Raw genomic sequence first — 57,671 nt, 5'->3', positions numbered from 1 at the left:
CGATTTGCTGGAGTACTGGCGGCAAAAAATTAGGGTTATGGGAACATATCTTGATCGATGAAAGAAGGGAAAAGTTGTATGTATCTCGCTACCGTTGAAGAATTAAATGCCAAAACGCGAGAAATGAAACTAGCTACTTTGAAAATGTGCGAGAAAACCGGAATTGGTTATCCTTCGTCTTCATTTTCCTGTGCAGAAATTTTGATTGCGCTTTACTATCACGTTATGGAGCTTCATCCAGAAGATCCAAACTGGAGAGAGCGAGATCGCTTTGTATTCAGTAAGGGCCATGCCAGTAGCATTCTTTATCCTATTCTAAAAGACATTGGTTTTTTTGGCCAAGAAGTACTAGATGGATATATGCAGCTAGGCGGTCAAATAGGGCTGATGCTAAAACCAACGATTCCCGGTGTCGAGTGTGTCGGCGGCACCTTGGGTATTGGTTTTGGTGTAGCATGTGGAATGGCCTTAGGCCTGAAAATGGATCGGATTGATCGATATGTTTTTACAATTATTGGTGACGGAGAGAGTTCAGAAGGTTCCATATGGGAAGCAGCGATGTTTGCAGGAAAAAACCGACTTAATAATTTGATTGCTTTTACGGATCGAAATTACTTGTGTAAGACAGATTTTACCGAAAACTTGATTCAGCTGGAACCTTTAGAAGATAAATGGGCTGCGTTTGGATGGGATGTCAAAAGAATTGACGGACATAACATGGCGAGTATTCTTTCTGTGCTAAAAGATATTCGTTCCTTCCGTCGTGATAAGCCACTTATGATTATTGCAGAGACGGTGAAGGGCAATGGCATTGACTATATGTGCAACGACCCCCTTTGGCATGGCACTATGCCAAAAGAGGGGCTTTTGCAAAAAGCATATGAGGAATTAAATCAATAGGGGGTGACATTATGGCGAGAAATACACGCGATGTTTTTTTTGAAAAGATATACCAAAAAGTGAAAAGTGGAGAGGATATTGTCATTGTCTCCTCCGATTTGGCAGGTCAGACTCTTGATCAGTTTCGGATTGAGTTTCCCCATCGATATGTCAGCGTTGGGATTGCGGAGCAGAATATGATAGCTGTAGCAGCTGGGCTGGCACAGTGCGGCAAGAAAGTGTTTGCCTATGGCAGCAGCCCGTTTGTATGGTCAAGGACCTATGATCAGCTCAGAAACCTCATGGGTTGCATGGACGTTCCAATTACCTTAATTTCTATTGGTGTAGGAATCAACTTCAGCTCCTTTGGCCCGACCCACTTTAACGTGGAGGATTTGGCTGTTCTGCGGGGAATTGCAAATCTAAAAATTAATGCGGTAAATAATGCGACGATGACACAAGCGGCATTGGACTACTCCTTGGCCCTTTCTCACCCTAATTTTTTAAGGATGGAACATTCTTTGAGCGATCCATTTTATGAAGATGTGATTCTGGATTATGAAAAAGGGTTGATTTCCCGACGGGAGGGACACGATTTACTAATTGTCAGCACTGCATCGCCTGTCATTACTTGTGCAGAGGTCGTAAATCGACTCCGCAATAAAAAGATAGATGCTGGATTGATGGAAATTATTTCTCTTCCAATGGATGAGATTGGGCTTTGTGCCGCCTTGCGTAAGGCAACACAAATTGTCACAGTGGAGGAACATAATATTTCCGGTGGCCTGGGTGCCGCCATTTCTGAGTGCATGGCCAAAAACGATATTGTCAAACCCATAAAACATATTGGTCTTGATTTTACCAATGGATATTATTATAGCTTTGGAACCACTGCAGAGGTTCGTTCTTATTTGGGACTGGATTCTGACAGTATTGAACAAACAATATGTAACTGGTTAAAGTAAAAGATTGAGGGGAATTATTGTGTCAAATATCTATGAAGGAAAAAATGTATTTATTGCTGGCGGCAGCGGTATGATTGGTCGAGAATTGACCGCTTTACTGCGAAAAGCTGGAGCCACCGTGCGCGTGGCATCTCTGGACGATCCCTCCCGTGCTCCAGAAGGCTCTGAATTTATCAAAGCGGATTTGACCGATTTTCAGCAGTGCCGAAATGCTTGCAAGGGCATGGATTACGTTTTTAACCTGACTGGCGTGAAAGGTTCTGTTAAGACTTCTTTAGAGCGTCCCTTTACCTATTTTGAGCGCAGCGTGGAGTTGGCATCCAACATCCTGAAAGCCGCCCGTGCCGAGAAAGTCAAGCGCTATCTCTTTACCAGCTCTTACAGTGTCTATGCACCCGCTGAGGTCCTCAACGAGGACGATGTAGCCACCACGTTCCCCTCTGATATTGATGTGGGCAACGGCTGGGGTAAGCGATTCGGAGAAATGCAGATTAACTTGTATAAGCGAGAATTGGCGTATAACCGCTCTGAGGATGACATTCAATTGTGTATCGTTCGTCCTTCCAGCGTTTTTGGTCCCTACGATGCATTTGCGGCTGACGGCATGGTGGTTCCCGGCTTGATCTACCGCGCGGTAGGGGGCGAATCCCCTCTGACAGTCTGGGGAGACGGCTCTCAGGTTCGCGACTTCGTGTTTTCCCGTGATGTCGCCCGGGGCATGATGCTAATGCTGGAGAAAATGCCGGAAAAACCCGTGAATTTGGGCACCGGAACGGGTCACACCGTCAAGGAACTGGCAGAGACAATCATCAAATACGTGGATCCGGGCCGGGAGATTGTCTTCGACACCACCAAGCCTTTGGGTGATCCTAAGCGTGTCATGAATATGGACCGGGCCAAGAGCTATGATTTTGAAGCAAGCACGCCTTTTGATGACGCCATTCGCGAGACGGTCCAGTGGTATCTGAACAATCTGGAAAAGGCAAAGAAGCGATATAACGTCTTTGACGAAAAGCTGGAGAATTTATAAGGAGAAGCCCTATGTCGGAAGCTATCTCAAAAGAAAGTAAAATATATGTTGCTGGGCATCGAGGATTGATCGGAACCGCGCTTCTTGAGCGGTTAAACGCACGGGACTATTGCAATGTGGTCTTTCGTTCTCATGACGAGTTGGATTTGACAAATCAGAGTCATGTGATGGCCTTTTTTCAGCAGGAACAGCCTGAATTCGTTATTTTCAATGCCGCAATTCCCGCAAATAGCGTAAATGTCCGGACGCGTCCCGTTCAACTGATGCTTGATAACACCTTGATGATTGCCAATGTGATTGATGCCTCCTTGCGTTTTGGCGCAAAGAAGCTGATCTATGTGTGCAGCCATGCAGCCTATCCTTCTGATGCACAGCGCACTGTTGACGGTCTGCTCCCCGAGGAGTCCATGCAGCCGGGTGCAATTCAGATTGAGCGCGAACGGTACTATGCCATGCCAAAGCTGCTGGGCAAAGAACTCTGCCGCACAATTGACGATGCAGGCCAGATGCGGTGTGTCACCGCTGTTTTGGCAAATGTTTATGGAAATTGCTATCACTATGAGACGCCTGACAATTTGCCGGTCTTTCCCGCCCTTTTGAAACGCTTTTGTGATGCAGTAAAAACCGATGCACCAGAGGTCGTGATTTGGGGAAGTGGAAATCTTCGACGGGATCTGCTGACAGCTGATGATGTTGCAGAAGCGTATCTCACGCTTTTGGAAGCCAAGGAAGCTCAAGGCGTATACAACATCAGCTCCGGAACATACATCACCATCCGTGAGATGGCGGAAACTGTCCGCAGGGTCACCGGATACTCTGGGAATCTGGTTTTTGATACAACGAAACCGGAAGGCGTTGAATTCCCCCTGCTTCAACTGGATCGGATAAAAGCCCTCGGCTGGAAGCCAGAAATTCCCTTTGAAGATGGAGTCAGACAGGCCTATGCGTACTATCAAAAAAACTTTGGATAAGGAACGGCCTTACGAGGTCGCTCAAAGCAAAACCCACGAAATCGGTAGATTCAAAATTGTGCAGGACACCCTTTCTATTGGCGGGCAGGAATATCCCTATTCATATATCTGGGAACGGGACTGCGCCTGCGTTTTGCCGATCTATCAGGGAAAGATCGTTTTGATCCGCCAATACCGGCACTCTGTCAACGAATGGCTGTTGGAGCTTCCTTGCGGGCAAATTGAAGAGGGAGAAGCTCCGGCGGTAGCGGCAGTCCGGGAGTTGGGAGAAGAGACCGGGCTATCGGTGGAAAAGCTCACCCCGCTTGGCTCGTCTTATATGCGGGCAGGCGTATCCACGGGAAGAGCTTATCTGTATCTTGCGGAATGCGGCGAACTGCTGACACCCCATTTGGACGGTGCGGAACTGATTGAAGTTCAATTCCATACACCCGCCGAACTCGACGCATTGGAGGCCCGCGGTGATTTCTCTCAGCTTCTGGGACTCGTCTGCTGGCACTGGGCAAAGAAACAGATTGGAGGAAAAAATGCTGATTGAATTCATTCAGCCGAATTTTACCTTTCAGGACGAGCGTGGAAAGCTGACACAGCTGATCAGAGCGGGTTTCAAGCAGGTCAATGTAATTGAATCCAAAGCTGGCGCTTTGCGGGGAGGACATTACCATAAGGTAAATCGCGAGGCGTTCTATATCATTTATGGAACAGTCGTGTTTACCGCAAGTCAGAATGGGCAGGAGGAAACGCACACCTTCTCAGACGGAGATATGTTTCTTGTTCCCGCTGAAGTAAGCCATTCTTTTGACTTTCAAACAGACACCTTGCTGGTAAGTCTGTATGACCAAGGTGTAGAGCTAGAGGACGGCAGCAAGGACATCCACGTAACTCCTAAAGTATAGAAATATCCCGGCGTGGACAGGACCGTTTGATTATCTCCACACCTCACGATTTTCCTGATTTCCCGAGTCTTCTGGAAGGTGGAAATTGGGCGTCTACCTCAGTTAGAAGTAGCAACCCCTGCCGGACGGCTTGGCGCCAGGTCTTTCTTCTGGACGAGGAGTTTGTTGGAAACTCTGGAGGGCATCCTGTTGTATTTTATCTACATTCGAATTAGCCACGTTTAAAGATGAGTAAGCGGGATGCGTTGATTTATTACTATGGAATTAGCCATGTTAGAGCGAAAATGGAACACTTATCAAATTCACTTTCCTTGTGAATCAATAGTTGATACTCTGGAGAGTGAAGCTTTATGCCAATGATAGATTCATTGAGTGTTTTTTAGGAATAACCTTCGGGAAATTAATGGTAACCTTTTTATTTCCATGGCCCCAATTATTGTACTACGGGTCGGGTTGCCCTACGGGATTGCGCAGGGGCTGAATTATCCGTTGGTACTGATGGCAGCCATCCTCGGAAATATGGTACCCGTTCCATTCATTATCGTGTATATTCGCTACATTTTTGCATGGCTTCGCAAACGCAGCAGATGGTGGGACGAAAGAATTACTAGGTTGGAGAAGAAAGCACATTTAAAGGGGCGTATTGTACATAAGTACAGCACAATTGGCCTTTGCATTTTAGTGGCGATTTCGTTGCCGGGAACAGGTGCATGGATGGGAGCACTGGTAGCAGCACTCTTGGATATGCGGCTAAAAAAAGCCATTCCGATTATTTTTTAGGCGTTTGTATTGCAGCGGGAATTATGACGGCTGTGTCAACTGGTATTATTCGGATTTTGTAATTTTGAGTCACTTGGCGTTGGGAAGCGTTAGGTGGTGTTCCAATGATCTCAAGCCTGTTCCCCCCTCAGCACACTGCTTCTCTGCAACCTCTACATCCTATTTTCGTGCTGTATTTGACGAGTCCATTGAGGTTTATGTGACCGGCGAGTTCCTGCTGATCAACGGTGGGCACTTTATGGAATGAGTCTGTTTTTGCGCGGCGGCACGCTAGCGGCATTGCCTTGGGAATGACGCTCTGCATACCCCGAGCGAAAATCCGGCACAAATTGCCATCATGATTCGCTTGAGGGTGTGTAGCCATTTGTCCCCATTTTGTTTACCGCCGCAGAGAAATCATAGAAATCTCCTGAAACGGTTGAAATTATTTGCATGAAATTTATGCGGCAATAGTCTAGAAACAAGGAAAATAAGCAACATTTAGAACCCATGAAAGCAATAAAAGTGTTGGCCGGGCATGGGCAACAACCCCATGGTGGGCGTGTCTTTGGCGGTCGCCGTGGCCGTTTCGGAGAGTAAAGAGCAAGGAAACCAGCGGACTTTCAAAACATTTTAACCAAAATAAACCACCCGATTCCGCATGGAATCGGGTGGTTTTTGCGTTTTGTTTACGATAAGACTAACTATTAAAAGTCAAGCCCCAAAGCCAGGAGAAACGGTGAATTGGCAAGACGGCAAGAGAAGCGTAACTACAAGGGCGTCCGTAAAGGCGCCCTAATCAAGCGAGAATGGAAAGAATTAAGTTACCTGATAAACCTGCCCGGATTTCTCCATGGCAAAGATCAAACGCACGAGTTTTTTTGCCGCATGAGAGATGGCAACATTATAGTGTTTTCCTTCGGCACGTTTCTTAGCAAGATAGGCAGCAAAAGTAGGATCCCAAAGGCAAGCGTATCTCGCTGCGGTATAAATTGCGAACCGAAGATAGCGCGAACCACGCTTTTCCATGTGAGCATGGCCGCTTATGTACTGGCCAGATTGGTAAATAGACGGTGAAAGGCCAGCATAAGCAAGAATCTTATCTGGAGAATCAAATTGGGAGAAATCGCCAATCTCGGCTAAAATCATGGCTCCCATGCGTGTGCCAATACCAGGGATGGTGATAATGGGAGAATGGATTTCAACCATCATAGCTTCAATCTGCACTTCAATCTCGCCGATCTCCATATCCATCTCTTGAATGAGGCGAATGGTATGTTGCAGTTCCAAGGACTTTGCAGGCATTCTGGAACCAACAGATTGTCTGGCAGCATCACGAATCTCAATGGACTTATCTCTGCCGTAGCGGCCTTTGGAGGCGTCCGCAAGGATGGTTTTTAAGTGCGTCAGGTTGCAGGCGGCAATCTGGTAAGCACCGGGCAGTTCGCTGAGAAGCGCATAAACAGCCGCCCCGTGAAGTGAAGGAACCAATTTTTCGAGTTCTGGGAAGAGAATATTGACCAGCCTGGCGACAGACTGTTTGAGCTTAGCGCGTGCCCGGACTTTGTCAAAACGGTATCGCGTGAGCGATTTTAGCTCTTCGTTGTGGTAAGCTGTGTCCGTGTAGGACTTGAGGTTCACATCAGACATGAGCATAGCTGCAATTGTTCGTGCATCCACACGGTCTGTCTTGGTCTTTCTAAGGCTTAGGCTTTTCCGGTAAAGATTGGTGTGCAAGGGGTTAATGACAACGCTGTCCAGGCCATTGTCCAGAAGGAATCCAAGAATGTTGTAGCTGTAGTGTCCGGTAGCCTCAAGCCCTACCTTTATTTTCTGGGATTTCCCGGCACAGGAACGGATCTTCTGCAGTAAGCATTTAAAGCCGGCTTTGTTGTTGGTAATGGTAAACACCTCGGCAAGGACTTCGCCTTCTGAGCTGATGATAAAGCAATCATGCTTGTCCTTTGCAACATCGATTCCAACGAAAACCATTACAATACCTCCGGAGTGAACTATTTGATGCTGAGTCCACAGGACACTTTGCTCTTGTAACCTCGTTCTAAATAAACCGTCTGGCGGTATCTAACTAATTAACAATACTGCAAAGGGCTGTGGTTGGAGCCTTATCGAAACCGTCTACGCGGTAGTAGAATAATACCAATCCACAGCATCCCTTACAGTGTAGCACAAGACCCTGGAGATCGTCTCTAATCACTACTACTCTATAATACGAGGTAGAATAAGTTGCGCAAATTAAAAAAACATGAAAAGAGACAAGGTTTGCAGTCTCTGTTAGAATGAAGTCACGACACACCATTCTGAAAGTAGAGAGCAAACCATATCCGAGAAAATTGTACAGTTAAATGAAAAAGCACTCAAGGGACAAATCTAGGAGTTAGTCCGAGGCGGCCGTGTCAAGAGAAGTTCGCAATTTAGGGACTCCGGGCGGTGAATCAAGCAGCGTTTCGCAGCAGTGTCTGAATGGATTTTGGGTTCAAATATGCCCTGGAAACAGACCAGTCCTCGGCATATTCCATCAGGTAAGTGGTCACCAGCCGAAGGTAGGAATCCGGATTGGGAAAGATTCCAACGACGTTCGTCCTGCGTCGAATTTCCTTGTTGAGCCGCTCGAGCATGTTGGTGGAAGAGATTTTGCGGGCGTCGAGTTCCGCAAACGCATAGAACGCCAGCGAATCTTCCAGCCCCTCCTCCAAAATCTCAATCGCCTTTGGAAACCGCTTTTCATACCGTTCCGAGAGCAACCTTGCCCGCTGGCGGGCAAGGTCTTCATTGGGCGCCAGCCAGATTTCCTTCAGCTGTGCCGCGAAAGCGTCCTTCTCTTTCTGCGGCACATGCGCCAGAATGTTGCGCATAAAATGCACCTTGCATCGCTGCCAGGAAGCGCCGGGGAAACTTTTCCGGATGGCGGCAACCAGCCCCTTATTAGCATCGGAAACCACCAGGGAAGGCGTTGTCAGCCCCCGTTCCTGTAAACTTTGAAATAGCTGAGAGTAGTTTTCTTCGGATTCTGTCAGCATCGGCTCCACAGCCAGCACTTCTCGCTGCCCCTGCTCATTGACGCCGCAGGCAACCAGCACCGCCATGTTGACAACATGACCGTCCATGCGGACTTTTTCGTAGAGGGCATCCGTCCAAATGACCGGATAGCGCCCGGTCAAAGGCCGGCTGCGGAAGTCCTGCACCTGTTCGTTCAGGCCTTTTGTCATCTCACTGACCTGACTCCGGGAGAGGTTTTCGATTCCCAGACTGCGGGCCAGCTTCTCCATCTTCCGGGTGGACACGCCCTGCACAAACGCCTCCTGAATGACCTGGATCAGCGCTGCCTCGCTGCGTTTGCGCTCTGTGACAAAAAACGGGATGTATCCACGGCTGCGCAGCTTCGGCACCATGAGATACATCGTTCCCATGCGGGTATCCAGCCGCCGGGGGCGGTAACCGCAGCGATAATCGTTGCGGGACGGGCTGTGTACGTTCTTTTCCGCCCCCACAATGCCGGAAACCTCCGCCTCCATGAGCTGTGCACACAGCCACTCCAACATGCTGAGCATCGGGTCCGGCTCCGCCATACATTTCAGTAGCAAATCCGTGAGACCTGTGGTATTCTTTCCTTGAGCCATTGGGTTTCATCTCCTTCTTTGAATGTCTCGACACCATTCATTGTACCGGAGTCCCAATGGCTTTTCTATGCCTTCTTCAAATTGCGAACTCTATTGTACTCCATCGTCCGAGGCAGCGTGGAGGAAACGCTTTACGGCCTGCTGGAAGTCGTGGGAGAAGTGTTCCCAAAGGCGAAGTACCAGCGCTGCGTGGCCCACTTTTACCGCAATATTTTTTTAGTTGTTCCCAGATCCAAAGTCAAGCTGCGACTAAGAGGCTCAAGGCAATCCGCGTCCTGCCGCCAGTGAAGCGGAAACGGATTCGCTGGGGACAAAGGCCGCTTTTCGGCGTGAGCAGACCGATTCCGGGGGAAGAAGGGCCAGACACAACGGCACAGAAGCGGCGCTTGACAAAGGTTGCTCCCGAGAGCGGATGAAACTCGCGCGAAACCCTGCTCAGTGTTTTCCGGCGTGGCCATCAGAACGGTAAAATCCGGGTCGGCGTACTCACATTCCACCTTGCCCTGCCGCAGCAATGCTGCCGCCTCTTTCCTGTTCCAAGCACCTTCTGCGGCGGAGAGCGTGAGCTTTATAGGGTGACTTTTGGTAAAAATCCGGCCGTTGTCCCGAAAAGAGGCTCGAAGGTCCTCCAGCCGTGCCGCACAGGTGGTCAGCCGGTTGGAGTAGTCTTCCGCCAGATGACGGTTTGCAAGATCCAGCGATTGCAGAATGAGGTAAGAAGGGCTGGTCGAATCGAACAGCGCCAAGGCGCGCCTTCCGTTTTCCATAAAATCTGCCGGAGCCTGCCGGCTCACATGAAGATACGCTCCGCCGGTCAACACCGGTAAAGTTTTATGGGCGGAGTCGCAGCACAGATCGGCGCCCAGATCAATGAGATGGGCGCTGCGTGGTAGAAATTTGAGGTAAGCGCCGTGCGCGCCGTCTACCAAAAGAGGGACGCGGAACCGGTGGGCGGTTATTGCCAGTACCGCAATGTTCGGCGTGCTGCCCAAATAGTCCGGCGCGGTGAGATAGACTGCGGCGTGAGGACGAGACAGACGCTTGAGCACCCCCCTCCAGTTGCTGGGTGGATACACTGCATCGGCACGGAGAGAAAGAAGGCTCCTCCGGCCGGAACCAGACGATTTTGCGTGGGTGAAGGTGCCACGCATAAAGTAGTTTTTGTTTCCTCTGGATTGGACCAGGTTTTGAAACTTGTGGACAATGCGCTCCTATCTGCCGTTGCCGGCATAATCCACCCGGCAGCGGTCGTGAATGACGGGCCTTGCGCCACTCATAAAACTGAGAGAAAAAATTTCATTCTCAAATCTATTGACAAATTGCCGAAAACATGTCATATTTATGCCCATCTTATAAAAATGAGGAGTAAAGAGTTCATTTAGCGAATACTAGGACCACTCCCTCGGGAGTTGAGGCCATACGGACAGCCGGGTCCACTGCCGATTGGTGGTTTTCCGCCTCTTATTGATTGAGTTAAAATCTCAAATTTTATAAGTTGGTTACTTCATAACCAAAATGCGTGATTGCGCAGACTTGTGAAACGGTCAATAAAGAGTAGTAAAAGTATAATTGCTATATAGACTCTAAAGTACCCTCTGAATATCCGCTCTGTTTTTTCGGATCTTGATTTTATGGCCTTGCGGGAGATTGTCCCTGAGATGCCGCGGGATTTTTTCGAAAAATACGATGGAGTTGCGAGAACAGGTTTCAACCACAAGCTGTGTAATAACAGCTTGTGGTTTTTTGTTTTTACGAGGTGTGATATGAAGAAAGAGACAATACTAAATCAAGGTCGTTCGCCTATTTACGAGGCGTTGCAGAAATTTCGCCAGATGCGGGTGATGCCGTTCGACGTTCCGGGACACAAGCGGGGCAGAGGCAACCCGGAGCTGACGGAATTTCTGGGAGAGCGATGCATCAGCGTTGACGTCAACAGCATGAAACCGCTGGATAACCTCTGCCACCCGGTTTCTGTGATCCGGGAAGCGGAAGAGCTGGCGGCGGAGGCATTTGGCGCCTCCCACGCTTTTTTGATGGTGGGAGGCACCACAAGCTCGGTGCAGAGCATGGTGCTGTCCACCTGCAAGCGCGGCGATAAGATTATCCTGCCGCGAAATGTGCATCGAAGCGTCATCAACGCGCTGATCCTGTGCGGCGCGATTCCGGTCTATGTAAACCCAGAGGTGGATCAGCGTTTGGGAATCTCGTTGGGGATGAAACGGGAACAGGTCGCCAAGGCAATTCAAGAAAACCCGGACGCAGTTGCGGTTTTGGTGAATAACCCAACCTACTATGGAATTTGCAGCAACCTCCGGGAAATTGTGAAAATGGCACATGAGGCGGGTATGTACTGTTTGGCAGACGAAGCGCACGGCACACATTTTTACTTCGGAGCGGATATGCCCGTTTCCGCTATGGCTGCCGGAGCGGATATGGCGTCTGTTTCCATGCACAAAAGCGGCGGCAGTCTGACGCAGTCAAGCCTGCTTCTAATCGGACCAGGGATTCAGGAAGGATATGTCCGTAAGATCATCAATCTGACGCAGACCACCTCCGGAAGTTATCTGCTGATGTCCAGTCTTGATATCAGCCGACGCAATCTGGCCCTGCGCGGCAGGACCGCGTTTCAGCAGGTGACGGCGATGGCGGAATATGCCAGAGAAGAGATCAATGCCATTGGGGGATACTATGCGTTTGGAAGAGAGTGTGTGAACGGGGACTCTGTGTTCGACTTTGACCCCACCAAGCTCAGCGTCCACACCCGTGATATCGGACTGGCCGGGATTGAGGTGTACGACCTTCTGCGCGACGAGTATGATATTCAAATTGAATTTGGGGATATCGGCAATATCCTTGCCTACCTCTCCATGGGAGACCGTCCGCAGGAGATCGAGCGGCTGGTCAGTGCGCTGGCGGAGATTCGCAGACTTTATCAGACGGACGGCAGCGGACTGATGAATCAGGAATACATTGCGCCCGAAGTTGTCATGAGCCCACAGGATGCGTTTTACGCTTCCAAAAAAAGTGTTCCGCTGATGGAGAGCACCGGATGCATCTGCAGCGAGTTTGTCATGTGCTATCCACCAGGAATTCCCGTTGTCGCACCTGGCGAGCGCATCACGTCTGAGGTGCTCCAATATATCCAATACGCAAAAGCAAAAGGGTGCTCCATGACCGGACCCGAAGACCCAAATATTGAGAAAATCAATATCTTACAGGAGGAAGATTGATGGAACTCTGGTTTAGTGAATTTCACACGCCGGATGTCAAGCACAGCATTCGGGTTAATCGGCACCTGTATTCCCACAAAAGTGAGTATCAGCAGATTGATATTTATGATACGCCTGAGTTCGGAAAGGTTTTGGCGCTTGACGGGAACGTGCTGCTGACGGAACGGGACGAGTTTATCTATGATGAGATGGTCACCCATGTTCCGATGGCGGTCCACCCCAACATTCAGGATGTGCTGGTCATTGGCGCAGGAGACGGCGGCGTAGTTCGGGAGCTGGCCCGCTACGACACGATTCGCTCCATTGATCTGGTGGAAATGGACAATCAAGTGGTGGAGGCATGCCGGCTCTATCTTCCGGAGAACGCCTGCCGGCTGGACGATGAGCGGGTGCATATCTATTTTGACAACGCCCTGCGCTTCATCCGCCGCCGCACAGCGCAGTACGATCTGATCATCGTGGACTCCATTGATCCGTTCGGGCCATCAGAACCCTATTTCACAAGAGAGTTTTACGGGAGCTGCTGTAATGCGCTGCGCGAAGACGGGATTATGGTCAACCAGCAGGGCAGCCCCTTTTATCGCCATGACTCAGAGGCCATGCAGCGCAGCCATAAGCGGATCGTCAGCACATTTCCCATCAGCCGGGTCTATCAGGCGCATATTCCGACCTATGCCGCCGGCTATTGGCTCTTTGGCTTCGCCAGCAAAAAATACCACCCCGTGGATGATCTCAATGCTGAAAAGTGGCGCGCATTAAATCTGGACACGCAGTATTACACGGCCCGCCTTCACACCGGGGCTTTCTGCCTGCCCGCATTTTTAGAAAAACTGCTTTTAGAGGTGGAGGAGAAATCATGAGACCCAATGTTGAAACGTTTATCGGCTGCGACTGCGCCTATGAAGACGCCAAGATCGTTTTGTTCGGAGCACCCTTTGATTCCACCACCAGCTTCCGGCCGGGGGCCAGATTCGGATCTTCCGCTATGAGACACGAGAGCTATGGTCTTGAGACATACAGCCCGTATCAGGACCGAGACTTGTCCGACTGCCGTATTTTTGACAGCGGAGATTTAGAGCTTTGCTTTGGAAGCGCAGAGTCTGCGCTCAGCGACATTGAAAAGCGGACGGCTGAAGTTTTGCGCGACGGGAAGCGCCCTCTGCTTTTGGGAGGAGAGCATCTGGTGACACTGGGGGCTGTTCGCGCCGTAAGCCGAAAATATCCAAAGCTCCACCTTATCCACTTTGACGCCCACGCGGACTTGCGGGGAGACTATCTGGGTGCCAAGCTGAGCCATGCCTGCGTAATCCGACGCTGCCACGATCTTTTGGGGGATGGACGAATCCACCAATTCTGCATTCGGAGCGGCGAGCGGACGGAATTCCAGTTTGCAAGGGAGCACACGGATTTGCATCCCTTCTGCTTCGGCGGTCTGGAGGAATTGGTCGAGCAATTACGCGCCTCGGATATTCCGGTTTATTTGACCATTGATTTGGACTGCCTTGACCCGTCGGTGTTCCCCGGCACGGGGACGCCGGAGGCCGGAGGGGTAACCTTTATGGAGTTGCTGAACGCGATTCGTTTGGCAGGGAAGACAAACATCGTCGGGGCAGATCTAAATGAGCTCGCCCCAATGCTGGACCCAAGCGGAGCCTCCACTGCGACAGCCTGTAAGGTACTGCGGGAGCTGTTGCTCTGCCTCTCGGAGGCCTAAGGATAAGCAGTCCGATCAATGGCACTGATTGTACAGAAATTTGATGGTGGCTTGGTCACTGACGCCTAACAGATGAAAACCAGCTACCATGAACCTTCCCGGCGGCGGCCGAATTACCCAAAAGGAACACGCGGAAGTCTCTCCGCCTATTTTTGAAAGGAGAAAACAAATGAACAAGGTATTGGTAATCGGATGCGGCGGCGTTGCGTCCGTGGCAATTAAAAAGTGCTGTCAGGTCAGAGAGGTCTTCACGGACCTTTGCATTGCCAGCAGAACCAAAGCGAACTGCGACCGGCTGGCAGCTGAATTGAAAGGAAAGACCGCCACCCGGATTACGACGGCGCAGGTGGATGCGGACGATGTGCAGCAGGTGATCGACCTAATCAATCGCTATAAGCCCAATCTGGTGATGAACATTGCTCTTCCATATCAAGATCTTACCATCATGGACGCATGCCTTGCCTGCGGCGTCAACTATATGGATACGGCCAACTATGAGCCAGAGGACACGGACGATCCGCTGTGGCGGGATGTTTATGAAAAGCGCTGCAAGGAAAAGGGTTTTTCCGCTTATTTTGATTACAGCTGGCAGTGGGCGTACCGCGAAAAATTTGAAAAGGCCGGATTGGTGGCGCTCCTCGGCTGTGGATTTGACCCCGGTGTCACGCAGGCGTATTGTGCCCACGCCAAAAAGCACGAGTTTGACACCATCGACACGATTGACATTCTCGACTGCAATGGTGGCGATCACGGCTATGCATTTGCCACCAATTTCAATCCCGAGGTTAATCTGCGGGAGGTTTCCGCGCCCGGAAGCTACTGGGAAGACGGGCATTGGGTGGAGATTCCGGCAATGAGCATCAAGCAGGCGTACGAGTTTGACGCGGTTGGTCAAAAGGATATATATTTGCTGCATCACGAAGAGATTGAGTCTCTGGCCAACAGTATTCCAGAGGTTAAACGCATCCGCTTTTTCATGACCTTTGGTCAGAGCTATCTGACTCATATGAAATGTCTGGAGAATGTGGGGATGCTCTCCACCACGCCCATCGAATTTAACGGACAGCAAATTGTGCCGATCAAGTTTCTTAAAGCGCTTCTGCCGGACCCCGCCAGTCTGGGCCCTCGCACCCACGGAAAAACCAATATCGGCTGTATTTTTACAGGGAAAAAGGACGGCAAGGAAAAGTCCTATTATATCTACAATGTCTGCGATCATCAGGCCTGCTACAAAGAGGTGGGCAGTCAGGCAATCAGCTACACGACCGGAGTGCCCGCCATGTGCGGGGCATTGATGCTGCTGAGCGGAAAGTGGAATTTGTCGGGTGTGCATACGGTGGAAGAGTTCGATCCGGACCCCTTCCTCGCCGCATTGGATCAATACGGACTGCCCCGCAGTGAAAGCTACAGCCCCGCGTTGGTGAATTAATGGGAGTAACGACGACGCAGGTCTTTTCAGGGCTGGGGGGGCAGGATCCAGGCGTTTTGTTCTCCGCCTTGCCAACGCCCTGTTATGTCATTGACGAAGCGCAACTGGAGTGCAACGGCGCCTTACTTGCGGCTCTGGCAAAACGCACCGGCTGCAAGGTACTTCTGGCACAAAAGGCCTTTTCTAACTTCGATTTTTACCCGCTTCTGGAGGGCTACCTTGCGGGGACCGAGGCCAGCGGGCTGTACGAAGCGAAGCTTGGCAAGGAAGAGATGGGCAACCGGGAGGTTCATGTGTTTTGCGCTGCCTATCAGGAGGACAGCTTTGAGGAGTTGCTGGACTATGCCGACCACATTGTATTCAATTCTCCCAGTCAGCTGAGGCGGTTTGGGGGAAAGGCAAAGCAGAGGGGGAAGAGCGTTGGCCTGCGGCTTAATCCGGAGTACTCCACGCAGGAAGGTCACGGAATTTACGATCCCTGCGGGCCGGGAAGCCGGTTGGGGACAACGCGTGGACTCTGGGACAGAGAGATGACCGAAGAACTGATCTGCCTTTTGGATGGACTTCATTTTCACACGCTTTGCGAACAAAACGCGGACGCTCTTGCACGCACGCTGCAATGCGTGGAGGAGCGTTTCGGAGAATTTCTATCCCGCATGAAGTGGTTGAATATGGGGGGAGGACATCATATCACCAAAGCAGGATATGATTTGGAGTGTCTGGAAAAAACCATTGCCTACGCGCAAAGCGCTTGGGGCGTTGAGGTCTATCTGGAGCCGGGAGAAGCCGTTGCCTTAAACGCGGGTTATTTGGTCAGCCGTGTGCTGGACGTGATCGAAAACGGAGCCGTTCAAATCGCAGTTCTGGATGCCAGCGCCGCGTGCCATATGCCGGATGTGCTGGAAATGCCCTATCAGCCGCCGGTTTATTGCGCGAGCACCGATCCCTGCCAAGGGTATCCATACCGCTTGGCCGGACCTACCTGCCTTGCGGGGGATGTGATCGGAGAGTATCACTTTCCACAGCGTCTTAAAGAGGGGGACATGGTGTTATTTGGCGATATGGCCATTTATACAACATGCAAAAATAACACATTCAACGGAATGCCTCTACCGGATATTTGGAAACTGGACAAGGAACAACAGCTTACCCGGCTGACCGATTTTGGTTATGAGGATTTCAAGCGGCGCTTGGGAAAAGATATATAAGCGGCAAGGCCGCTTAGGACGAGTTCCGATATCTTGTCCGCGGGCGGAAAAAGCGGCGCAGACCGACAACGCCATTGGCTTAATATTGCAAGTCCATGCGGAGTTTAAAAATCTTTAACGCTGCACAGACCCAAAAATAGCTCCCACGGGGAACGCATCTCTGCGTTACCCGTGGGAGCATTTCTTTATTTAATGGCAAATTCTAAGCGGACCTCTGCGTCAAGTAGGTATCTCACCGCCGGTATCGAGCGCATAATCAAGATAAATTTGATTTTCCCGGCAAAACTCTGTCCACTGGTTTGGCAGATACTCATCCGTGATGATAACGTCAATGGATTTCAGGTTGCCAAATAGAAGGTTGGCGCTTGCGTCAAACTTGGTGTGGTCCAGCAGAAGAATTTCTTTCTGCGAATGGAGCAACATGTTTTCCCGGACCCTTGATTCATCGAAGTGATTGTCCGACATGCCCTGCTCCAGGGTGACCTTCGGGCAGCTGATAAAGGAGCGATCTGCAAAGTAGCCGGAGAGCGTGTCAGTGGTATGATACCCAACAAAGGAAGAAGTTCTGCTGCGGAAAGAGCCTCCCAGACAGATCAAATTGATGTTGGAAACCTGATCGTTGCATAGGTCGCAGACCAAAAGAGAGTTTGTAATAATCGTAATGTTGAGCTTTTTGCTCAGCAGCAACTCCGCCAGCGCAAGGCAGGTCGTGCTGGAATCGAGCATAATAACGTCGTTTTCACGCACATAGCGCAACGCCTGACGGGCCAGTCGGGATTTTAATTCCGGGTAATACACCTTGCGAAGTTTGGTCGGATAGCTCTTGTCGTATTTATCCATCAGATAGGCGCCACCGTGTGTCCTGGTCAGCTTGCCGATGGATTCCAGTTCTTTTAAATCGCGACGGATGGTCTCTTCGCTGCATTGCAGCTGCTTACTTAAATTTGGGATCAACACGCTCCCGTTTTTTGTCAGTTCCCGCTCAATGGCGGTCTGACGATCAATTTTCAGCACAGACATTCCCCCAGTTCTCACAAGTATAGTAGATATTTTTGAAAATTTCAAGATGATCGTGCCTTTTATCAACAAAAGCAAACATCAATATGTTTAAATTGCAAAATTTGCCCTATAATCATTCATGCATATTGAAACAAAATGTGAAGATTGCAAAATCATGTGTTGATTTATGTTTGTTTTTGTTTTATTATTTTGATGTGGAAGACTGAAGCGAAGGGGAGAGGAGGGCCACTCGCTTCGGCTGACAAAAAATCGCAGCAAAGGAGAAGCACCACTGCACTTATCCAATTGGCCCACCTTACAGACATTGGATTATTGAAAATGCAAAACGAAAGGGGAAAATCATGGACAATGGAAATAAGAAGGGAAACTTTATCGGTCTTTTGCCTCTGATCATTTTTGTGGCGCTGTACATCTTTACCACCGCGATTACCGGCGACGCCGGAACAATGCCTCTGAACGTTGGTATTCTCATTGCTATTATTTTTGCATTTATTCTCAGCAACAAAAAGCGCAAGGCTGACGGCCTGAAATTCGATGACATCGTTACAAGCTTCTGCAAAGGCGGCGGGGACGACACGCTGATCTTGATGTTTTTCATTTTTTTAGAGGCTGGTATTTTTTACACCGTAGCTGGCGGCATGGGCGCGGTTGACTCCGTTTCCAATCTAGGATTGAAGCTGCTGCCGGCAAACATGCTTCTTCCCGGCCTGTTCCTGATTGGCTGTGCATTGAGTTTTTCCATGGGAACCTCCATGGGCACAGTCACGGCCCTGATGCCCATTGGCATCGACATCGCCTCCAAGACTGGTATGAGTCTTCCGCTGATTTGCGGAATTGTAGTTTCCGGGGCCATGTTCGGCGACAACCTTTCTTTCATCTCCGACACGACGATTGCCGCCACACGGACGCAGGAGGTGAAGATGAAGGATAAGTTTAAGGCCAACTTCCTGATGGTCTTGCCCGCCGTGATTATTACCTTTATCCTTTGTATCTTCCAATCCAGCACCACGTCTCTGGATAAAAGCACCCTATCCTGGAATCTAGTGCAATTGCTTCCCTACGTGTTGGTCATCGTGCTGTCGCTCATGGGCGTGCATGTCATTTTGGCCATGGGCGCCGCTATTTTGGCGGGTCTTGTAATCGGAGTTGCGCAGGGCAGTTTCACACTGATCACAGCGCTCTCTACCGTCGGCGATGGAATCAAATGCATGGAAGACACCGCTACAATTGCGGTTATGGTTGGCGGCCTGGTGGCACTGATGAGCTATCTGGGTGGTATCGACTGGCTTTTGAACAAACTGACCAAGCGGGTTAAGAGCAGCCGCGGAGCAGAGCTATCCATTGCGGCGCTGGTCACATTGCTGGATTTGGCGACGACCAACAACACCATCTCCATCATCACCGCCGGCCCCATTGCCAAGGATATCTCCGATGAGTTCGGCATTTCCCGCGTACGTACCGCCAGCATTCTCGACTTGTTCTCCTCAGCTGGAAACGGTGTGTGCCCTTGGGCAGGACAGATTTTGGCTGCCGCAGGTCTGGCCGGGGTTTCCACGCTGTCCATCGTGCCGTTTTGCTGGTACAGCATTTTGATGTTTGTCTTTGGTATTTTCTTTATTTTGATCGGCTGGCCGAAGGGGCTTTCTTCCATCAGCGAAAAAAAGATGTAAAAAAACCGCAAAGTGATATAACATAAAGAAAGCGCTCTAAGAGCAGATCATAATTTCTGATCCGGCGCGGAGAGGATAGTGGGAGTTTGGATCGAATAGACCCCCTATCCTTTCCGCCGTATCGAAGAGGAAGGATGTATCCAATGTCTGAGTTTGGTCAGTTTTTCTTAATGAAGGTGAATGATGTCAAGCGCTATGCCGTTGACGTCCTGCATTACTTTCAGCCGGGCGACGACATCCAGTGCGTTGAAATCGGCGATGGAAATATCAACTATGTGTTTCGGGTCTGGACGGAAAAGGACGGGAGATCCGTCATCGTCAAACAGGCAGACAAGTTGCTTCGATCTTCGGGGCGCCCGCTGGACATCTACCGCAACAAGATTGAGGCTCAGATTTTGATGCTGGAGGGCAAGCTGGCGCCCGACTACATTCCAAAGGTCCTTTACTATGACGAAACCATGGCTGCACTGTCTATGGAGGATATCTCCGCCTACGGAAACCTCCGCAAAGAGCTGATGGCAAATCACGTCTATCCGCATCTGAGCGAAAATCTCTCCACTTTTTTAGCCAATGTGCTGCTGCCCACCACGGACCTTGTTATGGACCGGCAAGAGAAAAAAAAGCAGGTCAAGTTCTTTATCAATCCGGAACTGTGCGATATCACTGAGGATTTGGTTTTGACGGAACCCTACTACGAGCCTTATTACAATCCCCGCAACAAAAACATCATCACGCCCGGCAACGAGGCGTTTGTCCATGAGTTTCTCGCAGAGGATGAGGTCTTGAAAACCGAGGTTGCCCTACTCCGCAACAATTTTATGAACAATGCGCAAGCTTTGATCCACGGCGATCTGCACACCGGATCCATTTTTGCAAACGCGCAGGGCGTGAAAGTCATTGATCCCGAGTTTGCATTTTACGGCCCGATGGGCTATGACATTGGGAACATTATTGGAAATCTCTTTTTCTCGTGGGCGAATAAGGCGTTTACCATGCCTGAGGAAACGGAGGCACTGGCAGCGCTGGAAACCACCATTGCCGAGCTGTATGACAAGACCCGCGAAAAGCTGGAGAATAAGTACGACGAGCTGGTCAGCTTCCCGTTTTACCGCATCGCGGGTTTTAAAAAGCAGTATTTAGACGGTGTCATGGCGGATGCCGTCGGCTATGCCGGAACGGAGATCGTCCGCCGGGTTGTGGGGGATTCCAAGGTGATGGAGGTAACAAGCGTCACCGATCCGGCTGTTCGGATTCCCATGGAACGGGCTCTCATCAAGCAGGGCGTGGCCCTGATTAAAAATCGGGCGATTTTCCACACTGGCGCAGAGCTGACTGAGCAGTTCCGCCTAATTTTGGCATAAGGAGGCGCTTATCATGCATCGCTGTGATGACAACATGCCGTTTTTGCTGCAATACGAACATGTGGCATGGTATGAAAACGGCAGGGTGAGAATTTTAGATCGGCGCATTTATCCCACCAACGTCCGCTTTGTGGAGTGCACCACCTACCACGAGGTCGTACAGGCCATTGCGGACATGGTAACGCAAAGCGCCGGCCCTTATACTGCGGTGGGCATGGGCATGGCCCTGGCCGCCTATGAGTGTCGGGACAAGGGCAAAGCGGAGCAGACAGCCTTTTTGAAGCAAGCGGCCTATGATCTGGCCCACGCACGGCCCACAACCGCCAACCGCTATGGCATTATTACCCGCAACTGTCAGGACGTTGCCTCCCAAGCGCTGGAAAATGGAGAAGATCCCATTGAAAAAATCGTGGAAGCCACGGTGGAATCCCTGAACCGACGCTACACCACTATGCAGATTGTAGGCGACCATCTGGCGGATTTAATACCATCCGGCGGAACCATTCTAACCCAGTGCTTCGGCGAAACCATCATCGGCACGGTAATACGAGCCGCCAGAAAGCAAAACAAAACCTTCCGCGCCTTCTGCGCGGAAACCCGGCCCTATTTGCAGGGTGCGCGGCTGACTTCCAGCTGCTTTGCCCAGATGGGATTTGACACCACTGTCATCACTGATAATATGGTGGCCTTTGCCATGCAGCATGAGGGCATCGACCTCTTCACCTCTGCGGCAGACACCATTGCCCGAGATGGTCATATCGCCAACAAGATCGGCACGTTTCAGATTGCCATTCTGGCCAAGCATTTTGGGATTCCTTACTTTGTGACAGGCATTCCCGATCAGGACAAGACGAGCAAGCAGGACATCGTGATCGAGATGCGGGATCCTTCTCAGGTTTTAAGCTATCGCGGGGTTTCCAATACCGTACCGGAGGTTAAGGCCATCTATCCGTCCTTCGACGTGGTTCCGCCCCATCTCATTTCCGGTGTTGTCACCGATCAGGGTGTCTACGCACCCTATGTGCTCAACCACTACTTTGACCAGCAGGTCAAGGCGTTTTATTAATCTGGCAAAGGAAGTCTGAAAAATGAAGTTGTATGTAAGAGCACCGTTTTCCGACAAAGGTCTGGAAGAGCTGCGCAGAATGTTTGACACGGTGATCTATGAACCGTGGACTGCCACCGGCGAACGCTATTATGAGGACGAAATGCTGGAGCATCTTCGAAAAGAACAGCCCGATGCGCTGATTACGGAACTGGACCGCGTGACAGAGAAGGTCCTCAAGGACTATGACCGGCTGCAGTTTATCGGGGACTGCCGTGGAACGCCCGCTAACATCCAAGTGGACGCCTGCACTGCTGCGGGTGTCCCAATCCTTTGCACACCGGGCCGCAACACGCAGGCGGTTGCCGAAATGGTGGTGGGATTGATCCTGGCGTTTTACCGTAAACTCCTCCCCTCCGTTCAATGGGTGAGAGATGGCAAGTGGGTCGAGGGTACAACGCCCTATTATCTCTGGATGGGCAATGAGTTGCAGGGAAAAAAAGTGGGACTTGTGGGCTTTGGCCGAATCAGCCGGGTGGTTGCCAAAATTCTCGACGGCTTTGAGTGCGACATTTCCTTTTATGATCCGTTTATCTCTGGCGATCAGGGACATTACCACAAGTGCACACTGGAGGAGATTTTCTCCGAGAGCGACATTGTGTCGCTGCATCTGCCGGTGCTGGACACCACCCGCGGCATGATCACCGAACCGCTGCTGCGGTCTATGAAAAAGAACGCACTATTCGTCAACGCGGCTCGCTCCTCGTTGGTGGATTACAAGGCGCTGCGCAGCGTTTTGGAAGAAGAAAAAATCGGCGGCGCGATTTTAGATGTTCTGGACAGCGAACCGCCCACACCGGAGGATGCGTCCATTGGAAAGCTGCCCAATGTGCTGCTCACGCCGCACACCTGCGGAGCTACCTACGAGGTGACGGATCATCAGTCCGATATTCTGGTGGACGGCATCCGCAAGTGGATGACCGGAGAGCAGTTGGAGACGGTCGTTTATAACCGGGAAGTGCTGAAACAGTGACCCCCGAATACGGAGGAAAATCATGAGCAGATATTACCTGACGGTGGATCTAGGAACAGGAAATTCCCGTGTGGCGCTTGTCTCCTCAGATGGAACCATCATGGATATGCGTTCTTTCGCCAATACCTACTATCGCGACGAGCGATATGAGGACGCGCAGTATTTTCTGCCCGGAGAATGGGAGGAAGCCATTCTTCGCGGATGCCGGGAGCTGTGCGTCGCGCACCCTGAAATTCATGTCAGCGCAGTTTCCGCAGCCGGGGCAAGACAGAGCATCGTTCTGCTAGATCGGTCTGGCAAGGCGTTTTATGGGCTGCCCAACATTGACAACCGGGGTAGGGCTTATATAGGCGAGATTCCCGATCAGGAGGAAATTTACCGCATTTCCGGCAAATGGGTGACCGAAGACTTTGCCGCTGCAAAGCTGCTGGGCTTTCGAAAACTCTATCCGGAGCAGTACGGCAAGATTGATAAAATCACCAGCCTTAGCGAGTGGATTGCGCAGATATTTACAGGCCGCATCGTGATTGAACCATCGCAGGCCTGTGAAACGCAGCTCTATGACCTTGAAGCACGCGAGTGGTCGGAAAAGGTTTGTGGCTACTACGGTTTCGACATGGCAATTTTGCCGGAGCTGTGCCCTGCCGGGACGACGGCAGGCCCGGTGCTGCCGGAATACCGCAGACTGCTGGGCATGACCGAGGACGCTGTTTTTGTGATTGGCGGCGCCGACACGCAAATCGCGCTTCGACAGACAGGCATCGGCGTGGGCGACATTGCCATTGTCTCCGGCACCACCTCACCGGTGGTCACGCTGATGAAGGATAAATTCTATGACCCCGGTCAGCGTGTCTGGACGGATGCCAATTTGGGCGGGCAGACCTATCAGATCGAGATGAACCCCGGCGTTACGGGGCTGAATTATCAGCGTATCCGCGCCATGCTGGCGGAAAACCTGGATTATGACGCACTGGAGGAGGCTTATTCCAAGAAGACAACCTTCCGGTGCACGGCTTCTTTCTCTTCGTTGCTGTTCTATGAGCGCAGAGGTTTGCGACGCGGCGGGTTTTTTATGCGTTCCCCGTTGGACGCCGCGGTGGATCGGACCGATTTTCTCTGGTCGGTGCTGGGCGACATCGCCTGCTCCATCTATGAGCAGTATACCAATCTCCGTGCGCTGACTGGCAATCACTCCGATTGCGTATTGGGCTGCGGTGGTGGCTTTCAGTCCCAAACGCTGTGCCAAATGCTCAGTGATTTGACCGGCAGCAAGCTGCATCTTCGCGACGGCTTCGATCAGGCAACTATTCAGGGCTTGACGCAGGTCTGCAACGAATGTTTGGGAGAAGCGAATATTTTGACACAGCAGCGGAAAATCGTCTATCACCCCCGTGAAGGGCAGCTGATCCATCGGTATTACCCAGAGTGGTTTGAAAATCGAAACAGGGCAAACTAATCATCATACGTAATATTTACAGAAATCAGGAGGACCACCCATGTTAATGCAGGAAGAAAGAGAACTGGTCGTCGAGTACGGAAAAAAGATGAGCGCAGCGCGCCTGAGTACCGGCACCAGTGGAAATATCAGTATTTATAACGCCGAGAAAGGGCTCATGGCCATTAGTCCGTCGGGTATGGATTATTTTTCTACGCAGCCCGAGGATATTGTCATCACGGATTTGGACGCACATGTGGTGGATGGCGTGCGCAAGCCCTCCAGCGAATGGGCGCTGCACACTGTTTTTTACAAGAACAAGCCGGAGGCACGCTCCGTGGTCCACACTCATTCAATGTACTGCACGACTTTTGCCGTTTTGGGGCAGCCTGTGCGCGCCGTGCACTATGTAATTGGTGACGCGAATACGGACACCGTGCCCTGCGCACCATATCAGACGTTCGGTACTGTGGAACTGGCGGAGACGGCTATTGAGGTCTGCGGAGACAGCAACGCCGTTTTGCTGGCCAACCACGGTCTGGTGGTTTGTGGCGGCAATATCCAAAGCGCCTATTCTCTCGCCTGCAACATGGAATACATCGCCGAGTTGCAGTATCGCGCCATGTGCATCGGCACTCCGAATGTCCTCAGCAAGGACACGATGGACAAGGTGTTGGAAAAATTCAAGACCTACGGCCAGACACCGGGAAAGAAAACCGGTTATTAAGGAGCGTTCTGTATGAATTCATTTGATTTTTACAGCCCCACCTACTTTATCTTCGGAAAAGAACGGGAGCGGGAAACAGGCCTCTACGTGAAAAAGTTCGGCGGCAGCCGCTGTCTGGTGGTTTACGGCGGGCAGTCCGCAAAGCAGTCGGGTCTTCTGGATCGTGTGAAGGAATCACTGGAAGAGGCAGGTGTGCACGTGGAGGAACTGGGCGGAGTACGTCCCAATCCCCGCAGCAGCCTTGTCTATGAGGGAATTGAGCTGTGCCGAAAGAAGAACATTGATTTTCTGTTGGCGATTGGCGGCGGCAGCGTCATTGATACCGCTAAAGCCATTGCCATGGGCGCCGTCTACGACGGTGATTTTTGGGATTTCTTCACCGGAAAGACCCCCGAAAACGCCTTGCCTGTGGGCACCGTGCTGACGATTGCGGCCTCCGGCTCCGAGGGTTCTCCCGATTCTGTGATCACCAATGAAAAGACGCTGGAGAAAAACGCGGCGGAGTCAAACTGCCTGCGTCCTAAGTTCTCCGTGTTGAATCCCGCCCTGACAGAGAGTCTGCCACCCTATCAGACAGCCTGCGGCGTGACAGACATCATCGCCCACGCCTTTGAACGGTATTTTACAAATACAAAAGATGTGGAAATCACTGACCGACTTCTGGAGGGTGTGGTGTTGACCATGCTTCATGAAGGCAGACGCGTAATGACCGACCCAAGCAACTATGAGGCCCGGGCCAACATCATGTGGGCCGGCATGGTCTGCCACAATGACGTAATGGGTGTTGGCCGCCAGCAGGACTGGAACAGCCACCATCTGGAGCACGTACTCTCTGCCAAGTACGACTGCGCGCACGGTGCGGGCCTTGCGGTCGTCATGCCTGCCTGGATGACTTACTGCGCTCATCATCATGATCCAGCCCGCCTTGCGCAGATGGCAACCCGCATCTTCGGCTGCCAGATGGATTATGAAAATCCGTTAAATACTGCGCTGGAGGGCATTGAGGCATTTAAAACCTTTCTCAAATCCATCGGGATGCCGCTTTCCTTTGCCCAGATTGGCGCAGACCCCAAGTGCATTCCGGAACTGGTTGAAATGAATCACATCGGCGACGGAAAAACCGGCGGCTTTGTGGCGTTGGATAAGCAGGCGCATTACGATATTTACGAGCTGGCGGTAGGTCGGGAGGAATAAACAACAGCATCCCGCAGCGGCGGATATGAGAAAGGAAGCGCATGATGGAAAAGGATCAACAGATGGGGTTTGCAACCCGCCAGATTCATGTTGGGAAACTCAAAGACACATCTGGCGCACTGTGCACACCGATTTATCAGACGGCCACGTTTGAATTTGAGACCGTTCAGCAGGGCGGCGCCCGCTTTGCCGGCGAAGAGCCGGGCTACATCTATTCCCGCCTTTCCAATCCCTCTTTGACACAGGTGGAGGAGAAGCTGGCCTCCTTGGAAAACGGCGAGGCCGCGCTGGCCACTGCCTCCGGCATGGGCGCGATCTCCGCGGCATTGTGGACGAGCGTGGTCGCAGGCGACGAAATTCTGGCCAGCGACACTCTGTACGGCTGCACATTTTCTCTGCTCTGCCACGGATTGACCAGATTCGGCGTGGATACGAAGTTCATTGATATGGTAAATCTCGAGAACTTTCAGGAGCATCTCACGCCCAAGACCAAGGTCATCTATTTTGAGACGCCCTGCAACCCCACACTGAAGATTTTGGACATTCAGGCCATTGCCGAAGCTGCCCATAAGTACAACCCCGCTATCTGTGTCATGGTGGACAATACCTTTTGCTCCCCCTATTTGCAGCGGCCGCTGGAGCTTGGTGCAGATGTGGTGGTCCACAGCGCCACCAAGTATATCAACGGCCACGGGGACGTAATCGCGGGTTTCATTGTCGGTTCGGCGGAGTTCATCGGCCAGTGTCGGACCTTTGGCCTGAAGGACATGACCGGCGCGGTAATGAGTCCTTTTGACGCGTTTTTGATTGCCCGCGGCCTCAAGACGCTGGATATCCGAATGGAGCGGCATTGCTCCAACGCCCGTAAGGTGGCGGCGTTTTTGCAGACTCACCCCGCAGTGGACAAGGTCTACTATCCCGGGCTTCCCGATTTCAAAGGCTACGAGGTCGCCCGAAAGCAGATGAAGGACTTTGGCGGCATGCTGTCCATTGAACTCAAGGCCGGCCGTGAGGAAGTTGCCAATGCCCTCAACAATCTGCGGCTGTGCAGCATTGCGGTGTCTCTGGGCGACGCCGAGACGCTGGTGGAACACGCGGCAACCATGACCCACTCAACATATACGTCGGAGGAACTGGCGGTCGCGGGGATCTCGGAGGGTTTGGTCCGCATCTCCGTGGGATTGGAAGACCCTGAAGATATTATTGCCGATCTCAAGAGCGTTCTTGATTCCCTCGTTTCTTAAATTACAGGGAGACTGCACAACCTGATTTACGGCTACACAATTATACAAAAGTTTTAACAAGCTGAGGGGCAGGATTAAATCCTGCCCCTCAGCTTGTTGAAAACGATTTCATTTTTCTGGATTTTCAATTCCATCCGGGAAAACGGCACGGGAATTGCTAGAGAAAGAGTGAGGAAGGCTTCATCAATCTTTCTTGTGGCAATTATCAAACAGGAGGAAATCCAACTATGGAAAACAATTTGGCACTGCGCAATATCCGGGTGCTTGACCTGACCCGCGTTCTGGCGGGCCCTTACTGCACAATGTATCTGGCGGATCTGGGCGCGGAGGTCATTAAGATCGAGATCCCGGGTTCGGGCGACGATACCCGCAAGTTTCCGCCTTTTAAAAACGGGGAAAGCCTGTACTATTGTAACGTTAACCGTAACAAAAAAGGCGTTACACTTAACCTGAAAGACCAAGAAGGCAAAGAGCTTTTCAAGGAAATGGTTAAAAACGCCGACGTGGTTGTGGAAAACTACCGCCCGGGCGTTATGGAGAAACTGGAACTGGGGTATGACGTTTTGAAAGAAGTCAATCCCCGGATCGTATATGCCGCCGTGTCCGGCTTTGGTTTTTATGGGCCGCTGCACGACCGTCCCGGCTACGACATCATTGCGCAGGCGATGAGCGGCATTATGAGTCTTACCGGTGAATCCGGCGGAGGCCCTATCCGCACCGGCAGCGCCATTGGCGATCTGGTCGGCGGCCTGAACACCTGTATCGGCATTCTGGCGGCATTGAATGCCCGTCAGCTGACAGGTAAAGGCCAGCGGGTGGACGTGTCTTTGGTGGACGGGTTGGTTTCCTTCTTGGAGACAAACACCCAACGCTATCAGGCAAACGGTATGCAGCCGCCCCGCATGGGCAACCGGTATCCTTCCGCCGCGCCCTACGACTCGTTTAAAGCCAAGGATGGCGAGTTCGTCATCGGCTGCGGCAACGACAAGCTGTTTGCTTTGCTGTGCACCAAGGTAATCGGACATCCCGAGCTGGTAGATGACGAACGCTATAACGAACCGGCCAAACGCCTGGAACGGGAGGCGGAGCTGAAAAGCGTAATCGAGGAGTGGTCCGTGAACTACACCATTGAGGAGGCGGTTAACCAAATTTTATCCGCCGGCGTTCCCGCTGCTCCCATTTACGACATTAAAGCCGTGATGGAAAACGACCACATTGCCAATGTCCGTGAAATGTTTATCAACTGTGAGCACCCCGTGGCCGGGCACCTTCGTATTAACGGAAATCCGGTGAAGCTGATGGACAGCATGCCCAAGCTGCGCACCCCCGCCCCCACACTGGGGCAGGACAATGAATCCGTTTACGAAAGTGTATTCGGTATCAGCGCAGACCGTCTGCGGGGGTTGAAGGAAAAGGGCGTTATTTAACGGACTTTTAAAAAGACTGCTTGTAATGAAAGGAGCTCTCCAATGAACCTTCCTAAATTTGTAGAAATGATTGAAGTCTGCCCGCGGGACGGTTTTCAGAATATCCACGATTTAATTCCCTTTGACACCAAGGTCGCGGTCATTCAGCAGCTGGCCACCGCCGGGTATCAGCGGATTGAGATTTGTTCCTTCGTCAGCCCTAAGGCCATTCCTCAGATGGCCGACGCGGTGGACGTTGTGGCGTCCACACGGGATGTGCTGAAGTCCAACGGCGTGAAAACCGCCGCGTTGGTGCCCAACGCCAGGGGCGTGGAAGCGGCGGTTGCCTGCGGGATTGACGAGCTGACCTATGTCATCAGCGTCAGTGAGAAGCACAATGTGGCCAATGTGAAACGCACGCCTGCCGAGTCTATGGAAGAGTTCAAGGCGCTGATCAGCCGATATGGTGACAGAGTCCGGTTCCGGCTGTCTCTTGCCACTGCGCTTGGCTGCCCCTTCGGTGAAGAAATTCGCACTGAACGGGTGCTGGAAATGGCTAAATTCGGGTTTGAGCTGGGGTGCGAAGAAGTAATGATTGCGGACACCGTGGGCATGGCCAACCCCGTCCGAGTTTCCGACCTGATGACCACTCTAGTGCATATCTACGGCCCTGACAAATTTATTATGCACCTGCACGATACCCGGGGACTGGCGCTTGCCAACACGCTGGCCGCCATGCAGTTGGGCTTGCACAAGTTTGAATCCGCAGCCGGCGGCTTGGGCGGCTGTCCTTTTGCCCCCGGCGCGGCGGGAAATGTGGCCTCCGAAGACGTGCTGAACATGCTCACGGAGATGGGCGTGGAAACCGGCGTAAACGCCGTCGCCTTGAACGAAGCCGTCATTTTAATTCGAGAGGGTGTCCACGCCCCCATTGTCAGTCATATGGCCGGTTTGTATAAGAAGTCGCCCTGCGTTTAAACAAAGACTTCTAAAGCTTTCCTCTCTCTTATTACCCCCTCCCTCATGCAAGACGGGCGGAGCCGCAGGGCTTCGCCCGTCCTGCTGAAATTGCAAGAGAAGAAATCGACAGGACTCGCAAGCTGTGTTATAGTGGTTTCAATTATGAAACGCGGAGGCGAAACAATGCAACCATTTTTTGATTCTCCCGACGACGAAACGGTTCAGGAGATTTGCATGATTGCACCTACGGAGCAATTGGCCCGAAAAGCCCGTGGTATCATTGAAAAAAGAGGAAATCCCATAGACGTATTTGTCTGCAACCGAAAGGGCGACGGACCGGGGAGCGTAACCTCTCCGGAAGATATTGTGAATCTGGCCTCCTCCTTGCAGCAACGGGGCGCCAAGCTGTTTCTCTCTCGAAAGGGGACGCAACAGATTGTGGAGCGCGCCTTGGGGATTCAGGTGGTAGGGCTGAACAACACCCTCACGGACTATATGAAAATGATTTTGGATAATCAAGTGGGGGGCGGTTTGATCGCCTTTTTTTCCTATGGAGCACTGAGCGACGAGGTAATGCTCATGTGTGAAATGCTACGCATCCGCGCAAAAAATTATATCTTTTCCAGCCCAGAGGACAGCTATGATGCTGTGGCTGCCGCCGTGGCCGACGGAGCCACCTACGGAATCGGCGGTGCATGGACCTCAGTTCCCGCGGCAGCGGGCGGTTTACCTCATGCTATTTTGGAAAACTCCAGCGAATCCATTGTCAACGCCTTAGATGTTGCCCTGCAAATTCGCGCCATTCAAAGAGAAGAAGCGGTGAAGCAGCGCCAATTTAAAACCCGGATGGAAATGTATCAGGCCGTGCTGAATGCCACGCACGACGCCATCATCTCCGTAAATGAACAGGGGACGGTTCAAGTGGTCAACCCTGTGGCAGAGAGGATCATCGGCAAAAGCGCTTGCGATTTGCTGGGCCATCCCATTGAAGAGGTGCTGCCCAACACCAAGCTGCCAGAGGTGCTGCGCACCGGCCGCCCCCAGACCAACCAGATTATGCAGTTCGGCAAAACTCTGACCAATACCAACCGTTTGCCGATTTTGGTAGACAACGACGTGCGGGGTGTTGTGGCCACGTTTCAGGACATTCGCCAGCTTCAGACCACAGAGCAGAAAATCCGCCTGAAGCTGCACGAAAAGGGGCTGGTGGCAAAGTATACGTTCGCCGACATTCTGGGAGCTTCCCCAGCCATTCTCAGCACCATTCAAATCGCCAAAAGCTATGCCACGTCTTCAGCCGCCGTGCTAATTCACGGGGAAACCGGCGTGGGCAAAGAGCTGTTTGCCCAAAGCATCCACAACCGCAGTTCCCGGCGTAACGGCCCTTTCGTGGCTTTGAACTGCGCGGCGGTGGCAAACAACCTGCTGGAGAGCGAGCTGTTTGGCTATGAGGAGGGCGCCTTTACCGGCGCTTCCCGGGGCGGGCGGGAAGGCCTGTTTGAGCTGTCCCACGGCGGCACCATTTTTTTAGACGAGATTGGCGAAATCTCCACGGAGACACAGGTGGCCTTACTGCGTGTCCTTCAGGAAAAGGAAATCCGCCGAGTGGGAGGATCACGAGTCATCCCGGTGGATGTGAGGGTCATTACAGCCACAAACCGAGATTTGATCGAGGAAATCTTGAAAAAGCGCTTTCGGGAGGATTTATATTACCGCCTCAATGTGCTGGATTTGGAAATTCCGCCCCTGCGGGAGCGGGGACGGGATGTGGAAATTCTGGGGCTGCATTTTTTTAAAAAACTTTCCGGCACCACAGCATCGGAGCGGCACAAGCGTTTTCTGGAAATCCTGAATCAGGTCGGGCAGTACGACTGGTATGGCAATATCCGCGAATTGCAGAACTTTGCAGAGCGGGTTCATATCCTTCTGAAAAATGGGGCGGAAACCTTTGATGTCATGACGGAAATGATGCGGCGGCGCAGTTTGGCGCCCGCCGCCCAGCCATCCCCGGGCAAAAGCGACGAACATGAGCGTCAGGCCATTGCCGCCGCTTTGGCGGCATATCCCAACTCCGTGGAAGAAGCTGCCCGCAGTCTGGGCTGCAGTCGTCAAACTCTGTGGCGCAAGATGAAAAAGTTTGGACTTTCCCGATAACTCATCATCGTTTCATGTCAACCAGCACGTAACAGCACATCATGCAACACGGATGCAACGTTCGGGCCGCCGACACAATGTGTCGGCGGTTTTTTCGGTTTGTTGTCTTCTGCCTGACCTTCCGAAGAGAAAAGCAACATTAAAATTGGAGTACATAGCAAATTTTTGCACCCATTCTTGGCAAAAAACACTGGTCCTAAATAATCTCAGATATTTCCCTCAGTTGGCATAGATGTTGCTTGCTCTTATATTGATGAAGCTTTACTCCGCAAACCAGGCAAGTGGTCCGCAAGTGTGTATGCCGGGCCGCAAGGAAATTAAGGAGGAGATTATATGGGTAAATTCAAAGTCAGAAAAATTGGTTTTATCGTCGGCTTGTTGGTCATGCTGCTGCTGGCCTTTATGCCAACTCCTGAGGGACTGACCCTCGTGGGACAGCGTGTTTTGGCCGTTACTGTACTGATGGTTATTTTTTGGATGACCGAGGCCATACCCATTTCGTTTACGGCGCTGCTGCCTTTGATCCTATTCCCGCTTCTGGGGATTACCGGGGCAAAGGGTCAAAATGACATTCAATTATTTAAGCATTATGCATATCAGACCTGCTATCTGTTGGTTGGCGTGGGCTTTTTGTCCGGCGCCATGGTAAAGCACGGTTTGCATAAGCGGATTGCACTGGGCATTGTCAGTAAGATTGGCAAAAAGCCCAGCACCATGGTCTTGGGCTTTATAATCGCCGTGGGCTTTGTGTCCATGTGGATGTCCAACACCACGGCCACCGTGATGATGCTGCCTGTGGCTTTGGCAATCGCAAAGACGTTGGGCGATCGCGCGGAGGGTTTGAAAAAAGCATTGATTTTGTCCATTCCCTTCGCAGCCACATTGGGAGGTATGGCTACTGTCATTGGAACCACTACCAATCCAACAGGTATTGGCTTGATTCAAGAGACCATCGGCTTGACCATCGGCTTCACCGACTGGATGAAAATCGGTCTGCCCTTCGCACTGGTTCTGATTCCCTTGTTCTGGTTGTACATGGTCAAGTTTTTCAAGGTTGATAAAATGCCCAATATGGATATCGCCATTGCTCATCAGCAGTACAAGGAATTGGGCTCCTGGACCAAGGGCGAGAAACACACTGCCGCCATCTTTCTCCTGTGCGTTTTTCTGTGGATTACCCGTTCCAACCTCTGGGGTCAGTTTTTCCCCTTTGCAACGGATGAAACCGTCGCCATGCTGGGCGCTTTCTTGACGCTGGTGGTTCCTCTGAACTACAAAGAGGGCGAGTATGTCATGGATATGAAAACCGGCATGAGCGAAATCCCGTGGACTGCGGTCATTTTGCTGGGCGGCTCTATGGTGATGGGCAACGCCTTTAAGGATGCCGGCGTTGCTGCTTGGATTGCAGGTAAGATGACTGGTCTGGCCGGGCTAAACTCCGTTGTGATCGTCGTCATCGTGGGGGTTGTCACTGCGCTTTTGACCGAGTTGACTACCAATGCCGTGGTTGTGGCGGCTTTCCTGCCGGTACTTGCCTCTGTGGGCACGGCCATTGGCGTGAGTCCATTGGCCATGATGCTGGGCTGTATGCTGGCCTGTAACTTTGCCTTTATGCTGCCTCCTGCCACGCCCCCCAATGCTATCGCCTATGGCACCGGTGAGATTGAAATGAAGGATTTGATTAAGTGCGGTCTCGGCCTGAAGTTAATCTGCCTTGTCGTGTTTCCCTTTGTGCTCTATTTTATTACCATGGGTGTTTTTAAAATCGGAATTTGATTTTTGTCTACTTAAATATGATGCAAGCCGCCGCGCAAATTGCGCGGCGGCTTGGCTTTTCCACGTTGCTAAGAAAACGTAGGCACAGCTCTAGGCGCGATGGTGGCCATGGCGGTAAACATAGAATTGCCGTAAGACACTTCAAAGTCGTCGCCCGGGCAGCTGAGCGTCCTTCGGATGCTCAGCAGTCCCAGCCCCCCCTCCTGTTTGCGGGACAAAAGCTCTCCGCCAATTTTGCGGACCTGTCCATCAAAGGAGTTTTCCACCAGCAGTTTCAGATGATCGCCGTCCCACCGACCGCGAATATGAACGAAGCGAGGCCCAGTAAAGCACCGGCAAGCATCCAGCGCGTTTTCCAAAAGGTTGCCGATGACAATACATAAAGTCAAATCATCAATCGGAATGGTTCCCGGCAGATCCAGGTGCGTCTCCAGATGTACCTGATTTTCCCGGCATCTGCCCGAAAACTCCTGCAAAAGGCCATTAACAGCCTGATTCTGGCAAAATGTCTGCATAGCGGCGCTGTCTAGTTCTTTTTTCAGTTCGCTCAGATATTGGGTCTGTGTGTCTTTGTCCATATTCTGCAAAGCGTGAATATGATGGCGAAAATCATGCCGGATGATCCGAACCTGTTCAATATAATCCAGTATCTGATGATAGAGTTCCCTCTGCTGATAAAGAAGATGTTTTGCAACCTCCAACTCCTCGGTCACTTTTCTACGCTCCATCAGCTCTAAGAGGCTGTTTAATATCAAAACATACAACCCGACAATCATACTGCACAGGATGAAGAAAAACACCACCGCGCCAAATCCGCCCGTAGCCAGCGCGCGGCGTGAAAAAATGGTGCTGGTCCCCACAAACAGAAGAAGTAGAGAGATGGTGGGGTATGCAAGCAGCAGCGTGGGGGCTCGGACAGAGAGTTCTGCGAACAGCCGTTTTACGGCCTCTTTCATCCACAGGCGAATCCCCAGATAAAATCCAAATGCCGACAGAGCGGATACGATCACACAGATTTGAGAATAGGTCAGCTCTGTTCTGCCCAGCAGGGCCCATGCAATCAATTCATTTAAAGAGTCAGAGAGCACCGCAAATAACCAGGCCGACAGATACAGGAAAGTTTTTTCCAATACCCCCCCTTGAAAGAACAGCAACAGAATCAAAAAATAAAGAAAAGAGAACAGCCCCTGAACCATTACGAATATATTGTCGGGAATGTGAAACAGACTTTGCAGAAAGGTCATAATGACCCACAGATAAACCGAGATACTGGCAATATTCTCCCGGCTCTTGACTTTCGGCTCCAAACATACAAACACCGGCATCATCCGCACGGACAGCGTAATGAGATTGAGAAAGATTCGGCAGGCTTCATCATTCATGGAGTTCACCTGAGTCGGTGGCGGTAAAATGCCGCCTTGCTCTGTCGATAATAGCTCCGGGAAATCGGTGCCACCATGCTTTGTCGGAGAAGAAAACCGTTGGATTCCATCTGTTCCACACTGTCCAAATTCACAAGATAGCTCTGATGGCATCGGATAAACTGAGAATATTCCGCCAGACACCGCTCCAAATCACCCAGCTTGTGGGTGATGGGAAATCGCTCCCCGCTGCACAGTGTAACATAAACCCGATGCAGACGGCTTTCAAAATAAGCAACCTTTTCCAGCCGCAACTCCAGCGGGACGCGATTGCGGACGACCTGTATAGAAGCCGTTCGGCGCCCAAAGCAGTCTTTCAGAACCCGGTTCATGGTCTCCTCAAAGGCAGGCATCTGTATCGGTTTGAGAACAAAGCCCGCCGCACGGACGCTGTATCCTTCCACCGCTGATTCCAACGAGGACGTCACAAAAATGATAACCGGGTCGTCTTCCCGTTTCCGAAGCGTCCGGGCTGTCTCAAAGCCGGACAACTGCGGCATCATCACATCCAAAAAATAAAGGTCGTAGTTTTGATCTGCAGCTAAAAAATCGGTTCCGCTCTGGAAGGTTTCAATTTCCGCCGATATATTCCAGAGGCTGAAAAAGTCTGAGACATAGCCGGCCAGGCGGCTGCATTCAACTGCATCGTCATCACACACGGCAATTTGGAACATTTACATCCCTCCCAGAAAGAAGTCTGGCCACAGCAATTGCCCGTAAGCATTGACTTCACCGCCCAGACAGGCGGTTTTTTATATTTTATTGAATAATAATCTGCCAGTCAAGAGGCAAGGATGCCATATGTGGAGAACAATCTGATCCGTATCCACCATATTTGGTAGCTTTTTTACAGAAGTGGCAGTTTATCTCACAGTAAAGGGATGCTACATTAGTGTTATAGTAACAGGACTGTGTAGGAAGTCTTTTGGAGGAGGAAAATTATGCAGACAAATATGATTGTAACCACCATTGTTGTGGTCTACCTGCTGGGCATGCTGTGGATCGGCTGGTACTCTTCGACCAAGGTATCCACCAACACGGATTTTATGGTGGCGGGTCGGCGTCTGGGGCCTTTTTTGATGGCGGGCACCTTGGCTGCAACGGAGATTGGCGGCGGAAGCTCCCTTGGTGTTGTGCAAAACGGAATGTCCGGCTACGGGCTGAGCGCCGCATGGTACATCATTGCCATGGGTCTGGCGTTTGTCATTCTGAGCTTTGTGGCGCCGAAGTTTCGAGGGGCAACGGTAAAAACCGTGCCTGAATACTTCCGCAGGCGGTATGGAAAGTCCTGCGGGATTATCACATCCGTCATTATGCTTCTGCCTCTGATCGGCCTGACCGCCGGACAGGTCATTGCCTCGGCCGTTATTCTCTCCACCATGCTGAGCATCAACTATCAGGTTGCGGTCATTATCGTGGCCGTGGTGGTGACGGTTTACTCTATCATGGGCGGCCTTTGGAGCGTTACATTGACAGACTTTGTGCAGGTGTTTTTAATCGTGCTGGGTATGATTATCGCCGTTCCGTTTGCGTTGAAGGACGCAGGTGGTTGGGCGAATGTGACCGCCAATATCCCGGCAGGAACCTTGGATCTCTTCCAGGGCTATGATTTATTCGGAATCATTTCGCTCGTGGTCATGTATACTGCCACCTTTTCCGTGGGACAGGAAGCGGTTTCTCGTTTCTACGCGGCGAAAAACGAAAATACAGCCAAAGTCGGCGCGTGGATGGCGGCGCTTATCAACTTTATCTACGCGTTTGTCCCCACCATCTTGGGAATCATTACGCTGGCTTTGATTAACATGGGCAAGTTTGATGCCGCACAGTTTGAATCGGTAGGTGCGCGATACGCCCTGCCCGTACTGGCCATGCGGACAATGCCCGCCCTGATTTGCGGGTTGCTTTTTTCCGGAATTATTTCGGCAACCATGTCCAGTTCCGACTCCGATCTGCTGGGCGCGGGTTCCATCTTCGCAAACGACATTTACAAAGCGGTTTTGAAGCCCGACGCAACCAGTGCGCAGGTGATGCGGGTCACCAAAACTGTGATGTGCGTTGTGGGCGTGGCGTCCATGTTTATCGCGCTGTTCAATACCAGCAGCATCGTGTCCATTCTGATGTTCTGCTTCACTCTGCGGGCCGCCGGATCGTTCTTCCCCTATGTGATGGGGCATTACTGGAAAAAGGCGTCTACCGGCGGTACCATTGCCTCTTTGTTGGCCGGTACGCTGGTGGTGGTCTATCTGGAGCACATCTCCAAGGGCGTTCTATTTGGAATTAAGTTCAGTCAGCCGGTGATTCCCGGTTTGGTGGCAGCATTTATCTGCTTTATCATTTTCTCGCTTCTGATGCCGCCAAAGGTGGAAACCACGGAACTTGCCGCGGAAGAGGTCGACTAATCCAAAATCAGCCGCTGAATCATCCTATGAACTAAATTTGGGAAGCACATCCTGTTCAGAAGAAATCTTGCGGATGTGCTTCCCGAATTATTTGCTTGTTTAAAATGCCCTCGGAAAATACCGCCGGCCCATCTTGCCATGCGTCCCTCTTCGTGCTATGATGAGGCAAATAAAAAAGGGCAGGGTGATTTTATGATGTGGATGCGCAGCCGCGTTCTTGCTGTGCTCATCGCGGGCGTCAGCCTGATTATCGCGGTGAGTCTTGCCGTAGGCAGTCTTGTGGATTACAAGCAAAACGCCTCTGGTGGCATCAGTGCCACCGGCTCGGCCACAAGAGATTTTACATCCGATTTAATCGTGTGGCGGGGCAGTTTTTCCGCCTATGGACAGTCCACCACGGAGGCGTATGCGTCCATCCAGCACGACGCGGACGTGGTTCGGAACTATTTGCTGTCCCACAACGTTCCGGAGGAGAGCATCGTCTTTTCCTCGGTGACCATCGAGCCCGACTACCGGGAGATTTACAATGATAACGGCAATTATGTTGACTCGGAGCTGAAGGGATATTCTCTCAGCCAGCGGCTCACCATTCAGTCCTCAGACGTGGAGGGCATTGAGCTTATTTCCCGGGACATTACGGAGCTGATTGGACGGGGCGTGAACTTTTATTCGGAATCCCCGGAGTATTACTACACCAAGCTGGGCGAACTGAAACTGGAGCTGATCGACGCCGCCACCACGGATGCCAAGGCCCGCGTGGACATCATGGCAGAGCAATCCAACGGAAAAGTGGGAAAGCTGCTCAGCGCCGACCTTGGAACCTTCCAGATTACTGCGCAGAATTCGGCAGAGGATTCCTACGTTGCCGGTGGCGCGTTTAACACCTGGTCCCGGGAAAAAACCATGTTTATTTCCGTCCGGCTTCATTATGCGCTGCGATAAATTGGGGAACCGGCTTCTGCGCCCCATGAAAAAGCACCCTTTATCCAAGTGACATTCCAGAAAGTGAGAATCCGAACCCGCCTTTGTTAAGGTGGGGTTCGGATTCTTATCATTTATGCCATCGATTCAGAAAGGAAACACCGGCGTTTCCGTTTCATTAGTATTTTCCAAGACCACTGGCCGCCATAGAAACTGCCCGCCCGGATACGGCCTGTACCTTTTTGAAGTCTCCCTGCTGCTGATCTGAAGAGCGCTCTTCTGGTGTTTTGGAAACCGACTCGCTCTTCGGAAGATGGCTCCCCGGGCTCAGCTTGAATACGCTGACATAATCCTTCAGAATGTCAGCCTGCGCAGAAAGTTCCTCGCTTGCGGCGGCACTTTCTTCGGCGGACGCCGCGTTATTCTGCACAACCTGAGAAATCTCCGCAATCCCCTGATTGATCTGCTCAAGAGCCGCTGCCTGCTCATGAGAAGCCGCGGCAATGGCATTCACAAGCTCTCCCGCCTGCGAGACTCCCACCACAATTTTGCTCAGCGCATCGGCCGTATCATTTGCGATTATGGTTCCCGCTGCAACCTTATTTATGGAGTTTTCAATCAATTCCGTGGTTTCCTTGGCTGCTTTGGAGGACTGTGCAGCAAGACTTCTAACTTCCTCGGCAACAACCGCGAACCCCTTTCCATACTGGCCTGCCCGGGCTGCTTCCACTGCGGCATTAAGCGCAAGAATATTTGTCTGGAAGGCAATATTTTCAATCACCTTGATGATCTTGTTGATGTTTTCCGAGGATGCGTTGATTTCATTCATAGCGCGGAGCATCTCCGCCATCTGCGCATTGCCTGCATCCGCATCTTTTTGAATATTTCCCGCCAATTCGTTTGTTTTTTGCGCGTTCTGCGCGGTTTGAGTGGTCTGGGAAGTAATTTCTTCCATGGACGCCGACAGTTCCTCAACAGAGCTTGCCTGTTCTGTTGCGCCTTGCGAAAGCGATGTGCTGGAGTCTGCCACGAGCCCCGCGCCAGAATCCACTTGGTCCGCGGATGTAACAATGGAAGCTGCAAGACCGTGGAATTTTTCCACAAGCTCCGAAAGTGCCTTGCCCATTATGTCCTTTTCAGAACGGACCGTTACTGCCAACGATAAGTCTCCCGTCGCCACGGTTTCCAGTTCACGGCTGAGTTTTACCGTTCCTTCTATTAGCTTATTAAAGGCGAGCGCAACCTTTCCGATCTCATCCTTGCGCTTTTTCACTTGTGTATCTTCCTCTGTTACTAAACCGTATATGTCAACATCTCCAACAGCTATATGCTCGGAAACCATTTCAATCATTTTAAGCGGTTTGCTGATAATACCAGATGTGAAAATGCTCAAAAACAAGGAAATGACAAAGGATACAACAATTAAAATAATCATAATCACCATTGCTATAGATGCCGCCGCCTTATTATTTGCAAGATTCTCCTGTGCGTTGGCTTCTTTCTTTTGTGTAAGTAGCTCAAAGTTTTCAGCGGCATTTTGGGCCTGAGGCGCCCCTTCATGAATGAGCGCCAGTATCTCTTCCTTTACTTTTCCCGCCTTGGCATCTTTAATTATGTTATTAACTGTATCTGCATAGGCTTCATACGCCGTCATGGTTGAATCATATAGCTGTTGCCCTTCATCGCTCGTAATGGTTTCGCTGTATTTCTCCATTTGAACCTGCACCGCGTCCATTTGCGCTGTTATTTCTTGATAGTATTTATCACGCCCCGTATCATAGTAAATATAAAGGTTGCGAATTGCGACTCTAATCTCCTTGAAGCTGCTCTCCGCTTCATTGCAGTAAACGATTCCCATGGTTTGATTGTCGTAGGTGGTTTGCTGGTCACTGTTCATTTGCAGCATGTTGAAAATCCCGACAGCGCCGACTACGATTCCTAAAATTGATATAAAGAGAAACCCAAAAACTAATTTTTTCGATATCTTTAAATTTTCAAACCACTTCTTCATTTTCCCGACTCCTTCAAATCTTCACGGCAATGTGTCAATCCGCTGTACCGTGATACTTTTATTTACACATTTTGATTGCCCTTCAGGGACAGGCGGAACCGATGCGGATATCTTCCGTGTTCAGCAGCCTCATCCAGTCGCACAGCAGTATCGGCATTTTGCGCGACTCTTCCATATTTTTACATGCTCGGCGCCGGTTCCATATCTTAGGTTCGATTTCTGCACGATATTTTTGCCGAGCGGGACTATTCGAAACTGTCTTTTATAGAGTCCTTTATTCAAAGCTATTTTTAAAAAGACTGGCCATGATCTCACTCCCTTAAACTTTTTTTAGAAACACGTTTTGCACTTTTAAAAACTTGCTCACACGACGATGAATAGGGTGCACCTTATTCAGCACATCCTATTTGATGGGAACAAATCCATTGGCCGTAGTTTGTCAAAGACTGCGGAATCGCAACGCAAGAACGTTGCGATTCCTGCATAATTACATATTTACGACGGAAGTAGTGACGGCGTTTGAAGCAATTACCATATGCGTGATGTGCAGCTCGTTGAGCTTGTCCATTGCAATTTTTTTCTGTTCCATGAGAGAATGAGCGTAAATGTTTAGGGTAATTGAGACGTTGGCATGCCCCAAAATTTCGCTCAGTGTTTTAATATCAACGCCAAGTTCCAATGCTCTTGTGGCGAAGGTATGACGAATCGCGTGAAATTTGTGATCCTTTACGCAAGCGTCCTTTAAAACCTTTTTGTACAGCTTTTGATAAGCCCTTGGGTCTGTCGGAGTGTTTGTACCCGAAATCAAATAGCAGTTTTCGCTGGTGCATTTATAGCTGTACTTTTTATGCATATCCAGGAGAAAGGCAGGCAGGGGTATCTTTCTCATAGATTTCTGACTTTTCGGCGCGCCCACAAGGAGTTTCGTTTTGCAATTACCACCCTGCATGTTTTTTACGCGAGTCACTGTTTTTGTTACAGACATTGTGCCGGCCTCATAATCAAAATCACTCCATTTCAGAGCGCAAAGCTCACCAAGTCGAATCCCGGTATAAAATGTCAGAAGAATACCAAGCGTTCGGATATCCTCAGAATGAGAAATGGCGTTTTCGATCAGCCGCTGTTCATTGATTGAGAATACCTGCACCTCCGTGTTTTAGTCTTTGGCAACTTGACAGCTTCCATTATGACGGAATATGTGGGCCAGCCCTTCACAATCTCTTTTAGCGCAGTCTTAAAAACAGTTAGTATTTTTCTCTTATAGGCTTCGGAAAGCGTAGTGTATTGATTGATAAACGCGGTGAATCGTGCGACTGAATATTCTGTAAGGCTTTCATTTCCGGGCTTTTCAAAAAAGGGAATTACATAGTGCTGCATGCAGGAAAAGTAGTTTCCAAAGGTTGACGCTTTCACGTGATTGATAATATCTCCTTGCAGCCAACACGCAAATAATTCTGCCGCACTTTCAACCGGTCTTTGTTGTTTTATTTCCCGCGGTTTTATGTGCTCCTTGTAATTTTTTTGCTTATTCTTAACCTCTTTGTACGTTTTAGCATAGACATAACAGTATTTTCCGTCTGCCTTGAGAATACGTCCCTCCCAGCGGCCGTCTTTACGTTTATAAACATTTTCTCCTCTTCTTGGCATGTTACTGCTCCTCTCGTGAATGACTTGAATTTTGACGGCGATTAGATCACCAAATACAGAAAAAACCTCTGCGTTTTCATCTGAGTATATCGGATATTTCACCATCACCAACAATTATTTTAATTTACAGACCAAATGGGGTTATTTTATAATCGAAACGGGTCGATAAATAAGATAATTGGTGATACAAAGCCTCCGCAGTCTTTGACAAACTACGGCCAATTTTTGTATTTTAAAGGTCCTAATTTATGGAAGTCCAATTTGTATGGGTATACACTAAAAAAGCCTTTATCGACTGGTAAAAGCTATGGAACCCTTCTCGCAAAGCATAGCAATGCCTTGAAAAAGCCTGTTTAGATTCTGCATAGTCACGCCTGCATTCTATGGAGTGGCAGGTGTCACTACTGCTGAAGACAAAAAACAAGGGCGTTGAGGAGATAAATCCTCGGCGCCCACGTTTTTACGTTGCCTGAGTAAGTCAAAGCACTTACCTCCGGCAAGAAATCTTAAATCATTTTCATTCTCGAATTTTTCTGCTCAAGCCTTAATCGCACCCACCTTTCAATAGAGACCCACCATCAGACTTGCCCCAATGGGCAAGTCTTTTTTCTGTTTATTCCACTAATTTTAATATTTTTTACCCACTGCAGCCCAAGACTTGTAAGTCCTTTACCACCTCATCGCAACGAATCGACAAAACTATTACGCATTTGTCTTTGCAACGAGTACGAGAATCGTTGCGGAGCATGGGTGTACTTTCTTCCATTTTGGGGAAGCTAGGCCGCTTATGCAGGGTTGCAACGTGCTGCATGAATTTTTTCACTCGAACAGGAGACTAATAAAGAAGTATTATCCTGTTCTTATCGGAAAGCTGTCAGGATGTCTTGCAAGAGATACCGTCATATATGGAGGATTTCTTAAATTAGGAGGAGCCTCAATTGCAGATCTTCTTAAAGAAAATTAATTTTTATATCCCTCTGTCGGTTGTGTTAGTAATACTGTTTCTATTGTCTTGTTTTGTTCTATTCATGGTCTATTATCGACTTAAAAACGTTAGAAAAAGCGTAAATATGTCGGCTTCTTCATCCGAAGCGGATCCGCAGGGCCCAAGCGGGTGGGAAAAGCAAATGATGGATCTGGCAGAAGGCCACGGGAGGATTAGCCTGACGGGATACAGCTTTGTTCTAAACGACCACAATCAGGCCGCCTATAGAAAGTTGAATCAAATCCGAAACAGCATTTCTGCCGTATCCGCCGATATTATTTTTCTGATTCCAGCGGCACGCTGGCTTTTTGATAATTTTCAGATGTTATATCGGGAAATCAAAAAAGTGCGCACTCTGGCAATTGGCCACACCGCATTGCCTATTTTAAAAGGGAAAGAATACCGGGATTTTCCCCGCATCTATATCGTGGCAAAAAAGATGGTCGCTCTTTCCGGGGGACATCTGAGCGAAGAAACCATTTCCGTAATGCTGAAAGCATATCAGCAGAAGGTGCCGCTTACGGATAGAGAGATCTGGGCTTTTCCGGGAGTGCTGGGCTTTTGTATTCTTGAAGAGATTCTTACAACCGCCGATGAAATTCTTCGTATAATTAACGTGAAGTTAAAGGCGGAAGAATTTTTCCGTGATAAGTTGGAGGAGCTAAGGGAGCCAGCGAACCTGTCCGCGCTGCTTTGTAAAATAGAGGATAACTTGAGGCTGAATTGTTCGTTCCATTCCCATATAATCTATCTGTTGAAAAACATGTCCTTCAACGAGGCTTCCATTCAAAGATATCTGGAATATCATCTTTCACCGCAAGAAAGGCCGGTGAAGACCTCCGTTATATTTCAGACGGAAGGAAAGACGGAATCAGTTCTTGAAACAACTATCCGGACTTTAATTGTTAGTCTGAGAGATATTAACGAAGTGGACGAAGAGGAATTTTTTGCGCAATATTCCTGTCTGGAACGAATTTTATCACAGGACCCGGACGGTATCTATCAAACGATGGATTTGGAATCCAAGGGTATGTACCGCGGAGTCATTGTTGCGCTATCGCGTCGATATCGGCTGGCAGAGGAAACAATTGCGAAGGACTGCTTGGAACTGGCGGTTCAGGGAAGAGAAGACCTGCACTGCTCCCATCATGTGGGGGCTTATCTTCTGGGTAAAGGATATCCGGTTCTGAAAGCAAGAACGTTGGGAAAACCAACTCCCACAAGCATAAAAAAGCAAATGAATGTGAAGGGTTTTCTTTATTTTCTCACCCTGTTCCTAATTTTTTCAGGGTTAAGCGCCTGCGCGCTCTATGCGTTCCGTGCCCTTGGCGGACTGAGGAATACCGTCCGGTGTATAATCGTCCTTCTGGCGGCGATACCGCTGCTCTTGGGGATTTCCACAGAGATCACAAATTTTATATTTACCAGAAGAATTCGCGTTAAGAAGATCCCCTGCTTGAACTATCTAAAGGAACTGCCGCAAGAAGCACGGACCTTTGTGGTCATGCCGGTGATCGTCTCTTCCACGGAACAGGGCCTGACGTATATGGATCGCCTTCAAAAGCATTATCTGGCGAACCGACAATCGAATCTTTTTTTCGCGCTGCTGCTCGATTTTGAGGATTCCCCGCATCCGTCCGTGCCAAAAGACGGGGTGATTGAACGCGCTCTTACTGCGCGTATGAAAGAACTGAATGAACTCTATCCGTCTGAGTATCCGCGCTTTTCCCTGTTTTTCCGCTGCCGCAGATGGAATGAAGCAGAGAGTTGCTACATGGGGTGGGAGCGCAAGAGAGGGAAGCTGGAAGAGTTTAATAACCTTCTAAGCGGTACGAGCGTTGAGAACACCTCATTTTCGTCCATTTACTGCAACCTTGAACTTCTTTCCACCTTCCGCTATGTGATAACGCTGGATGCAGACACAAACCTACTTCGTGACAACGCCGCAAAGTTGGTGGGCCTGATTGACCACCCTTTGAATCAACCAATTTTGGACCCCGCCAATGAAACGGTGAAAGAGGGCTATGTCATCATACAGCCCTCGGTCAGAAATCATATCGCGGATAAAAACGGCAGTAAATTTACGAAAATTTTTTCGGGAGAATCGGGCCTCGCCCATTATGGGGCCGTCATATCAGATATCTACCAAGATATTTTCAACGAAGCAATTTACACTGGAAAGGGCATCTACGACATCAACGCATTCCACAAGGTGCTTCGAAATAAGGTGCCGGAGAACCGAATTCTCAGCCATGACCTTTTTGAAAGCTGCTATGCCCGGACAGCCTTTTCCAGCACGGCTAAAATTATGGACAATTTCCCAAGCAGCGTCTTGTCCTTTGCCAAAAGGGAACACCGCTGGCTGCGCGGGGACTGGCAGTTATTACCCTGGCTGTTTCAGAAAAAGGCCCCGGATGGGAAACCCCTATGCCCACTTTCAAAGTGGAAAATCTTTGACAATCTAAGAAGAAGTCTGGTACCGCTGAGCAAGGTGCTGCTGATCCTGCTAAATTTGGCGTGGATGCCAAATGCAGCCTATCTTTGGCTGCCCTTTGTTTTTTTTAATGACCTGTTTTCTCTGGTGATTCTGCTGTTCGCAGTAATCGTCCGGAAGCTTATCCGCCCGGAGCTGGCCTTTGTTTATAAGAGCTTTTTAAAAGATGTTGCCGTGATGCTGGAAAGGGCGTTACTGGAGTTTACGATCACTCCCTACCGCGCCTATATCGCATCCGACGCAATGCTCCGAACCCTGTATCGAATTTTTATCAGCAAAAAGAACCTGCTTCACTGGAATACGGCGGAATCCGTGGATGCCTCCATCATCAACACCAGAAGAGGATATTTTCTAAGCATGTGGAGCTCCCTCCTTCCTGCGCTTGTGCTTGCGGTCTTGTTATTTGCGGGCTATCTAAACCCTGCGGAAATGCTTCTAACCGGAATTATTATGGTCGACTGGGTGGCCGCCTTTGAAATCGCATACCGAATCAGTCGGCCGCAAAGCAGAATTCATTCCAAGGAGAATGCACAGGGCAATGAACTGCTTCTGGATACCGCACGCAGAACTTGGCTTTTCTTTAAAGAGCTTTCCACGAAAGAGAACAACTGGCTTTGCCCAGATCATTGTCAGATCTCGAAGGCCGAAAAAATCAGTGATAAAACATCGCCCACTAATATCGGACTTCAGTTTCTTGCTATCCTCTCGGCCAGAGATTTCGGGTTTGAAACGCTGAGTTCCACGGTTGAAGCCACGGAAAACCTGCTGGAAACTGTGCACAAGATGCCAAAATGGAGGGGACACCTCTATAACTGGTATGATATTAAGTCTCTGGAGATACTCAACCCCGCCTATCTTTCAACCGTAGACAGCGGCAATTTTCTGGGGCATCTGGTCGCCCTGAAAAGCGGGCTTTTAGAACAGATTGACAAGCCCGTCTATCCAGATCGTTTTCTGTCTGAGCTCATGGCCGCCGTTCAATACAGCAACGAGGAAATTCAGCGCAACGCAGGAGATTCTCCTGACAACCACCTTAGGGCCGAGTATCAAAGCATTGGAGAGCTGGTAGAAGATATCACGGACATCTGGGAAGACTTAAACGCGAGAAGCCTCCGACCAGCCGGGGACTATTCCTGGAGCAGGCACCTGATGCGCCTCATCGACAGCACCGTCCGGGAAACCTCTGCCTTAAACCTAAAGGAAGTAGGTGTTTCTTCTTGTCCTTCACTCCGCCGTATTGCGGCGGGAGATAATCAATTTGCCGGTGACATGGTAAAGCGGATCAAAGTGCTGAGCGATCAGATTGACTGTATTTTGAAAAATACTGATTTCCGCTTTCTATTTGACGAGCGGAGGATGCTATTTCACATCGGATATCATGTATCCTCGCATACGCTGGATGAGGGCTGCTATGACCTGATGGCGTCGGAGTCCTCGCTCACCAGCTTTCTCGCGATCGCCATGGGGCAAGTGCCGCTCAAGCATTGGTATAAGTTAGGGAGGCCCTTGACCATCGTCAACGGTATTCCGTGCTTTGTATCCTGGAGTGGCACGATGTTTGAATATCTGATGCCAAATCTTGTGCTCAAGGAATACGAAGGTTCCGCCTATGCGCAGACTTCTCTGGCAGCGGTGCTTCAGCAGATGAACTATGCAAAGGAGGCGGGAATTCCGTGGGGAATTTCGGAATCCCAGTATTACCGCTTTGATCTAAACTCAAATTACCAGTATAAAGCCTTCGGCGTCCCAAAGATTCGTCTCCAGCCGGTTCGTAAGGACTCGTTGGTGGTTGCGCCTTATGCAACAATGTTGGCGCTGGAAATTGCAGGAGAGAAGTGCATTGAAAATTTAACGCGCCTGAAAGACCTCGGCGCCTTCGGCACTTACGGCTTCCTTGAATCCGTTGATTTCAATGTGCCGAATTCTGCGGAGCTGAAGCCTTATTGTATTGTTAAATCTTATATGGCGCATCATCAGGGAATGAATCTTGCCGCCATGAACAACTATTTGAATCAGGGTATTTTGCGGCAGAGGTTTCATGCGGAAATGATGGTCAAGGCTACGGAGGTCTTGTTGGAAGAAAAACGCCAGTCCTACCTGATTTCGATTGCGCGGCAGGGGTACACGATCAAAATCGGAAATTCCCTGTTTAAAGAGGATCATTACAGCAATCGGTATATCAACAGCACGGCTTTGAATCCGCCGATTGTGGATTATCTGTCAAATGGTAAGTACTCCCTAATGATTACCTCGGATGGAGATGGCTTCAGCCAGTATGAGGACCGGATGCTCTATCGCTGGCGACCTGATGTTTACGCAAATACAGGAAATTATATCTATATCAAGGACTTGGAATATGGCAACCTGTGGAGCACCGCTTATCATCCAACCAAAAAGGAACCGGACCAGTACGAGGCGGTGTTCTGTCCCCACCGCGCGGAATTTAAACGCAGAGATGGAGATATCTCGTCAGATACGATTGTCAGTCTGGATGCGGACCGTACCTTTGAGATACGCAAGGTGATCCTCACCAATCACGGAAGTCGGGAGAAGCGGCTGGAAGTGACCAGTTACGTGGAGGTCGTGGACGACACCTATTTGGCGGAGTTAAGCCATCCTGCGTTCAACAAGCTTTTTCTGGAGAGCGAGTATCTGGAAGAGCAAGAACTCTTCCTCACAAAAAGGCGGCAAAAAACGGACTCGGAGCAATCCTATGTGGTGCATCTTGTAAAAACGGGAGCGAACCTATGCAAAAAATTGGAGTATGAGAATGATAGGAAGCGCTTTATCGGAAGAAACAACACTCTGGAGAATCCAGACGCTGTGGTTAACAGCATTGCTTTCCATCACGCGGGCTTTTGCAATGATCCAATTATGAGCCTTCGGGCACAGCTTTGCATCGGGGCAGGAGCGACCGCCTGCATCTCCTTTATTACCGGGGTGTGCAGCAGCAGGGAAGAGGCGATCAAGGTGGCGGGAGAACTAAATGCAGGCTATCGGATTGACGATATTCTGGAAAAGTTTAGACTGCAAAAAAACCTGGAATTAAAGTATTTGGAAATTACCGGGCCACAGCTGAATGCCTTTCAGAACTTAATTGGCCCGGTATTCTACCCTGCGCGTGGTTACCGGGGGCCGGATGAGACGATCAGACGAAACTATATGAACCAGAGCTTTTTGTGGAAGTTTGGCATATCCGGTGATCATCCCATTTTGCTTTTGACCGTTCGGTCCATCGAAGAGGAACGAATCGTAAAAGATGTATTAAAGGCTTATGAATATCTGAGGATGAATCGTGTTCTGGTAGATTTGCTGATCCTGATTGATTCCAAACATGGTTATCTTCAGGAGGTGGATGAATTTATTAACGATATGACAAGCTCTCTTCGAATCTATGATTCCAGCAATGAACGGCCAAGCTTTTTCACCCTGCACACGTATGATATGAAACCGGCGGAGATCGATTTGCTGTATACGGCAGCGCGGATTGTATTTTCCGGGCAGACGGGGATTTATTTTACCGATGGAAGTGAAAATCCACAGGAGCCGCTTGAACAGTATTAGAGCTTCTCCGCCCGATAAAGAGCAATGAGTCTCGAACGAAAGTCTTGCCTGCTTTGACCCAGCGCGGCAAATTTCAGCCAAACAGGCTCTAATCTTTTGATGGCTCCAACAGTAAGTCCTAACGATAAGGAGGAGGATGCTTTGGACACGGCATATGCGCCAGAAAAGCAGGACAACGACGCGGACACGCATGAATATTTTAACGGCTTCGGAGCATTTGTCAGTGGAGGCAGAGAGTATGAAATCCTGCTGGAGGGTGATGCCAGACCGCCGTCGCCCTGGATTAACGTCGTCTCAAACAAGAGCTTTGGATTCCAAATATCTGAATCCGGCGCGGGTTTTACCTGGAACATCAACAGCAGGGAGAACAAGATTACGCCCTGGTCCAACGATCCGGTAAGCGACAGAGCTGCCGAAGTGATCTATATTCTGGATGAGACGACTGGCGAGGTGATGACGCCGGTGTCCCTCGGAAGGTCGGATCGGGGTGTTTACCGGGTCAGACACGGTTTTGGATACAGTCGGTTCCTTCATCAGGAAGCGCTTGTGGATCAGGATCTGACGGTTTTCACTCCTTTGGATGAGTCTCTGAAACTTTGGAGCCTGAAGCTGACAAATCGCTCGGATAAGATAAAATATCTGAGCCTGACCTATTATGTGGAATGGGTGATGGGCACGGACAGGGAACGCACCCATTCCTATATCCTGACCTCCTATGACAATGAACACGAGTGCTTCTTTGCAAAAAACATCTACACGATGAATTTTCATGACATGTATTCTTATCTGTTTTCCAGTGAGCCCATCGTCGGCTATACCGGCGACAGACAGGAGTTTCTGGGGCAAAAGGGTGGTATCCGGGAACCAAGGGGAGCGGAAGTCAAGCTTTCGTGCCATACGGGCGTATGTGATGATCCCTGCGGAGCAATACAGGTATCCGTTGCCATACAGCCCCAAGAGACCAAGACGGTGCTGTTCGGGTTGGGGCAAAGCGGAAACCTTGACGAGATATTCAATATTAAACGCAAGTATAAAGATGGCGCCGCTGAAAGAGAACTTGACCGAGTAAAAGCCGAGTGGGACAAATTATTGGGAACCGTTCAGGTAAAAACAACGGACAGGGCCTTGGATATCCTGATGAACGGCTGGCTGCTCTATCAGACACTGTCCTGCCGCATTCAGGCAAGAACAGGATTTTATCAGTGCGGCGGGGCATATGGATACCGGGACCAGCTTCAGGACGCCCTTTCGCTTCTCCTTGCGGATTCGGGAGTTCTGCGCAGGCAGATTTTGCTTGCCTGTAGCAGGCAGTTTGAAGCGGGGGATGTTCAGCACTGGTGGCATCCTCCTACGGGAATCGGGGTCAGAACGAGAATTTCGGATGATTTGCTGTGGCTGCCTTATTGCACCGCCGCTTATATCCGAAGCACCGGAAACGTTGATATTTTAAAGGAACAAGTTCCTTATATCAAGGGTCCCACACTGGAAGCAGGCCAGAGCGATGTGATGTTCACTCCGGAAGTGTCTGAGCAAGTTGAAAGCGTTTATGCGCATTGCAAAAAAGCAATCGGCCGGACCCGCTTTGGCGCACACGGACTTCCCCTGATGGGAGGCGGCGACTGGAACGATGGCATGAACGAGGTGGGCGCAATGGGGAAGGGAGAAAGCGTTTGGCTGGCCTGGTTTTTTTACACCGTACTGGGCGACTTCATTCCCCTATGCAATCAGGAAGGCGATGCCGCCTACGGCCGGGAGCTGGAGCAGAGACGGGTTGCCTTGCTTCAAAGCATCGAAGAGTGTGCCTGGGATGGGGAGTGGTACCTCCGTGCATTTTATGACGACGGTTCAAAGCTGGGTTCAAAGGAAAACGACGAGTGCAGGATTGACTCCATCAGCCAGTCTTGGAGCGTGATCTCAAGAGGGGCGGAGAAGGAGCGGGCGAAAACAGCTATGCAATCGGCATGGCGTTATCTGGTGCGGGAAGAAGATGCCCTTTCCCTGCTTCTGGCCCCGCCGTTTCATAAGACCGCCAAAAATCCGGGTTATATTAAAAACTATATTCCCGGTTTGCGGGAAAATGGAGGCCAGTATACCCATGCGGCGGTCTGGCTGGCAATTGCCGCATCCATGCTGCACGAGAATAACATGGCGCAGACCTTGTTTACTATGCTGAACCCCATTTATCTTACGCAAAACAAAAATGATGTCCTCCGGTACGAGAAAGAACCGTATGTAATGACGGCGGATATATCTCTTAGTCCGCCTTATACCGGAAGAGGCGGCTGGAGTTGGTATACCGGTTCCGCCGGCTGGATGTATCAGGGGCTGCTAAACTGGTTTTTGGGCATCCGAAAAACAGGAAATGAGCTGATTATTGATCCGGTAACGCCTGCAATGTTTGGGGACTTTTTCATTAAATATCGGTATGGAACCTCTCTCTATGAAATCAGGGTTGAAAGCAGAAGCAAAGGAACCCTCACAACCGAAGCAATTACCGTGGACGGGAAATCCATTCAGGGGAACCGACTGTTTCTGGAGGATGACGGACAAACGCATCAAATTGTCGTGTAGATTCTGCCTTGTCAATCCGCCAAATGATGAAACCGTGAAAACAGACGACTTCACGCGCAGAAAGAGACCGGGTCCAAGTCCAAATGATCTGGAATTCAAATTTCATTGTTCAAGCATCAAGAAGACCGTCGACTAAAGTCGACGGTCTTCTGTTCTCTGTATTTAAGCAGGGCTGTCCTTAGAGATGCCATAGATCCTATAAGCACACTCGAAAAACCTGGGTGGCGGGTTTTGCAGCCCTCTTGTTGAAAACTCTACGGAGCGTTGATTGATTCTTCTTCGGAAATCGCTTACACTACGGTTGATGAGAAATTATGCTTGGACTTCAGCAAAGTAGGCACGAATTATATGTCTTATAAAGGCATCGAGAAAAGGAAAAGGAGGTTCACAATGGACTTTGTGAAACGGAAGGAACTGAAAAACGCCTATAAAGAAAAATTGGCCGTCGGCGGCATCTACCGCATCCAGTGTAACGGGAACGGACGCACTTGGGTGAAATCCACACCCAATCTGGCAGGCCAGCAGAACAAGTTTGCCTTTTCTGTTTCGACCAATTCCTGCCCGGAACCAGCCATGCGAACCGAGTGGATGAACTATGGATTACAGTCGTTTTCATTTGACGTTCTTGAAGTATTGAACAAGAAAGAAACGCAAACGGATCGTGAGTTTTTGGAAGATATTCAGGCTCTTCACAAAATATGGCTGGAACGGCAGCGGCAGGACGGAGGCTTAGATGGAACAGATTATTAAGATCAAGCAGTTTCTTGATGATTCCGGGAAAATTAAGCAATTGCCGCAAAAGCAGAAAGTGAGACACGCCCTTTTGGAATATCTGGCGGAAAAATTTGAAGTTGACCATACGTATTCAGAACAAGAAGTCAACAGTATCTGCAGCCTGTGGCACACCTTCGGAGATTACTTTCTCCTTCGGCGGGAGCTCGTCGACCACGGTCTTTTGTGTCGCGAACGGGATGGATCCCGCTACTGGAGAGCACAGACCGCCGGACAAGAAACGGAGCTTAATCGTGAATCGTGAATTTCATCCCATTGATCGGAATACTTGGGGCAGGACGCCGTATTTTTACTATTTTACAAAGATGCTTCCCACCGGGTATAGCCTCACGGTTGAAGTAGACATTACAAACGCCTATCGCACGATTAAAAAAGCGGGTAAAAAATTCTTTCCTGCTTACTTGTATCTGGCATCGCGTCTGGTTTCCCAGCAGCAGGAATTCCGTATTGCCGAGCAGAATGGACAATTGGGATATTATGAAGTACTACACCCTTCTTATGCCTGTTTCCACGAGGATGATAAAACCATGTCCTGCTTATGGACGGAGTATGACTCGAATTTTGAGACCTTTTATCTCAATTATACGGAAGACCAAAGGCAATACGCAGGCATTCACGGGATCGTGGCAAAGACGGATCTTCCCCAAAACAATTACATGGTTGGTATGTTGCCCTGGACACAGTTTGCAAGCTATACGCCCGTGCCTTACGGCAGCGGCAGCAACTATTTTCCGGTATTGCAGGCGGGAAGATTCTTTGTCAAAGGCGACCGCAAAATGATGCCCCTCTCAATAACTGTGCATCATGCCGTGGCGGATGGCTACCATGTCGGTCGGTTTCTACAAAGCTTTCAGGATAGTATGCTTGCTCCGGAAGAGTGGATGGGTGTTATGTGAGATAAACGTGCTCTAAAGAATGAATAGTGTATTCTACGAGACCCCGATCACGCAGGTGAAGGAAATTGACAGAATGATATCGCCAAGGTGCTCTTTTTGTTTAAATGCTGCCTGTCAATTGATTCTAGCTATGTAGGACCTTCTTTATTGAAGCACTCTATGTGATGGAAACATCCGACTTGAAGAGGACGGAACATCTCCGGCTTATGTCAATCTATTCCCAAAGCCCCCCAGTATCTCATACTGGGGGGCTTTGAAAATCCAATATTGTTACCGGCGGCCCCGGGTCTTCAGTCTTGCCATAGCCCGGGCCAAGGAGGCCTTGGAATTATAGTACTCCGCAATACTCTGCTTGTGGTGCAGGCGTTCCTCGGCCCGTTGCCGGGCTTCCTCCGCCCGCTTGAAATCAATCTCCTCCGGATGCTCCGCCGATGCCACCAGCATAATGACATAGTCCGGTGTGATCTCCGCGAAGCCGCCGCTCACAACAGCGGGATACCAGATGTCCTTGGTTTGATAGCGCACTTCTCCCGGCTCCACGGCCACCACCGTGGCCTCGTGCCCCGGAAGAATTCCGTATTGCCCGTCCTGGATGGGCAGCATCAGTGCCTGCGCTTCTCCCGTATAAAACTGGCCGCCAACCGTAACGATCTCCAGATAAAAGGTTTTTTTCATGAATCATCCGCCCCTTCCCACGAACGCTCCAGCTGCTTACGAAACGCCCAACGCTTTTGCCTTCTCGGCCACTTCATCAACTGTGCCCGTCATGCTGAACGCCGCCTCCGGGAAGCGGTCTGTCTCGCCGCCCAGAATCGACTCGAAGCTGCGCAGCGTATCCTCCAGCTTGACATAGCGGCCCTGCAGGCCGGTAAAATTCTCCGCCACAGAAAACGGCTGGGAGAGAAATTGCTGCACCTTTCGCGCACGTTCCACCGTCAGCCGGTCAGTCTCGGACAGTTCTTCCATTCCGAGGATGGCAATGATGTCCTGCAGCTCGCTGTATCGCTGCAAGAGCTCCTGTACAGCCCGGGCGGCATTGTAATGGCGCTGGCCCACAATATCCGGCTCCAAGATGCGGGAGGTGGATTCCAACGGGTCCACCGCAGGGTAAATTCCCATTTCCACGATTTTGCGGGAGAGCACGGTGGTGGCGTCCAGATGGGCAAATGTGGTGGCGGGTGCGGGGTCCGTGAGGTCGTCGGCCGGGACATAAACCGCCTGTACAGAGGTAATGGCCCCATCTTTTGTGGAGGTAATCCGCTCCTGCAGTATGCCCATTTCGTTGGCAAGGGTGGGCTGATAGCCCACGGCGGAGGGCATCCGCCCCATCAGGGAAGACACCTCGCTGCCCGCCTGAATATACCGGAAGATGTTGTCGATAAACAGCAGCACATTTTGCTTTTCATGGTCGCGGAAATACTCCGCCATCGTCAATCCCGTCAGGGCCACGCGCATTCTGGCTCCGGGCGGTTCGTTCATCTGCCCGAATACCAGAGCCGTCTTGGACAGGACCCCCGAATTTCCCATCTCGTGCCACAGGTCGCTGCCCTCCCGGGTACGCTCTCCCACGCCGGTGAACACGGAATAGCCGCCGTGTTCCGTGGCGATGTTGTGAATCAGCTCTTGAATCAGCACGGTCTTTCCCACACCCGCACCGCCAAACAGGCCGATTTTGCCGCCCTTGGCATAGGGCGCCAGCAGGTCGATCACCTTAATGCCCGTCTCCTGTATGTGCACCACGGGACTTTGATCCTCAAATTTTGGTGGCTTGCGGTGAATCGGCCATTTTTCCGCGACACTGACCTCTCCCTTCTCGTCAATGGGATCGCCCAGCACGTTGAACATCCGGCCCAGCACTTCCTTTCCCACAGGGACGGAAATCGGGCCTCCGACGGCGACCACCTCCGCGCCCCTGCCCAGCCCCTCGGAGGGGGAGAGCATGATGCATCGAACTGTGTTGCCGCCCATATGCTGGGCTGCCTCCATCACGGCCTTTTCGCCATTCAGGCGGACCTCAAGGGCATCCTTAATGGACGGAAGCTTTCCTGCCGGAAACTCCACATCCACCACGGGCCCCATAACCTGAACGACGGTTCCCTTGTTTTCAGACATAAAATCACTCTTTCCGAACTTGTTACGAAGCACTACGCGCTCATTGCCGGCTGGCCTGCGCACCGCCCACCACCTCGGTAATTTCCTGCGTAATGGCGGCCTGCCGGGCGCGGTTATATTGCAGATTCAACTGCCGGATCAAATCTCCGGCGTTTTTTGTGGAATTGTCCATGGCGGTCATCCGCGCCTGCTGTTCCGAGCAAAAGGATTCCACCAGCAGACTGAAAAACATGCCGTTGACATAGCGGGGAACCAGCGAAGTCAGCACCGCCGTCTCAGATGGTACATACGTCATAGAGTGCACATATTTGGACGGAGCGTCGGGTTTCCATGGAAAGGTGTCCCGGCTGAGGGGAAGCAGCTGTACCATCCGCGCCTCCAGCGTCATGGAAGTCACCATCTCCGTATAAACGGCGTACAGCGCGTCCAGCCGTCCCAGCCGGTATTCCTGTGTCAAAAAGGTCCCCATTTCCCGGGCCCGGTGCATATTGGGATTTTGCGTGGAAAACGGAAATTCCTGCACGGGAATCTTCCGTTCCCGAAACCAGGAAAGGCCCACCTGTCCCACCACAAATATCCGGCAGTCAGGCGTTTTTGCCACCGCTTCCTGCGCCAGCTTGAGTACATTGTGATTGTAAGCACCTGCTAGACCTTTGTCACCGGTAATAATGACGTAGGCAACAGACCCCTGAGAACGCTCGGCGCGAAATGCCGGGTCCAGATACGGGTGCGTCAGCTCGGGAGAGCGGTGGAGAATATCCGTGATGGTTCTTTCAATCCGGTCAAAGTATGGCTTCACATCGCTGAGTTGTTTGCGCGCTTTTCGCAGATTGTTCGAGGAAATCAGGTACATGGCGTTGGTAATTTTCCGAGTTTCCTGCACACTGCGGATATGGGAACGAATTTCCTGCATACTTGCCATCGGGCGTCACCGCCCTTCTTTTCCGGCAGGCACGGCCCCGGTGCGCGCTTTATACGCCGCAAGCTCAGCGCGGATGGTCTGCGCCGCCGCGTCAGAAATCACGCCGGTTTTTTGGATTTCTTCCGTCACCTCTGCATGGAGAGACTCCAGTTCGTCCACAAAGCCGCGGACAAACGCAGAAACCCGGCTCTGCGGTACGTCGTCCAAGAGTCCGCCCGTGGCCGTATAGAGAATCACCGCCTGACGGTACATCGGCATGGGATGATAAAGGGGCTGCTTGAGCAGCTCCATCATTCCTTTGCCGTGGTCAAGAAGCTTTTGGGTGGATGTGTCCAGATCGGAGGCAAACTGATTGAACACCTCCAGCTCCCGGAAGCGGGCCAGATCAATCCGCAGCGTGCCTGCGGCTTTTTTGATGGCCTTGGTCTGGGCCGAGCCTCCCACGCGGGACACGGACAGTCCCACATTGACGGCCGGCCTTTGCCCGGAGAAAAACAGGGTTGACTCCAGATAAATCTGCCCGTCGGTGATGGAAATGACGTTGGTGGGAATATAGGCCGACACATCGCCTGCCTGCGTCTCAATAATGGGCAGTGCCGTCATGGAGCCTCCGCCGTATTTTTTTGTCAGACGGCAGGCGCGCTCCAGCAGGCGGGAATGAAGGTAAAACACATCGCCGGGATAGGCCTCTCGTCCGGGGGACCGTTTCAATAAGAGCGAAAGCGTGCGGTAAGCCACAGCGTGCTTGGAAAGGTCATCATAGACAATCAGCACGTCTTTGCCCCGGTCCATAAAATATTCGCCCACGGCGGCGCCGGTATAGGGGGCAATATATTGTAGTGGGGCAGGCTCGCTGGCGGTGGCAGAAATGATGATGGAATAGTCCATCGCTCCGTATTTTTCCAGCGTGTCCCGCACCTGCGCCACACTGGACGCTTTTTGTCCGATGGCCACGTAAATGCAGATCATGTCCTGCCCCTTCTGGTTGATGATCGTGTCCACCGCAATGGCGGTCTTTCCGGTCTGGCGGTCTCCGATAATCAGCTCCCGCTGGCCCCGACCAATGGGGACCATAGCGTCGATGGCCAAAATCCCCGTCTGCATGGGCACATTGACCTCTTCCCGGGTCACAACGCCGCTGGCCTCGTGTTCAACGGGGCGGGTTTCGGTGGTTTCCACGGGGCCTCTTCCG

At 50.7% G+C, this 57,671-nt stretch carries 45 protein-coding genes and 1 pseudogene (1 of these 46 running past the window's edge); 33 read left to right on the top strand and 13 right to left on the bottom strand.

Annotated features, from left to right (window positions below):
- The 8 genes from RT018_RS04545 to RT018_RS04510 form a co-directional block, all read left to right on the top strand.
- Positions 1 to 61, top strand: partial view of a GDP-mannose 4,6-dehydratase gene (locus RT018_RS04545; RefSeq protein WP_312939684.1) — the 3' portion only. Its footprint begins 950 nt before the window's first position; the window shows 61 of its 1,011 coding nt (coding positions 951-1,011); its start codon lies off the left edge, out of view; it ends in the stop codon at positions 59 to 61.
- Between the two features lie 17 nt (positions 62 to 78).
- Entirely contained in the window at positions 79 to 900 is an 822-nt protein-coding gene (locus tag RT018_RS04540; RefSeq protein ID WP_312939682.1) for a transketolase, read from the top strand.
- 11 nt (positions 901 to 911) lie between these two features.
- On the top strand, positions 912 to 1,844 hold the full coding sequence (locus RT018_RS04535) for a transketolase C-terminal domain-containing protein (protein WP_312939681.1): 933 nt from the start codon (positions 912 to 914) through the stop codon (positions 1,842 to 1,844).
- 19 nt (positions 1,845 to 1,863) lie between these two features.
- Positions 1,864 to 2,874, top strand: coding sequence for an NAD(P)-dependent oxidoreductase (locus RT018_RS04530; protein ID WP_312939680.1), 1,011 nt, complete (start codon positions 1,864 to 1,866; stop codon positions 2,872 to 2,874).
- Positions 2,875 to 2,885: 11 nt separating this feature from the next.
- The gene (locus RT018_RS04525) at positions 2,886 to 3,845 is read left to right on the top strand and encodes an NAD-dependent epimerase/dehydratase family protein (RefSeq protein ID WP_312939678.1); all 960 of its coding nucleotides are present in this window, start codon (positions 2,886 to 2,888) and stop codon (positions 3,843 to 3,845) included.
- The gene (locus RT018_RS04520; protein WP_312939676.1) at positions 3,817 to 4,383 is read left to right on the top strand and encodes an NUDIX hydrolase; all 567 of its coding nucleotides are present in this window, start codon (positions 3,817 to 3,819) and stop codon (positions 4,381 to 4,383) included. Before RT018_RS04525 ends, RT018_RS04520 begins: the two co-directional genes overlap by 29 nt.
- Positions 4,373 to 4,741, top strand: coding sequence for a cupin domain-containing protein (locus tag RT018_RS04515; RefSeq protein ID WP_312939675.1), 369 nt, complete (start codon positions 4,373 to 4,375; stop codon positions 4,739 to 4,741). Before RT018_RS04520 ends, RT018_RS04515 begins: the two co-directional genes overlap by 11 nt.
- 498 nt (positions 4,742 to 5,239) lie before the next feature.
- Entirely contained in the window at positions 5,240 to 5,521 is a 282-nt protein-coding gene (locus RT018_RS04510) for a small multi-drug export protein (protein ID WP_312939745.1), read from the top strand.
- 798 nt (positions 5,522 to 6,319) lie between these two features.
- On the opposite strand, the gene RT018_RS04505 is transcribed toward RT018_RS04510, so the two are convergent.
- Positions 6,320 to 7,492 (bottom strand): IS110 family transposase, encoded by a 1,173-nt coding sequence (locus RT018_RS04505; protein WP_312939673.1) that lies wholly within the window; start codon positions 7,490 to 7,492, stop codon positions 6,320 to 6,322.
- A 461-nt stretch (positions 7,493 to 7,953) separates the two neighbouring features.
- Complete coding sequence (locus RT018_RS04500; protein WP_312939672.1) at positions 7,954 to 9,138, bottom strand: IS256 family transposase; 1,185 nt, start codon at positions 9,136 to 9,138, stop codon at positions 7,954 to 7,956.
- 135 nt (positions 9,139 to 9,273) lie between these two features.
- Between RT018_RS04500 and RT018_RS04495 the strand changes: the two are divergent.
- Positions 9,274 to 9,384 (top strand): annotated as a pseudogene (locus RT018_RS04495) (transposase); the annotation flags it as partial.
- On the opposite strand, the gene RT018_RS04490 reads toward RT018_RS04495, so the two are convergent.
- The gene (locus tag RT018_RS04490; RefSeq protein WP_312939670.1) at positions 9,339 to 10,289 is read right to left on the bottom strand and encodes a hypothetical protein; all 951 of its coding nucleotides are present in this window, start codon (positions 10,287 to 10,289) and stop codon (positions 9,339 to 9,341) included. The pseudogene RT018_RS04495 and the gene RT018_RS04490 sit on opposite strands and share 46 nt — an antisense overlap.
- Before the next feature lie 612 nt (positions 10,290 to 10,901).
- Here RT018_RS04490 and RT018_RS04485 point away from each other — a divergent pair.
- The 5 genes from RT018_RS04485 to nspC all read left to right on the top strand — a co-directional run bounded on the left by RT018_RS04485 (position 10,902) and on the right by nspC (position 16,719).
- Positions 10,902 to 12,368, top strand: a complete 1,467-nt coding sequence (locus RT018_RS04485) for an aminotransferase class I/II-fold pyridoxal phosphate-dependent enzyme (RefSeq protein ID WP_312939668.1) — start codon at positions 10,902 to 10,904, stop codon at positions 12,366 to 12,368.
- Positions 12,368 to 13,228 (top strand): polyamine aminopropyltransferase, encoded by an 861-nt coding sequence (gene speE, locus RT018_RS04480; RefSeq protein WP_312939667.1) that lies wholly within the window; start codon positions 12,368 to 12,370, stop codon positions 13,226 to 13,228. The genes RT018_RS04485 and speE overlap by 1 nt, the downstream gene beginning before the upstream one ends.
- Positions 13,225 to 14,082, top strand: a complete 858-nt coding sequence (gene speB / locus RT018_RS04475) for an agmatinase (RefSeq protein WP_312939665.1) — start codon at positions 13,225 to 13,227, stop codon at positions 14,080 to 14,082. The genes speE and speB overlap by 4 nt, the downstream gene beginning before the upstream one ends.
- Positions 14,083 to 14,251: 169 nt before the next feature.
- Positions 14,252 to 15,511 (top strand): saccharopine dehydrogenase family protein, encoded by a 1,260-nt coding sequence (locus RT018_RS04470; RefSeq protein ID WP_312939664.1) that lies wholly within the window; start codon positions 14,252 to 14,254, stop codon positions 15,509 to 15,511.
- On the top strand, positions 15,511 to 16,719 hold the full coding sequence (gene nspC / locus RT018_RS04465; RefSeq protein WP_312939662.1) for a carboxynorspermidine decarboxylase: 1,209 nt from the start codon (positions 15,511 to 15,513) through the stop codon (positions 16,717 to 16,719). Before RT018_RS04470 ends, nspC begins: the two co-directional genes overlap by 1 nt.
- 219 nt (positions 16,720 to 16,938) lie before the next feature.
- Here nspC and RT018_RS04460 read toward each other — a convergent pair whose 3' ends face one another.
- Positions 16,939 to 17,733: a DeoR/GlpR family DNA-binding transcription regulator gene (locus RT018_RS04460; RefSeq protein WP_312939660.1), complete on the bottom strand. Its 795-nt coding sequence runs from the start codon at positions 17,731 to 17,733 to the stop codon at positions 16,939 to 16,941.
- A gap of 347 nt (positions 17,734 to 18,080) precedes the next feature.
- Here RT018_RS04460 and RT018_RS04455 point away from each other — a divergent pair, with 347 nt between their 5' ends.
- From RT018_RS04455 to RT018_RS04400, 12 genes are all read left to right on the top strand, one after another.
- The gene (locus tag RT018_RS04455) at positions 18,081 to 19,409 is read left to right on the top strand and encodes a Na+/H+ antiporter NhaC family protein (RefSeq protein ID WP_312939658.1); all 1,329 of its coding nucleotides are present in this window, start codon (positions 18,081 to 18,083) and stop codon (positions 19,407 to 19,409) included.
- A 143-nt stretch (positions 19,410 to 19,552) separates the two neighbouring features.
- Positions 19,553 to 20,770: an S-methyl-5-thioribose kinase gene (mtnK, locus tag RT018_RS04450; RefSeq protein WP_312939656.1), complete on the top strand. Its 1,218-nt coding sequence runs from the start codon at positions 19,553 to 19,555 to the stop codon at positions 20,768 to 20,770.
- 13 nt (positions 20,771 to 20,783) lie between these two features.
- Positions 20,784 to 21,836: an S-methyl-5-thioribose-1-phosphate isomerase gene (locus RT018_RS04445; protein WP_312939655.1), complete on the top strand. Its 1,053-nt coding sequence runs from the start codon at positions 20,784 to 20,786 to the stop codon at positions 21,834 to 21,836.
- A 22-nt stretch (positions 21,837 to 21,858) separates the two neighbouring features.
- Entirely contained in the window at positions 21,859 to 22,848 is a 990-nt protein-coding gene (locus tag RT018_RS04440) for a 2-hydroxyacid dehydrogenase (RefSeq protein WP_312939654.1), read from the top strand.
- Positions 22,849 to 22,870: 22 nt separating this feature from the next.
- The gene (locus RT018_RS04435) at positions 22,871 to 24,304 is read left to right on the top strand and encodes an FGGY family carbohydrate kinase (RefSeq protein WP_312939652.1); all 1,434 of its coding nucleotides are present in this window, start codon (positions 22,871 to 22,873) and stop codon (positions 24,302 to 24,304) included.
- Between the two features lie 40 nt (positions 24,305 to 24,344).
- On the top strand, positions 24,345 to 25,010 hold the full coding sequence (locus RT018_RS04430; protein ID WP_312939651.1) for an L-fuculose-phosphate aldolase: 666 nt from the start codon (positions 24,345 to 24,347) through the stop codon (positions 25,008 to 25,010).
- A gap of 12 nt (positions 25,011 to 25,022) precedes the next feature.
- Positions 25,023 to 26,204 carry an iron-containing alcohol dehydrogenase gene (locus RT018_RS04425; RefSeq protein ID WP_312939650.1) on the top strand — a complete coding sequence of 394 codons (1,182 nt, stop codon included), beginning with the start codon at positions 25,023 to 25,025 and terminating at the stop codon, positions 26,202 to 26,204.
- Between the two features lie 44 nt (positions 26,205 to 26,248).
- Positions 26,249 to 27,448 (top strand): methionine gamma-lyase, encoded by a 1,200-nt coding sequence (gene megL / locus RT018_RS04420; RefSeq protein ID WP_312939649.1) that lies wholly within the window; start codon positions 26,249 to 26,251, stop codon positions 27,446 to 27,448.
- Between the two features lie 227 nt (positions 27,449 to 27,675).
- Complete coding sequence (locus tag RT018_RS04415; RefSeq protein WP_312939648.1) at positions 27,676 to 28,875, top strand: CoA transferase; 1,200 nt, start codon at positions 27,676 to 27,678, stop codon at positions 28,873 to 28,875.
- Positions 28,876 to 28,917: 42 nt separating this feature from the next.
- A complete protein-coding gene (locus tag RT018_RS04410) occupies positions 28,918 to 29,832 on the top strand; it encodes a hydroxymethylglutaryl-CoA lyase (protein WP_312939646.1) in 915 nt (304 codons plus the stop codon).
- Positions 29,833 to 29,997: 165 nt separating this feature from the next.
- On the top strand, positions 29,998 to 31,968 hold the full coding sequence (locus tag RT018_RS04405; RefSeq protein ID WP_312939644.1) for a sigma 54-interacting transcriptional regulator: 1,971 nt from the start codon (positions 29,998 to 30,000) through the stop codon (positions 31,966 to 31,968).
- A 333-nt stretch (positions 31,969 to 32,301) separates the two neighbouring features.
- Positions 32,302 to 33,744, top strand: coding sequence for a DASS family sodium-coupled anion symporter (locus tag RT018_RS04400; RefSeq protein ID WP_312939642.1), 1,443 nt, complete (start codon positions 32,302 to 32,304; stop codon positions 33,742 to 33,744).
- Positions 33,745 to 33,812: 68 nt separating this feature from the next.
- Here the strand turns inward: RT018_RS04400 and RT018_RS04395 are convergent, their stop codons facing one another.
- On the bottom strand, positions 33,813 to 35,126 hold the full coding sequence (locus RT018_RS04395) for a GHKL domain-containing protein (protein WP_312939640.1): 1,314 nt from the start codon (positions 35,124 to 35,126) through the stop codon (positions 33,813 to 33,815).
- 5 nt (positions 35,127 to 35,131) lie between these two features.
- Positions 35,132 to 35,839, bottom strand: a complete 708-nt coding sequence (locus tag RT018_RS04390; protein WP_312939639.1) for a LytTR family DNA-binding domain-containing protein — start codon at positions 35,837 to 35,839, stop codon at positions 35,132 to 35,134.
- A 267-nt stretch (positions 35,840 to 36,106) separates the two neighbouring features.
- Between RT018_RS04390 and RT018_RS04385 the strand changes: the two genes are divergently transcribed.
- Together RT018_RS04385 and RT018_RS04380 are read left to right on the top strand one after the other, a co-directional pair.
- Positions 36,107 to 37,564 (top strand): sodium:solute symporter family protein, encoded by a 1,458-nt coding sequence (locus tag RT018_RS04385; RefSeq protein ID WP_312939638.1) that lies wholly within the window; start codon positions 36,107 to 36,109, stop codon positions 37,562 to 37,564.
- Between the two features lie 192 nt (positions 37,565 to 37,756).
- The gene (locus RT018_RS04380; protein ID WP_312939637.1) at positions 37,757 to 38,506 is read left to right on the top strand and encodes an SIMPL domain-containing protein; all 750 of its coding nucleotides are present in this window, start codon (positions 37,757 to 37,759) and stop codon (positions 38,504 to 38,506) included.
- A gap of 157 nt (positions 38,507 to 38,663) precedes the next feature.
- Here the strand turns inward: RT018_RS04380 and RT018_RS04375 are convergent, their stop codons facing one another.
- The 3 genes from RT018_RS04375 to RT018_RS04365 all read right to left on the bottom strand — a co-directional run bounded on the left by RT018_RS04375 (position 38,664) and on the right by RT018_RS04365 (position 42,143).
- Positions 38,664 to 40,496, bottom strand: coding sequence for a methyl-accepting chemotaxis protein (locus tag RT018_RS04375; protein ID WP_312939635.1), 1,833 nt, complete (start codon positions 40,494 to 40,496; stop codon positions 38,664 to 38,666).
- 487 nt (positions 40,497 to 40,983) lie between these two features.
- Positions 40,984 to 41,643, bottom strand: coding sequence for a site-specific integrase (locus tag RT018_RS04370; RefSeq protein ID WP_312939632.1), 660 nt, complete (start codon positions 41,641 to 41,643; stop codon positions 40,984 to 40,986).
- The gene (locus RT018_RS04365) at positions 41,610 to 42,143 is read right to left on the bottom strand and encodes a hypothetical protein (RefSeq protein ID WP_312939630.1); all 534 of its coding nucleotides are present in this window, start codon (positions 42,141 to 42,143) and stop codon (positions 41,610 to 41,612) included. The genes RT018_RS04370 and RT018_RS04365 overlap by 34 nt, the downstream gene beginning before the upstream one ends.
- Before the next feature lie 1,127 nt (positions 42,144 to 43,270).
- On the opposite strand from RT018_RS04365, the gene RT018_RS04360 reads away from it, so the two are divergent.
- The 5 genes from RT018_RS04360 to RT018_RS04340 all read left to right on the top strand — a co-directional run bounded on the left by RT018_RS04360 (position 43,271) and on the right by RT018_RS04340 (position 53,445).
- A complete protein-coding gene (locus tag RT018_RS04360) occupies positions 43,271 to 49,186 on the top strand; it encodes a glucoamylase family protein (protein WP_312939628.1) in 5,916 nt (1,971 codons plus the stop codon).
- A 141-nt stretch (positions 49,187 to 49,327) separates the two neighbouring features.
- A complete protein-coding gene (locus tag RT018_RS04355) occupies positions 49,328 to 51,757 on the top strand; it encodes a GH36-type glycosyl hydrolase domain-containing protein (protein WP_312939626.1) in 2,430 nt (809 codons plus the stop codon).
- A gap of 390 nt (positions 51,758 to 52,147) precedes the next feature.
- Complete coding sequence (locus RT018_RS04350; RefSeq protein WP_312939625.1) at positions 52,148 to 52,507, top strand: GIY-YIG nuclease family protein; 360 nt, start codon at positions 52,148 to 52,150, stop codon at positions 52,505 to 52,507.
- The gene (locus tag RT018_RS04345) at positions 52,491 to 52,793 is read left to right on the top strand and encodes a DUF2087 domain-containing protein (protein ID WP_312939624.1); all 303 of its coding nucleotides are present in this window, start codon (positions 52,491 to 52,493) and stop codon (positions 52,791 to 52,793) included. The genes RT018_RS04350 and RT018_RS04345 overlap by 17 nt, the downstream gene beginning before the upstream one ends.
- Positions 52,783 to 53,445 carry a chloramphenicol acetyltransferase gene (locus RT018_RS04340; RefSeq protein WP_312939623.1) on the top strand — a complete coding sequence of 221 codons (663 nt, stop codon included), beginning with the start codon at positions 52,783 to 52,785 and terminating at the stop codon, positions 53,443 to 53,445. Before RT018_RS04345 ends, RT018_RS04340 begins: the two co-directional genes overlap by 11 nt.
- A gap of 270 nt (positions 53,446 to 53,715) precedes the next feature.
- Here RT018_RS04340 and atpC read toward each other — a convergent pair whose 3' ends face one another.
- From atpC to atpA, 4 genes are all read right to left on the bottom strand, one after another.
- Positions 53,716 to 54,120, bottom strand: a complete 405-nt coding sequence (gene atpC, locus RT018_RS04335; RefSeq protein WP_312939621.1) for an ATP synthase F1 subunit epsilon — start codon at positions 54,118 to 54,120, stop codon at positions 53,716 to 53,718.
- A 36-nt stretch (positions 54,121 to 54,156) separates the two neighbouring features.
- A complete protein-coding gene (atpD, locus tag RT018_RS04330; RefSeq protein WP_312939620.1) occupies positions 54,157 to 55,557 on the bottom strand; it encodes a F0F1 ATP synthase subunit beta in 1,401 nt (466 codons plus the stop codon).
- 40 nt (positions 55,558 to 55,597) lie between these two features.
- A complete protein-coding gene (gene atpG, locus RT018_RS04325) occupies positions 55,598 to 56,479 on the bottom strand; it encodes an ATP synthase F1 subunit gamma (protein WP_312939618.1) in 882 nt (293 codons plus the stop codon).
- Between the two features lie 6 nt (positions 56,480 to 56,485).
- On the bottom strand, positions 56,486 to 57,671 hold a 1,186-nt coding region (gene atpA, locus RT018_RS04320; protein WP_312939616.1), incomplete at its 5' end, for a F0F1 ATP synthase subunit alpha.

The sequence above is a fragment of the Oscillibacter sp. genome, from assembly GCF_032060045.1.
Lineage (GTDB): Bacteria > Bacillota > Clostridia > Oscillospirales > Oscillospiraceae > Oscillibacter.
Note: the sequence above shows the minus strand (reverse complement) of the source record. Positions and strands in the feature narration are given on the sequence as shown.

Coding starts and splice junctions, on each gene's coding strand:
- RT018_RS04525 (WP_312939678.1), top strand. CDS start 2,886: ATGTCGGAAGCTATCTCAAAAGAAAGTAAAATATATGTTGCTGGGCAT.
- RT018_RS04500 (WP_312939672.1), bottom strand. CDS start 9,138: ATGGCTCAAGGAAAGAATACCACAGGTCTCACGGATTTGCTACTGAAA.
- RT018_RS04490 (WP_312939670.1), bottom strand. CDS start 10,289: ATGCGTGGCACCTTCACCCACGCAAAATCGTCTGGTTCCGGCCGGAGG.
- RT018_RS04365 (WP_312939630.1), bottom strand. CDS start 42,143: ATGCCAAGAAGAGGAGAAAATGTTTATAAACGTAAAGACGGCCGCTGG.
- RT018_RS04485 (WP_312939668.1), top strand. CDS start 10,902: ATGAAGAAAGAGACAATACTAAATCAAGGTCGTTCGCCTATTTACGAG.
- RT018_RS04440 (WP_312939654.1), top strand. CDS start 21,859: ATGAAGTTGTATGTAAGAGCACCGTTTTCCGACAAAGGTCTGGAAGAG.
- RT018_RS04410 (WP_312939646.1), top strand. CDS start 28,918: ATGAACCTTCCTAAATTTGTAGAAATGATTGAAGTCTGCCCGCGGGAC.
- RT018_RS04470 (WP_312939664.1), top strand. CDS start 14,252: ATGAACAAGGTATTGGTAATCGGATGCGGCGGCGTTGCGTCCGTGGCA.
- RT018_RS04445 (WP_312939655.1), top strand. CDS start 20,784: ATGCATCGCTGTGATGACAACATGCCGTTTTTGCTGCAATACGAACAT.
- RT018_RS04415 (WP_312939648.1), top strand. CDS start 27,676: ATGGAAAACAATTTGGCACTGCGCAATATCCGGGTGCTTGACCTGACC.
- RT018_RS04535 (WP_312939681.1), top strand. CDS start 912: ATGGCGAGAAATACACGCGATGTTTTTTTTGAAAAGATATACCAAAAA.
- RT018_RS04520 (WP_312939676.1), top strand. CDS start 3,817: ATGCGTACTATCAAAAAAACTTTGGATAAGGAACGGCCTTACGAGGTC.
- RT018_RS04510 (WP_312939745.1), top strand. CDS start 5,240: ATGGCAGCCATCCTCGGAAATATGGTACCCGTTCCATTCATTATCGTG.
- RT018_RS04405 (WP_312939644.1), top strand. CDS start 29,998: ATGCAACCATTTTTTGATTCTCCCGACGACGAAACGGTTCAGGAGATT.
- RT018_RS04390 (WP_312939639.1), bottom strand. CDS start 35,839: ATGTTCCAAATTGCCGTGTGTGATGACGATGCAGTTGAATGCAGCCGC.
- speE (WP_312939667.1), top strand. CDS start 12,368: ATGGAACTCTGGTTTAGTGAATTTCACACGCCGGATGTCAAGCACAGC.
- RT018_RS04425 (WP_312939650.1), top strand. CDS start 25,023: ATGAATTCATTTGATTTTTACAGCCCCACCTACTTTATCTTCGGAAAA.
- mtnK (WP_312939656.1), top strand. CDS start 19,553: ATGTCTGAGTTTGGTCAGTTTTTCTTAATGAAGGTGAATGATGTCAAG.
- atpC (WP_312939621.1), bottom strand. CDS start 54,120: ATGAAAAAAACCTTTTATCTGGAGATCGTTACGGTTGGCGGCCAGTTT.
- RT018_RS04360 (WP_312939628.1), top strand. CDS start 43,271: ATGATGGATCTGGCAGAAGGCCACGGGAGGATTAGCCTGACGGGATAC.
- RT018_RS04380 (WP_312939637.1), top strand. CDS start 37,757: ATGATGTGGATGCGCAGCCGCGTTCTTGCTGTGCTCATCGCGGGCGTC.
- RT018_RS04350 (WP_312939625.1), top strand. CDS start 52,148: ATGGACTTTGTGAAACGGAAGGAACTGAAAAACGCCTATAAAGAAAAA.
- megL (WP_312939649.1), top strand. CDS start 26,249: ATGGAAAAGGATCAACAGATGGGGTTTGCAACCCGCCAGATTCATGTT.
- atpG (WP_312939618.1), bottom strand. CDS start 56,479: ATGGCAAGTATGCAGGAAATTCGTTCCCATATCCGCAGTGTGCAGGAA.
- RT018_RS04375 (WP_312939635.1), bottom strand. CDS start 40,496: ATGAAGAAGTGGTTTGAAAATTTAAAGATATCGAAAAAATTAGTTTTT.
- RT018_RS04455 (WP_312939658.1), top strand. CDS start 18,081: ATGGACAATGGAAATAAGAAGGGAAACTTTATCGGTCTTTTGCCTCTG.
- nspC (WP_312939662.1), top strand. CDS start 15,511: ATGGGAGTAACGACGACGCAGGTCTTTTCAGGGCTGGGGGGGCAGGAT.
- RT018_RS04505 (WP_312939673.1), bottom strand. CDS start 7,492: ATGGTTTTCGTTGGAATCGATGTTGCAAAGGACAAGCATGATTGCTTT.
- atpD (WP_312939620.1), bottom strand. CDS start 55,557: ATGTCTGAAAACAAGGGAACCGTCGTTCAGGTTATGGGGCCCGTGGTG.
- speB (WP_312939665.1), top strand. CDS start 13,225: ATGAGACCCAATGTTGAAACGTTTATCGGCTGCGACTGCGCCTATGAA.
- RT018_RS04515 (WP_312939675.1), top strand. CDS start 4,373: ATGCTGATTGAATTCATTCAGCCGAATTTTACCTTTCAGGACGAGCGT.
- RT018_RS04385 (WP_312939638.1), top strand. CDS start 36,107: ATGCAGACAAATATGATTGTAACCACCATTGTTGTGGTCTACCTGCTG.
- RT018_RS04540 (WP_312939682.1), top strand. CDS start 79: ATGTATCTCGCTACCGTTGAAGAATTAAATGCCAAAACGCGAGAAATG.
- RT018_RS04430 (WP_312939651.1), top strand. CDS start 24,345: ATGTTAATGCAGGAAGAAAGAGAACTGGTCGTCGAGTACGGAAAAAAG.
- RT018_RS04435 (WP_312939652.1), top strand. CDS start 22,871: ATGAGCAGATATTACCTGACGGTGGATCTAGGAACAGGAAATTCCCGT.
- RT018_RS04400 (WP_312939642.1), top strand. CDS start 32,302: ATGGGTAAATTCAAAGTCAGAAAAATTGGTTTTATCGTCGGCTTGTTG.
- RT018_RS04345 (WP_312939624.1), top strand. CDS start 52,491: ATGGAACAGATTATTAAGATCAAGCAGTTTCTTGATGATTCCGGGAAA.
- RT018_RS04395 (WP_312939640.1), bottom strand. CDS start 35,126: ATGAATGATGAAGCCTGCCGAATCTTTCTCAATCTCATTACGCTGTCC.